The sequence below is a fragment of the Bacteroidales bacterium genome (genome assembly GCA_041671145.1).
Classification (GTDB): domain Bacteria; phylum Bacteroidota; class Bacteroidia; order Bacteroidales; family JAHJDW01; genus JAQUPB01.
Genome location: JBAZBZ010000007.1, coordinates 69636 through 127306 on the forward strand (window position 1 = coordinate 69636; position 57671 = coordinate 127306).

45 protein-coding genes (2 of these 45 cut by a window edge) are annotated in these 57671 nt (G+C 31.0%); 18 read left to right on the forward strand and 27 right to left on the reverse strand.

From position 1 onward, the window contains the following. Nucleotides 1-418: the end of a hemolysin family protein gene (locus tag WC223_04160; protein MFA6923428.1), read on the forward strand. It extends 860 nt beyond the left edge of the window; the window shows 418 of its 1278 coding nt (coding positions 861-1278); the start codon falls outside the window, past its left edge; its stop codon occupies nucleotides 416-418. A gap of 50 nt (nucleotides 419-468) precedes the next feature. On the opposite strand, the gene WC223_04165 is transcribed toward WC223_04160, so the two are convergent. The 10 genes from WC223_04165 to WC223_04210 form a co-directional block, all read right to left on the reverse strand. Next, nucleotides 469-1134 carry a fused MFS/spermidine synthase gene (locus WC223_04165; GenBank protein ID MFA6923429.1) on the reverse strand — a complete coding sequence of 222 codons (666 nt, stop codon included), beginning with the start codon at nucleotides 1132-1134 and terminating at the stop codon, nucleotides 469-471. Between the two features lie 92 nt (nucleotides 1135-1226). After that, nucleotides 1227-2264, reverse strand: coding sequence for an ATP-binding protein (locus tag WC223_04170; protein MFA6923430.1), 1038 nt, complete (start codon nucleotides 2262-2264; stop codon nucleotides 1227-1229). A gap of 50 nt (nucleotides 2265-2314) precedes the next feature. After that, a complete protein-coding gene (locus WC223_04175; protein MFA6923431.1) occupies nucleotides 2315-2986 on the reverse strand; it encodes a response regulator transcription factor in 672 nt (223 codons plus the stop codon). A gap of 20 nt (nucleotides 2987-3006) precedes the next feature. Further along, on the reverse strand, nucleotides 3007-3681 hold the full coding sequence (gene phoU, locus WC223_04180; protein ID MFA6923432.1) for a phosphate signaling complex protein PhoU: 675 nt from the start codon (nucleotides 3679-3681) through the stop codon (nucleotides 3007-3009). A gap of 59 nt (nucleotides 3682-3740) precedes the next feature. After that, nucleotides 3741-4499 carry a phosphate ABC transporter ATP-binding protein PstB gene (gene pstB / locus WC223_04185; GenBank protein ID MFA6923433.1) on the reverse strand — a complete coding sequence of 253 codons (759 nt, stop codon included), beginning with the start codon at nucleotides 4497-4499 and terminating at the stop codon, nucleotides 3741-3743. Nucleotides 4500-4667: 168 nt separating this feature from the next. Continuing rightward, the gene (gene pstA / locus WC223_04190; protein ID MFA6923434.1) at nucleotides 4668-5564 is read right to left on the reverse strand and encodes a phosphate ABC transporter permease PstA; all 897 of its coding nucleotides are present in this window, start codon (nucleotides 5562-5564) and stop codon (nucleotides 4668-4670) included. Nucleotides 5565-5804: 240 nt separating this feature from the next. Then, nucleotides 5805-6998, reverse strand: coding sequence for a phosphate ABC transporter permease subunit PstC (pstC, locus tag WC223_04195; protein MFA6923435.1), 1194 nt, complete (start codon nucleotides 6996-6998; stop codon nucleotides 5805-5807). 148 nt (nucleotides 6999-7146) lie between these two features. Beyond that, nucleotides 7147-7980, reverse strand: coding sequence for a phosphate ABC transporter substrate-binding protein (locus tag WC223_04200; GenBank protein MFA6923436.1), 834 nt, complete (start codon nucleotides 7978-7980; stop codon nucleotides 7147-7149). Nucleotides 7981-8038: 58 nt separating this feature from the next. Beyond that, on the reverse strand, nucleotides 8039-9640 hold the full coding sequence (locus tag WC223_04205; GenBank protein ID MFA6923437.1) for a porin: 1602 nt from the start codon (nucleotides 9638-9640) through the stop codon (nucleotides 8039-8041). Between the two features lie 576 nt (nucleotides 9641-10216). Next, nucleotides 10217-11614 (reverse strand): inorganic phosphate transporter, encoded by a 1398-nt coding sequence (locus WC223_04210; GenBank protein MFA6923438.1) that lies wholly within the window; start codon nucleotides 11612-11614, stop codon nucleotides 10217-10219. A gap of 328 nt (nucleotides 11615-11942) precedes the next feature. Between WC223_04210 and WC223_04215 the strand changes: the two genes are divergently transcribed. Both WC223_04215 and WC223_04220 read left to right on the forward strand, forming a co-directional pair. After that, nucleotides 11943-13031: a glycosyltransferase family protein gene (locus tag WC223_04215; protein MFA6923439.1), complete on the forward strand. Its 1089-nt coding sequence runs from the start codon at nucleotides 11943-11945 to the stop codon at nucleotides 13029-13031. 51 nt (nucleotides 13032-13082) lie between these two features. After that, entirely contained in the window at nucleotides 13083-13967 is an 885-nt protein-coding gene (locus tag WC223_04220) for a diacylglycerol kinase family protein (protein ID MFA6923440.1), read from the forward strand. Between the two features lie 51 nt (nucleotides 13968-14018). Here the strand turns inward: WC223_04220 and WC223_04225 are convergent, their stop codons facing one another. From WC223_04225 to nikR, 4 genes are all read right to left on the reverse strand, one after another. Continuing rightward, complete coding sequence (locus WC223_04225) at nucleotides 14019-15416, reverse strand: inorganic phosphate transporter (GenBank protein ID MFA6923441.1); 1398 nt, start codon at nucleotides 15414-15416, stop codon at nucleotides 14019-14021. Nucleotides 15417-15657: 241 nt separating this feature from the next. Then, nucleotides 15658-16386 (reverse strand): sulfite exporter TauE/SafE family protein, encoded by a 729-nt coding sequence (locus tag WC223_04230; protein ID MFA6923442.1) that lies wholly within the window; start codon nucleotides 16384-16386, stop codon nucleotides 15658-15660. A 15-nt stretch (nucleotides 16387-16401) separates the two neighbouring features. After that, a complete protein-coding gene (locus tag WC223_04235; protein ID MFA6923443.1) occupies nucleotides 16402-17181 on the reverse strand; it encodes a transporter in 780 nt (259 codons plus the stop codon). 14 nt (nucleotides 17182-17195) lie between these two features. Further along, entirely contained in the window at nucleotides 17196-17597 is a 402-nt protein-coding gene (gene nikR, locus WC223_04240) for a nickel-responsive transcriptional regulator NikR (protein ID MFA6923444.1), read from the reverse strand. Between the two features lie 158 nt (nucleotides 17598-17755). On the opposite strand from nikR, the gene WC223_04245 reads away from it, so the two are divergent. Next, complete coding sequence (locus WC223_04245) at nucleotides 17756-18994, forward strand: argininosuccinate synthase (GenBank protein MFA6923445.1); 1239 nt, start codon at nucleotides 17756-17758, stop codon at nucleotides 18992-18994. Between the two features lie 48 nt (nucleotides 18995-19042). Here WC223_04245 and glgP read toward each other — a convergent pair whose 3' ends face one another. Continuing rightward, nucleotides 19043-23290: an alpha-glucan family phosphorylase gene (gene glgP / locus WC223_04250; protein MFA6923446.1), complete on the reverse strand. Its 4248-nt coding sequence runs from the start codon at nucleotides 23288-23290 to the stop codon at nucleotides 19043-19045. A 322-nt stretch (nucleotides 23291-23612) separates the two neighbouring features. Here glgP and WC223_04255 point away from each other — a divergent pair, with 322 nt between their 5' ends. Together WC223_04255 and WC223_04260 are read left to right on the forward strand one after the other, a co-directional pair. Then, entirely contained in the window at nucleotides 23613-25655 is a 2043-nt protein-coding gene (locus tag WC223_04255) for a tetratricopeptide repeat protein (GenBank protein ID MFA6923447.1), read from the forward strand. Between the two features lie 5 nt (nucleotides 25656-25660). After that, nucleotides 25661-27211 carry a phospholipid carrier-dependent glycosyltransferase gene (locus tag WC223_04260; GenBank protein MFA6923448.1) on the forward strand — a complete coding sequence of 517 codons (1551 nt, stop codon included), beginning with the start codon at nucleotides 25661-25663 and terminating at the stop codon, nucleotides 27209-27211. 12 nt (nucleotides 27212-27223) lie between these two features. Here WC223_04260 and WC223_04265 read toward each other — a convergent pair whose 3' ends face one another. The 5 genes from WC223_04265 to WC223_04285 form a co-directional block, all read right to left on the reverse strand. Then, nucleotides 27224-28429, reverse strand: coding sequence for a hypothetical protein (locus WC223_04265; protein MFA6923449.1), 1206 nt, complete (start codon nucleotides 28427-28429; stop codon nucleotides 27224-27226). Between the two features lie 24 nt (nucleotides 28430-28453). Beyond that, entirely contained in the window at nucleotides 28454-30886 is a 2433-nt protein-coding gene (locus tag WC223_04270) for a YfhO family protein (protein MFA6923450.1), read from the reverse strand. A 14-nt stretch (nucleotides 30887-30900) separates the two neighbouring features. Next, complete coding sequence (locus WC223_04275; GenBank protein MFA6923451.1) at nucleotides 30901-31686, reverse strand: glycosyltransferase family 2 protein; 786 nt, start codon at nucleotides 31684-31686, stop codon at nucleotides 30901-30903. A 25-nt stretch (nucleotides 31687-31711) separates the two neighbouring features. Then, a complete protein-coding gene (locus WC223_04280; protein MFA6923452.1) occupies nucleotides 31712-32593 on the reverse strand; it encodes a glycosyltransferase family 2 protein in 882 nt (293 codons plus the stop codon). Between the two features lie 89 nt (nucleotides 32594-32682). Further along, nucleotides 32683-34053, reverse strand: coding sequence for a radical SAM protein (locus WC223_04285; protein MFA6923453.1), 1371 nt, complete (start codon nucleotides 34051-34053; stop codon nucleotides 32683-32685). A gap of 380 nt (nucleotides 34054-34433) precedes the next feature. Here WC223_04285 and recQ point away from each other — a divergent pair, with 380 nt between their 5' ends. The 10 genes from recQ to WC223_04335 all read left to right on the forward strand — a co-directional run bounded on the left by recQ (nucleotide 34434) and on the right by WC223_04335 (nucleotide 47542). Further along, nucleotides 34434-36632: a DNA helicase RecQ gene (gene recQ, locus WC223_04290; GenBank protein ID MFA6923454.1), complete on the forward strand. Its 2199-nt coding sequence runs from the start codon at nucleotides 34434-34436 to the stop codon at nucleotides 36630-36632. 277 nt (nucleotides 36633-36909) lie between these two features. Then, nucleotides 36910-37503, forward strand: a complete 594-nt coding sequence (locus WC223_04295; protein ID MFA6923455.1) for an OmpH family outer membrane protein — start codon at nucleotides 36910-36912, stop codon at nucleotides 37501-37503. Nucleotides 37504-37724: 221 nt separating this feature from the next. After that, nucleotides 37725-38564, forward strand: coding sequence for a rod shape-determining protein MreC (mreC, locus tag WC223_04300; protein MFA6923456.1), 840 nt, complete (start codon nucleotides 37725-37727; stop codon nucleotides 38562-38564). Further along, nucleotides 38545-39063, forward strand: coding sequence for a rod shape-determining protein MreD (gene mreD, locus WC223_04305; GenBank protein ID MFA6923457.1), 519 nt, complete (start codon nucleotides 38545-38547; stop codon nucleotides 39061-39063). The genes mreC and mreD overlap by 20 nt, the downstream gene beginning before the upstream one ends. A 219-nt stretch (nucleotides 39064-39282) precedes the next feature. Next, the gene (gene dnaB, locus WC223_04310; protein ID MFA6923458.1) at nucleotides 39283-40794 is read left to right on the forward strand and encodes a replicative DNA helicase; all 1512 of its coding nucleotides are present in this window, start codon (nucleotides 39283-39285) and stop codon (nucleotides 40792-40794) included. A gap of 224 nt (nucleotides 40795-41018) precedes the next feature. Further along, nucleotides 41019-42281 (forward strand): asparagine synthetase B, encoded by a 1263-nt coding sequence (locus WC223_04315; GenBank protein ID MFA6923459.1) that lies wholly within the window; start codon nucleotides 41019-41021, stop codon nucleotides 42279-42281. Nucleotides 42282-42536: 255 nt separating this feature from the next. Further along, complete coding sequence (locus WC223_04320; protein ID MFA6923460.1) at nucleotides 42537-45656, forward strand: ATP-binding cassette domain-containing protein; 3120 nt, start codon at nucleotides 42537-42539, stop codon at nucleotides 45654-45656. Nucleotides 45657-45660: 4 nt separating this feature from the next. Next, nucleotides 45661-46557: a hypothetical protein gene (locus tag WC223_04325; protein MFA6923461.1), complete on the forward strand. Its 897-nt coding sequence runs from the start codon at nucleotides 45661-45663 to the stop codon at nucleotides 46555-46557. Between the two features lie 4 nt (nucleotides 46558-46561). Then, nucleotides 46562-46996 (forward strand): hypothetical protein, encoded by a 435-nt coding sequence (locus WC223_04330; GenBank protein ID MFA6923462.1) that lies wholly within the window; start codon nucleotides 46562-46564, stop codon nucleotides 46994-46996. 72 nt (nucleotides 46997-47068) lie between these two features. Then, nucleotides 47069-47542 (forward strand): DUF4293 domain-containing protein, encoded by a 474-nt coding sequence (locus WC223_04335; protein ID MFA6923463.1) that lies wholly within the window; start codon nucleotides 47069-47071, stop codon nucleotides 47540-47542. An 88-nt stretch (nucleotides 47543-47630) separates the two neighbouring features. Here WC223_04335 and WC223_04340 read toward each other — a convergent pair whose 3' ends face one another. From WC223_04340 to dapF, 4 genes are all read right to left on the reverse strand, one after another. Beyond that, nucleotides 47631-49943 (reverse strand): M1 family aminopeptidase, encoded by a 2313-nt coding sequence (locus WC223_04340; protein MFA6923464.1) that lies wholly within the window; start codon nucleotides 49941-49943, stop codon nucleotides 47631-47633. Nucleotides 49944-50183: 240 nt separating this feature from the next. After that, nucleotides 50184-51602: a DUF4369 domain-containing protein gene (locus tag WC223_04345; GenBank protein MFA6923465.1), complete on the reverse strand. Its 1419-nt coding sequence runs from the start codon at nucleotides 51600-51602 to the stop codon at nucleotides 50184-50186. A 71-nt stretch (nucleotides 51603-51673) separates the two neighbouring features. After that, nucleotides 51674-52939: a diaminopimelate decarboxylase gene (locus WC223_04350; protein MFA6923466.1), complete on the reverse strand. Its 1266-nt coding sequence runs from the start codon at nucleotides 52937-52939 to the stop codon at nucleotides 51674-51676. A 187-nt stretch (nucleotides 52940-53126) separates the two neighbouring features. Next, complete coding sequence (gene dapF / locus WC223_04355; protein MFA6923467.1) at nucleotides 53127-53981, reverse strand: diaminopimelate epimerase; 855 nt, start codon at nucleotides 53979-53981, stop codon at nucleotides 53127-53129. Between the two features lie 128 nt (nucleotides 53982-54109). Between dapF and WC223_04360 the strand changes: the two genes are divergently transcribed. After that, on the forward strand, nucleotides 54110-55342 hold the full coding sequence (locus WC223_04360; protein ID MFA6923468.1) for an LL-diaminopimelate aminotransferase: 1233 nt from the start codon (nucleotides 54110-54112) through the stop codon (nucleotides 55340-55342). 169 nt (nucleotides 55343-55511) lie between these two features. Beyond that, a complete protein-coding gene (locus WC223_04365) occupies nucleotides 55512-55937 on the forward strand; it encodes a response regulator (GenBank protein ID MFA6923469.1) in 426 nt (141 codons plus the stop codon). 242 nt (nucleotides 55938-56179) lie between these two features. Here the strand turns inward: WC223_04365 and thiE are convergent, their stop codons facing one another. From thiE to gltX, 3 genes are all read right to left on the reverse strand, one after another. Beyond that, on the reverse strand, nucleotides 56180-56812 hold the full coding sequence (gene thiE / locus WC223_04370) for a thiamine phosphate synthase (GenBank protein ID MFA6923470.1): 633 nt from the start codon (nucleotides 56810-56812) through the stop codon (nucleotides 56180-56182). 314 nt (nucleotides 56813-57126) lie between these two features. After that, nucleotides 57127-57567, reverse strand: coding sequence for a hypothetical protein (locus WC223_04375; GenBank protein ID MFA6923471.1), 441 nt, complete (start codon nucleotides 57565-57567; stop codon nucleotides 57127-57129). 49 nt (nucleotides 57568-57616) lie between these two features. Further along, nucleotides 57617-57671, reverse strand: partial view of a glutamate--tRNA ligase gene (gene gltX / locus WC223_04380; protein MFA6923472.1) — the end only. The gene runs 1472 nt beyond the window's last position; the window shows 55 of its 1527 coding nt (coding positions 1473-1527); its start codon lies beyond the right edge, outside the window; its stop codon occupies nucleotides 57617-57619.

Sequence of the window (57671 nt, forward strand, 5' to 3'; positions counted from 1 at the left end):
GATACCAAGCGACCACAAGGCATACCAGGTTTTGGAAAAATTCAAGGAATCAAAAATTCATTATGCTATTATAGTTGATGAATATGGAACAACGGAAGGTGTAGTTACAATTAACGACATACTTGATGCATTGGTTGGCGATATAACCGGCGCGGACGAACCTGAAGTTGTGAAACGTTCTGACGGCAGTTGGCTGATTGATGGAAGGATGGCTTTTTTTGAATTTATTCATGAATTTGAAATAGAAAATTATGATTATTCGAAAATTTACTTTCATTCAATGGGTGGTTTTGTAGTACACCAATTAAAAGCAATTCCGAAATCAGGTGATAAATTCGATTGGCATGGATATAGATTTGAAATTGTTGATATGGATGGGAACAGAGTGGATAAAATTCTGCTGATGAAAATCAGTTAAAAATAATTGTATTTTTCATTAACGAAACATCAATGATTAAAAGCGTTTAATTATGGCTGTTTTTCTGCTATAATTAAATCATTTGTCTCTTCTACTTTTTCAATCACCTTAACTTTCAGTCCTTCCTCTAAAAAATTATTTTTAATTTTACTAAACAATTCATGTGTCATTGTTTCTTTCATTGTGTTATAAATAATTTTACCGTTAGGATTCAGATGAGTTGTCAAGCTATTAATAAATTTTATTTCAGTAAATATTTCGGGAATGGTATTAATTATAAAAATATCAATAATGATTAAGTCAAAAGTATCATTATTGTTTTTTAAATAATCTGATGCGTCGGAATGAATAATATTAATATTCTTAAACCTATTTATTTCAAATTCATTTATTGCTATTGAAATTATTTCGGAATCAATGTCAACCAACTCAATAAAGGCACTAGAGTTAAAATCTTTTCTTATGGTTTGAACAATTGAACCTCCTCCTAATCCCAAAACTAATATCTTTTCAATGTTTTTACTGAATCCGATTTCAAGCAGTCCTTTGTGAAGAATTTTTTGCAGTGAACCATAAGAATAGTTGCTTTTATTAGTGTCTAAGGTTTTTTTTCCATTAATAAGATTTATCTCTAAGTTGCCATTTATTTTTGAAGTGTAACTTTTTAATCGAAATGGGATTATATAACTAAATGCTTTTTTTATATTCTTGTGCATAAAATGTGTTGTGTTGTTTTTATAATATTCAAAAGACGGAATATTTTTTTTATTAAATAAAGTAGAACAATATTTTTATATACTCAAAAGTATTATACTTTTTTTAAAGTAAAAGCAAAAGTAGAACCAACGCCAACAGTGCTTCTTACGTTTATAATTTGTTTATGAGCTTCAATAATGTGTTTTACAATTGCAAGTCCGAGTCCTGTTCCACCTTGTTCACGCGAGCGGCTTTTATCGGTTCTGTAAAATCGTTCAAAAATTCTTGATAAATTTTTTTCTTCAATACCAATTCCATTGTCGGAAACTTCAACTAATATATTTTCATCCATATCAAAAAAACTGATTTTTGTTTGTCCATCGGTATTGCCATAAATAATAGAATTGTTTATAAGATTGGTCAGAACCTGTTGAATTCTATCTCTATCAGCCAAAACCCTTATTGGTTTATCATGATTTTCGGCAATTTTTATTGTTATATTTTTGGCTTTTGCTTTTAATTCAAGTTCTTCAATCACTTCTCTGGCTAAATAAACCATATCGAATTCTTTTATTTCAAGTTTTATTTCACCCGATTCCAATCGCGAAATTATATCCAAATCATTAACTATATTGATTAACCTTTCAATGTTTTTTTCTGTTCTTTCAAGATATTTCATGTTTATTTCAGGGTCATTCAAGCCGCCATCTATCAATGTTGAAATATATCCCTGTATCGAAAATATTGGTGTTTTTAATTCATGTGAAATATTTCCTATAAACTCTTTTCTGAATTTTTCGAGTTTTTTTAATTGTTCAATTTCATCTCCGCTTTTTTCAATCCATTCTTCCACATCTTTATTCACAATCTCAAAAATATCTTTCTCGGATTTTTCTTTTTTTTCAGTTTTATTAAGTTTAAAATTATGAATGGTTTTGTAAATCAATTTTATTCTTTTGTTAACCAATTTCTCAAAAGTATAATCAAAAGCAATGAACGATACGCAAAATACTGTTATGGAAATTATAAAAATAAAAGCCCAGTAAATTTCATCGAACAAAGCATAGTTTGCGAAAAAGCTGATAATACCTACTATTATGGAAATTATCAGACACGTTATTACCGAAATATTTCTTGTAGAGTTATTCATTCATTTTTAAGAATATACTCTGACAGGTTGAAAAAATCTGTCAGGTCAAGTTAAACCTCAAACTTATATCCCACACCTTTAATAGTTTTAATAACATCATCACCGAGTTTTTCCCTTAATTTCCTGACATGAACATCAAGTGTTCTTTCGCCAACAATTGTGGAAGTGCCCCAAACTCTGTTCATTATTTCATCTCTTGTAAACAATCTGTTTGGTTTTGATGCAAGGAAAACAAGAAGTTCGAATTCTTTTTTTGGTAATGAGATATTTTTATTTTTTTTAATAACAATATAATTTTCTTTATCAATTTTAATTTCGCCAAAATCGATGATATTTGTTTTGACTTCATCTGATGAAACCCTTTTGATTAAAGCTTTTATTTTACTTATCAAGATTCTGAGTTTTATGGGTTTTGTAATATAGTCATCTGCACCTGCGTCATAACCGGCAATCTGGGAATAATCTTCTGAGCGTGCTGAAAGAAAAATTACCAGAATGTTTTTTAGAATATTTATTTGTTTAATTTCCCTGCATGTTTCAATACCATCCATTTCGGGCATCATAACATCAAGAATTATTAAGTTGGGAATTATTTCTTTTGCAATTTGTATGGCATCTTTGCCGTTTGTGCATGTGTGAACTTCGAAGCCTTCTTTAATGAGATTATATTTAAGAAACTCTAAAATATCGGGTTCATCATCCACTATTAAAATTTTTTCCATAAATAATTTATTATTTAATGTTAATCAATAATATTTTCATGTTTAATAATCTTGCCGTCAATCCAGAAAACAACAGATTCGGCAATATTTACAGCATGGTCGGCAAGGCGTTCAATTTGTTGTAAAACAATTATTAAATTTGTTGCAACAACAATAACTTCTGATTTTTTGGTCATTTCGTTAATTATTTTTGAATGCAACTTTTGATTCAAATCTTTTATAAAATCTTTATTTAGCAACAATTCTTTAGCTTTAACAACATCTTTTTCAATGTAACTTAAAATTGCTTTTGAGAAAATTTCTTTTGAATGATTTGCTATTTCGTTAATTTTAAATTTAGTGATTATTTCGGGTTGTTCCCTTATACTTTCAGCTCTTTTAGCAATGCTTAATGCAATATCTGCAATGCGCTCAAGTTCATTGTCGATTTTAAGTGATGACATTATTAAACGCAGGTCAGATGCTACGGGCTGAACAAGAGCGAATATTCTTTGACAAAGTTTATCAATTTTCACATCTATATCATCAATTTTATTTTCATTTTCTTCAATTTGTTTAACCAAATCCTTATTGCCGGTTAACAATGCCGTTATTGATTTTTCAACCTGAATTTCCACAAGGTCCGACATTTCTATAATTCTTTTTCTCAGTTTCTCTAATTCTTGTTCGAAATGAGTTTGCATAAATGGAGTCATATATTTAAAGTTTTAAAATTACTAAATTTTTATAATTATTACATTTATTAATTTTCAAATTAACCAAATCTTCCTGTTATATAATCTTCTGTTTGTCTTTTCTCGGGGTTTGTAAATATTTTTTTAGTTTTATCGTATTCTATAAGTTCTCCAAGATAAAAGAAAGCCGTCCGGTTGCTCGTTCTTGCTGCCTGCTGCATATTATGAGTAACAATTACTATTGTATATTTTTCTTTTAATTGAAAAATTAATTCTTCTATTTTGCTTGTTGATATGGGGTCTAATGCACTTGCAGGTTCATCCATTAAAATAATTTCGGGATTAACGGCAAGAGCTCTGGCAATGCAAAGTCGCTGTTGCTGTCCTCCCGATAAACCAAGTGCCGAATCATATAACCGGTCTTTTACTTCATCCCATATTGCTGCATTTTTTAATGATGTTTCAACAATTTCATCAAGTTGTTTCTTGTCTTTTATACCGTTTATTCTCGGTCCATAAGCAATGTTATCGTAAGTAGATTTTGCAAAAGGATTGGATTTCTGAAAAACCATTCCGATTTTTTTTCTCAAATTAACAACATCAACATTTTGAGCGTAAATATTTGTTCCGTCAATTAATATTTCTCCTGTTATTTTTACATTATCAATCAAATCATTCATTCTGTTCAATGTCCTTAAGAATGTGGATTTGCCGCATCCAGAAGGACCAATCAAAGCAGTAACCCTGTTTTGAGGGATTTCAATATTAATATTTTTCAACGCTTGCTTATCGCCGTAGTATAGTGAAAGATTATTTATTTTTATTTTTATTTCTGCCATGACTAAACAAATTGTGAAATTGTGAATTTGTGAAATTGTGAGTTAAGCATTTTTTATTTTTTAGTCTTTTGTTTTCAAATTGTCAAATTGTTAAATTGCTTAATCGTTGTTTTTATAATTTATTTTTGTTTGTGATTTTTAACAATTGAGCAATTTAACAATATAATTTTAAACTTTTTTTCTTCTTATTCTTGCTCTTATGATAACTGCCGTAAAGTTCAATGTAAAAGTCAATAATAATAAAACCATTGTTGTTGCATACTGAATAGGCATTGTTGCATCAACATTAGTTGATTGGGTTGACATGATGTAAATATGATAACCAAGATTCATAAACTGGTCGCTTAATGACGTTGGTAATGATGCAAGATAATAAGCCGCGCCTGTGAATAGAATGGGTGCAACTTCGCCTGCACCGCGACTTACAGCAAGTATCGTTCCTGTCATAATTCCGGAAATAGAACCGGGAATTACAACTTTTATTATAGTTTGCCATTTTGTTGCACCAAGTGCTAAGCTTGCTTCCCGCATTTCTTTTGGCACTGCTCTCATTGCTTCTTCAACCGATACAATAACTACAGGCAATGTTAGCAAAGCCATGGTTAAACTTGCCCAGAGAATATTGGGTTGTGCCCATTTCAAAGTTCCGCCAAGAAAAATATTATCAATGTTTCCGCCAACAAATTTTATAAAAAATCCTAATCCGAATAACCCGAATATTATTGAAGGTACAACAGCAAGAGTTCTCACAGCAAAGCGAATTGTTTTTGAAATAACTGAATTCTCTTTTGCATATTCCGTTAAGTATATTGCAGTGATGGTTCCGAAAGGCACCGCAGCAATTGACATAACTATTACCATTAATGCTGTTCCGTAAATTGCCGGAAATATTCCTCCTTTTGTCATTCCGTCCGTAGGAAACTTTGTTAAAAATTCCCATGTGAAATTACTTCTCCCGTTATAAATAATTATCGAAATCATAATTACTATAATTGCAAGAATTAAAATCACAGAAAACCCTGTTAAGCCAATAATTATTCTACCTTTTAATTTATTTCTATTCATTATTTAGTTGTCAATAGTCATTGGTCATTAGTCATTAGTAAAACTTCGACATTCGATATTCAGTGTTCGATATTCGATATTATTTATTTTATTTTTTTTCTTTTTCTCTGCGCCTTAGCGTCTTTGCAAAAAACTTTTTTATTTTCAAATTAATTTGTGAACTTGCGAAAACAACGAACCACAAACGACAAACTACTAACTATTTTCATTATTCACTATTAATTATTATTTATTATTTTTTTAACTCTTCCCTTGAATTCTTTTTACCAATTTTCCTTTCACGTAAAATTCAGCTATTGCATTTAGAGTAAAAGTAAATATGAATAATAAAGAGCCGATTAAAAACAAAACATTATAATGAGTGTCGCCAAAAACGACTTCAGCCATTTCCGCACCTATTGTTGCCGATAATGTTCTTACCGAGTCGAATGGGTTTAATGAAATCATTGCTGCATTTCCTGTTGCCATCAGAACTATCATTGTTTCACCAAAAACTCTGCCTGTTCCTAAAAGTATTGCGGCAAATATACCGGGTGTTGCAGCAGGAAGAGTGACAAAGAAAGCAGTTTGCCAGCTTGAAGCTCCTAAAGCTAAACTTGCTTCCGTGTATGTTTTGGGAATAGCAGTTAAAGCATCTTCAGTAATAGTGTAAATTATAGGAATAGCAGCTAAAGCCATTGCTATCCCGCCTACAAAAGCATTTAATCGTGTTTCATAACCAAATACATTTTGAAAAAAAGATGCTAATACCATTAATGCGAAAAAGCCTACTACTACTGAAGGAAATCCGGCAAGAAGTTCAACAGCAGGTTTAATTATTTCCTTCATTCTTTTTGAAGCAAAATTCGATGTGAATAACGCCGCAAGAATTGCAACCGGAGCTGCAAACAACATTGCAATTATTGTTATTTTAAATGTTCCCAGAAACAAAGGCAATAATCCGTATTTGGGGTCGTCAGAAACAGGTTGCCATATTCTGCCTGTTAAATTTCTGAATGATGCTCTGTCTTCAGGTGTTTCTTTTCTTTCTTCTTCTTTGATTTTATTATTATCTGTGACGGCTCCATATTGTTCCTGTCCGTTTGAATTTGTTGGAGTTTCTTTTTTTGTTTCAACTCCATAAGTTTCTTGTCCGTTAGAGTTAACATTTTCTGTTTTAGAATTTGTTGAAATGATTTTTTCTGTCTTTGCTTTTTTTGTTTTGTAAAATATGGGAAGTGATTCTCTGAATACGAATACGAAAATTAAAATTATTATTGTTATTGATAAAAAGGCAATCAGAGTAATCAGCTTTTCTGCCAAAAACTCCGAAAGCCTGAATTTCTTTTTTAATGATTCGGAAGTAAAACCCTTTTGCGGAGAATAGTCCAATGTATTCTCATCCTTCGGTTTTAATTCCTCGTCATCATTATTTATGTTTTCAAAATAATTCATTTTGCATTCAAGTACTTCGAGTACTTAAAGTTTTCGAAACATTTATATTTATATTATTTTTTTTAATTACTCTAAGTTTTTAAGAAAATCCATCATTTTTTTTTTTACTTTAAGTACTTTAGGCACTCGAAGTACTTGAAATACTTTTTTACTTAACCGGAAAGTAGCCAACTTCAACAACTAATTTCTGGCCTTCAGGACCTAAAATCCAGTCAATATATTTCTTTATTTCACCGGTTGGTCTGTTTTTTAAATACATGTATAAATACCTTGAAATAGGGTAAACATTGGATTTGATGTTTTCGGCAGTTGGCAAATATGCTGTACTTTTATCATCTTTTTTTACTTTGCAATCTTTAACACCTTCAGCATAAGCAGCGCCACCATAGCCAATTCCGTATTTGTCTTTTTTTACTGCATTCACAACAGCAGCAGTTCCGGGAAGCGTTTGGCAGCTTGCAGCATAATCAGCTTTTACAACATTGTCTTTAAAATAAACATAAGTACCAGAGCTGTTTTCACGACCATATAATTTTATTGCAGCATCGGGTCCGCCAATTTCTTTCCAGTTTTTTATTTTGCCGGTATAAATTCCACTTAATTGTTTTATTGATAATTCGGTTACCGGATTTGAATTATTTATGAAAATTGTTATTCCGTCTTTTGCACAAGCAATTTCCACTCCCATTGAATTATAGCGTTCTTTTAGTTTATCAATTTCCGATTGTTTCATCTGACGGCTTGCATTTGCAATGTCAGTTGAACCATTAATTAATGCAGCAATTCCTGTTCCTGAACCGCCACCTGTAACCTGAATTTCAACATTAGGATTTGATTTCATGTAAACTTCAGCCCATCTTTGAGCAAGAATTACCAATGTGTCCGAACCTTTTACTGTTATTTTTTGCTTAACCATAAAAGCTGTTGCAATTGTAAACACTACTCCCAGTGCAATTGCTGTTATTATATTTCTTTTTTTCATATTTTTTTTTATTTTTATTGATTAATTTTTTTTATTAGTGAATCTGTGGCATGTTTTTTTAAAATTTAGCTTGTACTCTTACAGAAAGCATATTGTCTTTTACATCTTTCCCTAAATTGCTGACAACAGTTGCTGTCGATGTTTTGAAAGCAGCATTATTGCTTTTTTCATTTTGTGGCATATCATATTGAAGAGTTATTCTTATGTTGTCATTAAAGTAATACTGCCATGCAAGAGCTATAGTACTTATAGCGATATCACTTGAAGTATTTACGCCATCACCTTTAACTTTAGTATTTGGGTCATAAACATCATATCTTAAAACAAACTGATTTTTCTTACCAATGTTTTTAATAAAATACACATAGAATCCTGAAAATTGCCTGATTTTGAAAGGAGAGATAGTTGTTTTAGCTGTTCCGTTTAAGTATGTAGTTGGGTTTGTAGAATTTTTTGTAGATGTAACAGTATTCACAGTTATTGCACCATCTGAACCAATCGTTGTTGAGCTTTTTCCGGTTAATGTATCTATTTTATATGTTGTAGATGCTGTAGTTGTTGAGCCGCTAACAATGTTTTGTCCTGCAATAAATTCACCTTTTATAGCTAAACCGCCAAGTATATCAAGATATATTCTCATTTCACCGCCAAACCATTGTTTTTTTAAGCAAGCACCGGGTGTTTTCGTACTATCAATTGAATATTTATCTGTTGCAACAGAAGCAGGGGAATCAAATCTTTTAACTGAAGTATAATTTGAATTTTGAATATATAGTTTATAGTTTGAACCAATTAAACCTGTATTAATATCAGAATTTACATTTCCAAAATAGCCGTGAGTACCAATATCAATACCCAACCAACTTATTGATTTAAGTTTAATTGTATAATAAGCGCGAGCCATAACATCTTTTTGCGGGTCATTATCCACTGCATCAATAGTTGCTTTGTTAGTTGAAGTTCTTGTAAAAGCGTTTGCAAAGTTGCCATTTAGTAAAGCAAGTTGAACATGAAGAGGAATTTTTGGCGAGTTGTATTCTATTTTTGTGCCAATTTCTCTTTCGCCCGGATATAGTTTTTGAATTACCATTGAGCGTTCTAATACTTCTCTTGAGCTGGAAGAATATTCAACTTCATAATTTGGTCTGTTAAACTGACCAGCCCATAAGGCAAGACCTTTACAGAATTTAAAGTTAGCAAGTGCATAAGCATCTTTTAATGCTAACCCACCTGTACTTAAATCGGGTTGAAGAACAAATGCTATTCCATCAGCTGGCTCATAAGTAAATTTTATTCTGGCTCTACGAAGGAAGAATGTATTATTGTTGCTCAATCCGTATTGAGGAAACGCACCGGTTAATGTTGTTGCTCCACCATTCTGTGCTTGAAATTGTCCGAATGTCAAAAGTGCACCTTGATATCCTTTTCCGCTGGTTGTGTAATCATAGCCCTCTCTGTGTTGCCATTGTGCCTGAATGTAGCCAGATATTTTGATTTTGGCAAGTTTGAATAAATCGGCTTCATCTGTTGAAAGCCGCTCATCGAGAGCATTTAGTTTTGCATTGTGTTCGTCAATTTTTTCTTTTAATGTATCTAAATTGACTTGCGAAAATCCGCTCAGTGATATCGCCATTAATGTTGAAATTAAAATTCTTTTCATGTTTTAATTTTTTTGTTAATAATTCATTGTTGTTTAACAATACAAAAGTCAAGGGTTAATATTTCGTAAACATTAAGAAAAGGTTAATTGTTGAATAATTTTACGTTAATTGAATGTTAAGAGAATTTTGAAATGCATTTATTAGCAAGAGTTTTGAAGCAAGAATAAAAAAATAAAGAGTTGTTAATATTGAATAGCCAATACTTTTCAATTACTATAAAAAATATATTTTAACCAAATATAAATTATCTACTAAAAAAGAAAATTACAGTTAGAAAAACAAAATATAATATCCAATATATTTTTGTTTTCATTAATTCAATTAATAAATAAGGTTTCATGATTTTTAATTTTAAAATTTCATATTGCAAAAGTCAGATATTAATGTTTTATAAACATTAAGGGGAAGTTAATTGTTGTATAATATTAAGTTAAGTTAATATTAAATGGTACTTCTAAAAAGTATTCACTAATTTGCATTATTCGCAATTATAAACTGATATTTTTATACTTGTCTGAAATGGATAAGCAGCTTAATTTTTTGTACAATAATCATTGAAGCTTAAGCAGCAGATATTATTTGATAAAGTATTTAAATAATAAAAACAGTCCTCCTGAAAGTGTAACAGTAACCGGAATGGTAATAAGCCAAGTGAGTAAAATATTTTTTACGGTTTTTGATTGAAGATTTTTCAGACCGCCTTCATAAACCATGCTTCCTGCAACACCGGATGATAGAACATGCGTGGTACTTACAGGTAGTCCCAAAAGAGTAGATAATTGAATTGTGCTTGCAGCAACAATTTCAGCACTTGCACCCTGAGCATAATTCAAATGCGTTTTACCGATTTTTTCACCGATGGTAACAACAATTCTTTTCCATCCGAACATTGTACCTAAACCCAGCGAAATGGAAACCATCAATATAGCCCACAATGGAGCAAATTCGGTATATGCTTTTAATTCTTTAATATTTGATTTTAATTTGTGAATTTCTTTTTCATCAAGATTGCTCTTGCAGGTTGTTATTGTCGGGGTTAAACTTGCCAAACTTAAAATATTTTTTCTTAATTCAAAACTGTATTTTTTCGTGTCAACATCGGGAGTTTGAATGATATTTAAAATCTTTTTAATTGCTCCAATGTTCACTTGTGCTTTGTAAACAGCAATTGTGTCTTTCGGTAGCATTTTTTTCTTGTTGGCTTTATTCAGATACCATTCTATATCATTTACACTGCCAATCATATTAGCCGGATTTTTTGTGGAATTTAAAGCAAATTGAGTGGGCAAAATGCTTATTAAAATTATCATAATAAGACCAATTCCTTTTTGTCCGTCGTTGGAGCCATGAGAATAACTAACGCTTGTACATGTAAGAACTAATATTCCTCTTATCCAGAAAGGTGGCTTTTTGTGTTCATCGGCTGAATGGAAAAATTTCTTTTTTCTTATTATTTTATGAAAAATATACATAAGAAAAATTGTTATCATAAATCCAATCATTGGAGATACAAGTAATGACAAACCGGCATCAATTATTTTATTCCAGTTTAGCTCAACTGGGGTTGGCGAGGTGATAATGAATGCAATTCCAACTCCGAAAATTGAACCAAGCAATGTGTGAGAGCTTGAACAGGGTATGCCCAAATACCACGTTCCGAAATTCCATATTACAGCAGTTAAAATGAGTGATGAAACCATTGCTATGTTATTATAAACATTCTGGTCAACCAATGCTTGTAATGGCAAGAGATTAATAATACCCATAGCAACAGCAAGTCCTCCAAAATAAACACCGAGAAAATTCCATACACCCGACCAGATTACTGCTGTTCGTGGTTTTAATGATTTTGTGTAAATAACGGTTGCAACTGCATTTGCGGTATCATGAAAACCGTTAATGAATTCGAATATACATGCTGCTAATAAACATGCGATTAACAGAAGTGCTAAACCTAAATCTAATCCAAACATATTTTTTTTTAATTTGTTACAAATATTTAAATTTAAGGTTAACTGGATTTTAAGTTAAGTTTAATGGGAAGTTAATTCTATGTTAAATTAATGTTAATAATTTAGCCATGATTTAAATACTTACTTTATCTGACAGTTTTTTTCAGTCTGACAGAGTATAATAATAATTTTTTTAAAAATTGTTAAATTGATAAATTGATAGATTGTTAAGAATAGTATTGCTATACGAAAAGGTTAAAACAACAATTAAACAATGTAACCATTTAAAGTATTATTGTAAATAAAAAAAGTTTAAATTAGCATTTAATAAGTAAGAAATTCAAAAAAAATGAAGTTCGTATTTTTTGTTCAGGGTGAGGGAAGAGGGCACATGACACAAGCGTTGTCACTCAAAACAATAATTGAAAAACGCGGACATACTCTCGAAAAAGTTTTTGTCGGTATAAGTAGCTCAAGAAAAATTCCCGATTATTTTGTTAATAAAATAGAAGCGGAAATCATTCAAATAAAGAGTCCGAATTTTATAAGCGATAAAAAACGCAAATCAATTAAAATTTTTCCTTCGATTATATTCAACTTATTTAAAATGCCCGATTTCATTGGCAGTATGAATTTAATAAATAAGGAAATTAAAAAAATAAAGCCTGATGTGATTATTAATTTTTATGAACCGCTTTTCGGTTTGTGTAATTGGTTTTATGGCAATAAAATTCCTGTTGTTTGCATCGCTCATCAATATATATATCATCATAAAGATTTTGTTTTTCCGGAAAGATTTGAAACCGAAAAGAAAATGTTGAAAGTATTTGCATCTCTGACTGCATTGAGAGCGAAAAAGAAACTTGCACTTTCTTTCTATCCTTTAAAAAATAAGAATGATAAATTAATTGTAATTCCACCGTTTTTGAGAGAAGAGGTTTTGAATTTAAAAATTTCAAAAGAAGATTTTTTGCTTGTTTACCTTTTAAATGAGGGTTATGTTGAGGATATAATAAAATGGCATGATAAAAATAAAAATATAAAATTGCATTGCTTTTCCGATTGGAAAGAAATTAAAAATGATGAGTTTGTTTATGATGAAACGCTGTGTTTTCACAAATTAAATGATGTTAAACTTCTTGATTTGCTCAGTCGTTGCAAAGGACTTGTAACCACTGCCGGCTTCGACATTATTTGCGAAACAATGTATTTGGGAAAACCGGCTTTTATGGTTCCGGTAGAAAACCAATTTGAGCAATTCTGCAATTCCATTGATGCGCACAGAGCAAATGCAGGCATTTGCGATAACAAATTTGATATATCAAAATTTATTAAATTTATCAATTCATATAAAAATAATAATTCCGAATACCGCCAATGGGTGGAGGGTTCAATTGATATTGTTATGAGAGAAATTGAATCGGTATTTACAGATTAAAGTTTTTAGCAATAAAAACTTATCTTTGCAAAAAAAAAATCAGAAAATAAAATGGAGCAGTTCAAAAAAGCGTTATTTGTATTAAATCCGGTATCTGTTGGAAAAAGAAATAAAAATATTTCAGAAAAAATAAAATCAATTATCGGAGAAAAAATAAATCATAAAATAATTATTTGGGAAAACGCAAAGCATGATATCGGAAGCATTGTGAAAGCCGAAATGAATAAAGAAAATTATGACTTGATTGTTGCTGTTGGTGGCGATGGAACTGCAAATGAAATAGCATCGGTACTCACAAACACAAATGTTACATTTGCATTAATACCATCGGGTTCGGGAAATGGTCTTGCCCGCCATCTTAAAATTCCAATGAAGCCGGATGATGCTTTACATCTCCTGTTAAATGGAAAGGTGAAAAATATTGATACATGTTATATAAATGAGCATCCGTTTTTTTGTACGAGCGGTATAGGTTTTGATGCACATATTGGAAAATTATTTGTCAATAGTGTTGAACGCGGTTTCAATAGTTATCTTAAAATCGTCATTAATGAAGTTTTTAATTATAAACCTAAATTGTATGAATTGGAAATTGATGGTAATAAAATTTCCGTAAAAGCTTTTCTAATTACTTTTGCAAATGCAAATCAATATGGCAATAATGCTGTAATTGCTCCTGAAGCCGATATTCAGGATGGAATTATTGAGGTTACAGTTATAAAACCGTTTAATGTTTTTCAGGCAATTATAATGGCAGTGCGATTGTTTGCCCGCAATATTAATAAGTCCTGCTGTGTTGAAACGTATAAAGCAAAAAATATTAAATTATTTTCTGTAGAAAACAATGTAATTCATTTTGATGGCGAACAGGGCGAAATATCAGGAAATTTAGAATTAAAAAATCACAAACAAAGTTTAAGGGTTTTGGTAAAATGAAAATTGCCATAGATTTACAGACAATGCTTTTTTATACTAAGTACTTCCTTCCTATCTTGCAAAACTTCTAAACAATAAAAACAATCCGCCGGAAAGAAGGATTGTTACGGGAATTGTAATTATCCATGTAAGAATAATGTTTGTAATTGTTTTTCTCTGTAAATTTTTAATGCCTCCTTCATAAACCATGCTTCCTGCAACGCCGGAAGACAAAACGTGAGTAGTGCTTACAGGTAATCCTAAAAATGAAGAGAATCCTATTGTGCATGCGGCTACTATTCCTGAGCTGGCACCCTGTGCATAATTCATGTTAGTTCTTCCTATTTTTTCTCCTATAGTTACTACTATTCTTTTCCATCCGAACATTGTTCCAAGTCCGAGAGAAAGCGAAACTAAAAGAATTACCCACCATGGAGCAAACTCGGTGTATGACTTAAGCTCTTTTATATTTAATTTAAGTTTGTATAATTCATCTTTATTAAGATTAGTTTTGCAAGTTGTTAATCCGGGAGTTAAACTTTCCAGATTTAAAATGTTTTTTCGTAATTCGAAATTGTATTTTTTTGAATCAACATCAGGATTTTGCAGATTATTCAAAATATTTTTTATTGTGGCAATGTTCATTTGCGCTTTAAAAACAGCAATAGTATCTTTTGGCAGCATTTTGTTTTTATCGGTTTTGTTAAGGAACCACTCAATAGCATTTGCGCTACCAATCATGTTTGATGGATTTTTGGAAGGGTTTATTGCAAATCGTGCCGGTAAAAAGCATATTAAAATTATCATAAACAAACCTATTCCTTTTTGTCCATCGTTTGAGCCATGTGAATAGCTGACGCTCGTACAGGTGAGAACCAGAAGTCCTCTTATCCAGAACGGAGGTTTTTTATGCTCCTCGGGTGTGTGAAAGAATTTCTTTTTTTTAATTATTTTTTTTAAAAAAAACATTAATATAATTGTTACTCCAAATCCAATTATCGGTGAAACGAGCAAAGAAAGTCCGGCATCAATTACTTTATTCCAGTTCGGTTCTACAGAATTTGAAGTAGTAATCATAAAGGCAATTCCTACCCCAAAAATTGAACCAATTAATGTGTGTGAACTTGAACAAGGTATTCCGAGATACCACGTGCTAAAATTCCATATTACAGCTGTTAATATGAGTGATAATATCATTGAAACGCTGTGATAAATATTCTGGTCAACCAATGCCTGTAGTGGTAAAAGGTTAATAATTCCCATTGCAACAGCAATACCTCCGAGATAAACACCAAGAAAATTCCATATACCCGACCATATCACTGCGGCATGTGGTTTTAATGACTTTGTATAAATAACTGTTGCAACAGCATTTGCCGTATCATGAAATCCATTGATGAATTCAAACGTGCAGGCAGCAAGTAAGCAAACGAACAGCAGAATAAATAAACCTAAATCCAATCCTAACATAATATCAATTTTTTGTTAAAATTATATTAAAACCAATTCAACACAAAAAATTTGTCAAAAAAAATACTTGATTGTTAATAAAAAAAACAGAAGAGTAATAATATAAGTTATTCGTTAAAAATGTTTGTGGTTTGTCATTAATTCGGTTTTTCTCGTAGCTCTTGACTCATAGCTCGTAGCTATTGTTAAAGGTTTATTAATAGGTGGGGATAAAGAGTATCATTATTAAAAAGCAAAGTACTCAAAATCCCAGAAATTCAATTCCTAATCCGCAAATAAGAATTGTTCCGCCTGCAATTGCGTGCATATAACGTTCCATTTTATGCATCGGAATAAAATTAAATCCGAACAATGAGATTAACACAATTGTGAGCATTGTTGCAATTGTGAAAAATGAAAATACGAGAGTTACAATGAGCATACCTGAAATACTTTCTTGTGCCGCAGGATACATAAGTATGGGAATCAGCGGTTCGCAGGGACCGAAAACAAAAACCGTAAATAATACCCATGGAGTTAAATTTATTTTTTTTTCTTCTTTGTGTGTGTGTTCATGTTTTTCGCCATCATGTGAATGTTTGTGCAAATGTTTATGTAAATAAATTTCATTATTTTCGTGAATATGAAAATGTTTGTGTGGTTTGTTTTTATATGCTTTCCATAATCCCCAGATAAAATAAATTAATCCAAACAAAATAAAAAGCCATGCAGCAACATTGCCACGATAACCTTCAATAAATTCTAATTTTGCAACGGCAATGCCTGTTGCAATACCAACAAGCCCTATTACAACGGAACTCCCCACATGCCCAATGCCGCATAAAATTGTTATCCATATTGTTTTTGAAACTGACCAATTGCGGGCTTTTGACATAACTATAAAAGGAACATAATGGTCAGGTCCTGTCAGCGTGTGGAAAAATCCGATTGATGCTGCTGTGATTGTAAGTAATATTAATGCTTCGTTCATTTGTGTGTGTTAGTTTCAAAATCGTATTGTAAATCCTGCTATGCCCGTATAATCACATTCGGATTCGCTTAATCCTTGTTTGTATCCTGAACTTAATTCAATATCTTTTATTATCATATAATATAAGCCAATTAATCCAAAGATAACGGGAGTGTTGTTCTCTTTATCGGGATTTTTTTCAATACCGAAATTCAAAACGGGATGAAAACCTTTAAATAATTCGTAATCGAAAGATGTGCAAACATCCCATATGTGCATTTTTGAATTACATTTATTGAAATTGGTTAAATACCCGAAATTCAGATTAAATATAGTTTTGTCATTTTTTAATGTATAAACAAAATACAATGATGCATTCCATTCACCGCATCCGAAATCATTTTTGTAATTACCGCTTGGGAAAATTATTCCGGGTTTGATTACAAATAGGTGTTTGTTGTTTTTTAAGAACTGATATTTGAATTCAAAACCAATGTCTGAAATACCATACTCTTTGTGATTTATTGTATCTGATTTTATTTTGTGCCATGCTAATGGAACACCTAAAACAATATCAAGTTTATCATTAAAGCCGTATGTGAATATCAAATCAGAATATGAATTTTTATTAATATGTCTGAGCGTATTGTCAATTTCATTTCCATAACAAGCTTCAACTTGCTTTATCTTTTTGCCAACAAGTTCGGCGTTATCAGTAATTAAAGGAAGCTGAGCATAAGTTGAAAGAATGGAAAAATAAAAAAGGAAATGAATGAAGCAAATTATTGTTACTTTTATGTAATTTCGTGTTACCATAAATTCAAAAAAAATTATTCCAAATCCGTCATCACAAGCTTACCATGCTTAATTCCCTTTGTTCCTATTATTCTTTCTGACAAATTAATCAAATCTTTTGATTTTCCTTTAACAGCAATAGTTTCGAGGCATAAGTCATGAGCAATATGGACATGTTGGGTTGAGAGAATCAAATCATGAAAATCGTGCTGGATGTGCATTAAAATATTATTTAGTTCTCTTTTGTGGTGGTCGTAAACAATAACAATTGCACCGGCAACTGCCTTGTTATTATCCCACTTTTCTTTTACATTATTGTTCTTAATAAGATTACGGATTGCCTGCGAACGATTGGGAAACTTGTTTTGCTTAACAAGTGCATCGAGCGATTGCAAAATGCTTTTTTCGAGTGAAACTCCAAATCGTTTTATTTGCATTGTAGCACTTTTTTATTAAATAGTGGCACAAAATTAAAAATATAATTTTATTAAAAAAATAAAATTAATGTATAATTATACAAATAAAAATTATAATTATAAATTTATTTTTATTATTTTTGTAAAAAAAATGAATTAACAAATAAAAATTTAAACACATGAAAAAAGATAAAATAGTATTGGCATACAGCGGTGGATTGGACACTTCTGTAATTTTAAAATGGTTGTTGGAAAAAAATTATGATGTAATAGCATATATTGCTGATGTTGGACAAGATGAAGATTTTGAAGCAGCAAAGGAAAAAGCTTTAAAGATAGGTGCTTCAAAAGTTTATATCGAAGATTTGAAAGAAGAGTTTGTTGAAGATTTTATTTTTCCTGCAATAAAAGCAAATGCAGTGTATGAAAACAGATACTTGCTTGGCACAGCTCTTGCCCGTCCTTTGATTGCCAAAAAGCATATCGAAATTGCTGAAAAAGAAAATGCAGATTATGTTGCACATGGTGCTACAGGTAAGGGAAATGACCAGGTTCGTTTTGAGCTTACTTTTTACGCATTGAATCCGAAAATAAAAATTATTTCTCCATGGAAAACGCAAGAGTTCTTGAATGAATTTAAGGGTAGGACAGACATGTTGAATTATGCTGAAAAGCACAAAATACCGGTAAAAGCATCATTGAAGAAACCATACAGCGAAGACGATAATCTGATGCACATCAGCCACGAAGCAGGAATCCTTGAAGACCCAAAATATACTCCCGAAAAAGATATTTATGTTAAAATGAAGCTCCCTCAATACGCACCTGATAAAGAAACTAAAATTGAAATTCATTTTAAAAATGGGTTACCTGTTAAGGTTGTTAATCGTGATGATAAAACTCAATACACAAAACCATTAGAGTTGTTTCAATATTTGAATAAAGTGGGAGGGGAAAATGGAATCGGACTCGAGGATTTGGTTGAAAATCGTTATGTAGGTATTAAATCGCGCGGTGTGTATGAAACTCCCGGTGGAACAATCCTTTTGAAAGCACACATGGACATTGAAGGAATAGCAATGGACAGAGAAGTTATGAAATTGCGCAACATGCTTTCGCCTGTTTTTGCTGAAATAGTGTATAACGGATACTGGTACAGTCCCGAAATGGATTTCCTGATGGCTGCAATTAATAAAAGTCAGGAATTGATTGATGGCATTGTATATTTAACTTTATATAAAGGAAACATATTGGTTGATGGCAGGGAATCTCCGAGTTCATTATATAATAAAGAGATGTCGAGCATGGATATTGAAGGTGGCTTTGACCAGAAGGATAGTGCTGGATTTATCAGGATTAATGCTGTTCGACTAATGGCTCATAACGAAATTATGAAAAAGAAGAACAGCAATAAATAATAACAATTTAATAAAATATTTGGTACTGAATAGTTACAAATATTTTTGTCAGAACCACCTAATCAAATTCAAATCTTGCCTGTGTATTAAATTAGGATTTTTAGGGAAGATTCTGAAGCCATAATTATATGTACCTGCCTTATCGGAGGGAACGTCGCAGATGAACTTTACTTGCCTGTCGTTAATTTTTTCAAACGTAAGTTCAAGTTTATAAATAATTTCAGGTTGCTCGCTTGCTATATCGGTAAAAATTATTTCAATACCTATGTCATCAACTGAAAGTTCGTTCAAATCGAGTACAACTTCTGCATGAAAGTCATGTCCGAGTTTTAGTGCATTGTTCGCAACATCCGGACTTGTTGCTACGGAAACTATTTCGATGCTTTCCCATCCTCTCGAAACAACTTTTTTCCAATGCGCAAGTTTTTTTGCAAGCATAAAGTCATTTTCTTTGAGGTTTAAAGAATTTTTATATAATTTATTATAAAATTTGTTATAATAATCTTCAATCATTCTCTTTGTATTGTATTTCGGGGCTATTTCGGCTATTGCTTTTTTAATATATGAAATCCATTCTTTGGGAATACCATTTGCGTCTCTTTTGTAGAACATCGGTATTATTTCATTTTCAAGAATATTATAAATTGTAACGGCATCAAGTTCATCCTGAAATTCTTCGTTATTGTATGCTGCTTTTTCTTCAAGTGCCCATCCTGCTTTTTCAACATACCCTTCAGCCCACCATCCGTCCATTACACTAAAATTAAGTACACCGTTCATAGTTGCTTTTTCTCCGCTTGTTCCTGAAGCTTCAAGCGGTCGCCTCGGATTATTAAGCCATACATCAACACCCTGAACAAGTTTTTTTGCAAGTTCCATGTCATAATTTTCAACAAATAATATTTTACCCATAAACTCAGGTCTTCTTGAAATGTCAAAAATTGCTTTGATGGATTCCTGACCTGCTTTATCCTGTGGATGAGCTTTACCTGCAAAAATAAATTGCACGGGTTTCTTTTTATCATTAACAATTTCATTCAATCTGTTAATGTCTTTGAATAACAAATAAGCTCTTTTGTATGTTGCAAAACGCCTTGCAAAGCCGATAGTGAGTATATCGTCTTTTGTTGTTTTAACAATTTCTATAATTTTATGGGTGTTTTCCTGACGCTTTGTCCAGCTGTTTATGATTCTGTTATTAACATATACCATTAACTCTTTTCGTAGCTTCTGTCGTATATCCCATATTGTTTTATCGGGAACTTCGTGAATTTTTTTCCAGAATTTTTTTTCTGATTGATTTTCTAAAAATCCTTTTTCAAAAGTTGTTTCATAAAGTTCACGCCATCTTCCTGCTGTCCATGTGGGGTAATGCACTCCATTGGTTACGTAACTTACGTGTGACTCTTCGGGGAAATAACCTTCCCAAAGGTCTGAAAACATTTTTTGCGAAACCCTTCCGTGAATTTTGCTTACTCCGTTGATTTCACTTGATAATCGTGCGGCAAGATAGCTCATTGAGAATTTTTCAGTACTGTCGTCAGCATGCAATTTTCCTAAGCTCATAAATTCGTTCCATGTTAAATTAAGCCGGTCGGGGTAATGCGAGAGATATGTTCTTAGCATATCTTCAGAAAAGGCATCATGTCCTGCCGGAACAGGGGTATGAGTTGTAAAAAGATTTGAAGATTTTACAATTTCCATTGCTTCGAGGAAAGAACGGTTTTCGTTTTGCATCACTTTTCTAAGTCGTTCAACACAGAGAAATGCTGCATGTCCTTCGTTACAATGATAAATATCAGGATTCAAATCAAGTGCATCCAATAATCTTATTCCGCCAACACCGAGTAAAAGTTCTTGTTTCAAGCGATTTTCCCAATCTCCTCCGTATAATTGATAAGTTATTGAACGGTCGCTCTCTGAGTTTTTATCGTAATCAGTATCTAAAAGATACAAAGGAACTCTGCCTACATCAACTTTCCAGATTCTTGCGTAAATGGTACGTCCCGGAAATGCAAGTGTTATTTCTTTCCATTCACCATTTTCATCTTTAACGGGTTTAAGAGGTGTTTGCGAATAATGCTGAGGTTCAATAACACTTAATTGTGCTCCGTTTAAAGATAATTGCTGAATAAAATATCCGTTTCTGTATAATAAGCTTATCCCAATTATATCATGATTGCAATCACTTGCTTCCTTTAAATAATCTCCTGCCAGAATTCCCAGTCCTCCCGAAAAAGTTTTCAGGGAATCGTGAAAGCCGAATTCCATAGAGACATATGCTATTTTCGGTTTGTCTTTTTCAGAAGATTTGGAAATATAATCAGTAAATTCTTTGTGAACTTTTTTTAGTTTGTCAGTAAAAATTTTATCTTTTTCAAATTTCAGAAATTGTGAATAATGCATCGAATTAATCATTGCAACAGGATTGTGATTTGTTTTATTCCATAATTCACAATCCATATATTCAAATAATTCTTCACTTTCAGGATTCCATGTCCACCAAAGATTGCTTGCAATTTCCTTAATTCCTTCCAGCGATTTGGGTACATTTGATTCAATGTTGATGCGACGCCAAATAGGCTTGTGTTGTGATTCTACTTTGTGCAGGGTTATTTCAGGATAAAGTTTAGCTTTAAATGTAGATGCTCTTTTTTGAACTTTGCTCAATGCGATATTATATGCTTGCTCGTAATATTTTATTAGATTTTTCCACAAAGCAATTCTTGACATAACAAATGCCTGCTCTCGTGATTTGGCTCTTCCTTCTTCGGATCTATTGATATAATCCTGTAATTCATTAACTATTTCTGAAACCACATAATCATTATTATTCTCTGTTCTTTCAATTACAGCAGCACCTTCGGTCATTTTGTCGTAAATGGTTTTAATCCACATGCCAAAACCTGAAAGAGTTGTGGTAACAGTGGGTACATGAAAAGCCAAGCTTTCGAGCGGGGTATATCCCCACGGTTCGTAATATGAGGGAAATACTGTTACGTCAATTCCTATTAAAACATCGTAATAGTGCATGTTGAAAAGTCCATCGTAACCGTTCAGATAGCATGGTACAAAAATCACTTTTACTTTATCTTCAGGAAGATTTCGTAAATTGTTTTGAGATAATCTTTTTAATATAGGGTCAGATTCTTTATTTTGAATCCTGTGAGTAAGATGTTTGTCAATTGTAGGTTCATTAAAATCGGGATTTTCCATACGGTCTAACACTACTTTTCTTGGTCCGTAATGGCCTGCAGGAACTAAAATATATGCAATTATATCATTTTTTAAATCTTTATTCTGGTTTAGTTTGCTGAGGGCATCAATGAACAGGTCAATTCCTTTATTGTGAAATTCATATCTTCCGCTGATTGCAACAAACACACTGTCTCGTGACAACTTTTGATTTAAAAGTGCTTCACCAACTTTAAATAATTTTTCTTTGGCTTGCATTCTTTTTTCATCAAATAAATTTTTAGGGGGAACAAATGAATCCTCAAAGCCATTAGGAGTGATAACATCCACGTCTTTTTTTAGCAGTTGGGCGCATTCTTTTGCAGTAATCTCGCTGACAGTTGTGAAGCAATCTGCAGTATTTGCAGAAGTTTTTTCAAGCGAATGTTTTGCTGTAACATGAAACTGGCTTGCTTTTTCATCTCCGTTATATTCAGATAAATTTTCATAAAGAGGAAGTCCGTTTCCTGAAATGCATCGTCCTGCAACTGTTGCATGAGTTGTAAATATGGTTCCGATTTGCGGCACATTATCGTGCAGGTAAAGCAAACCGGTACCTGTCATCCATTCATGAAACTGGGCAACTACTTTATCGGATAAACTGTTGTTAAATAAATAAAAATTTTCAATTAATGTTCCTGCTGCATAACCAAATAATGCAGGTTCAACATAATCCCATTGCCCTGAAATAGAATCAAGGTTATATTTTTCCCAGAAACCGGCAAATATTACATCCTTTTGCGGAAATAGTGTGGTGAAATCAATTAATATCGCAACAGGTCTTCCTTCAATATTCCATCTGCCTACTTTTATCCTGAATCCTTTGCTTTCTGCCTGTTCCCGCCATGACTTAAATAAAAATTTATCTTCAGTAAAATCAGGATTGTCCGATGTGCTTTCTTTCCAGACATCAGGTCCGATAAATATTAAATTGTTTTTATGTTGTTTTGTTAAGGTTAAAGCTTTCGTAGAAATGACTGTATATATTCCACCAACTTTGTTACAAACTTCCCAACTTACTTCAAAAATGTAATCGGGATTAATAATTTTGCTTTCAGGCATATCTTCTATTTTTTTAATTTATTTTGTAAAAATAGTGAAAAATAAAAATATAAAAAACAAAATTGATTTTAAAATAACTTTTGTTCAATAAAAAAATATTATTTTTTTTCTTTGTGTTTCTTTGTGCTGTACTTTGATTGCCTTTGTGGTTGAATATTTTCACTTAACCGCAAAGTCACACTGGGGTTTTTGCAAAGTAACTCAAAGGACTTATAAAAAAACTTTTATTAAAACAAAAAAATGAACTTTAGTTTAGGTTTCAAACGACTGTTTTTAATTTAATTTATTTAATTGAAAAATTTAACTTTGCAAAAAAAAGAGCATGGAAAAAAACAAAAAAAATATTATAATATTGGCAATTATATTTGTAATTGCGATTGTAGTAACCTATTCAAATCATTTCAACAATGGGTTTCATTTTGATGATTCACATACGATACAAAATAATATATATATAACTAATATCAATAATATTCCCCTGTTTTTTAAAGATGTTCGGACTTTTAGTTCAATACCTTCACATTGGGGTTACCGTCCATTAATTACTACAACGTTAGCGATAGATTACTGGCTTGGCGGTGGATTGAACCCTTTTTATTTTCATTTTTCTACATTTATGTGGTATGTTTTAATGTGTGTTATTTTATTTTTTGTTTATAAAAATATATTAAATAAGTCAATTAATCACAAATGGACTGGTTATATGGCAATTGTTTCTGTTGGTTGGTATGCTTTGCATACTGCAAATGCTGAAACAATAAATTATATTATATCAAGAACAGATGTTTTGTCAACGCTGTGTATTGTAGCATCATTGTCGATATTTATTTCATATCCAAATCTCAGAAAAAAGTTTATTTATATTATACCGGCTGTTATTGGAGTTTTCTGCAAGGAAACTGTTTTGGTGCTTCCTTTAATTTTGTTTTTCTATATTATTTTATTTGAAAAAGAACTATCGCTATACGATTTATTTAAGAATAAAAATTTTAAAATAATATTTAAAACTATTTTAATAATTGTTCCGTTATTAATTTTTGTTCTGATTTTTCAAATTTATACATTAGCGAAAACACCTCCAATACAAGGATTATCAAATCCTGTTTTTTATTACATTTTAACTCAAACATATATTTGGGTTCATTATTTTATTACTTTCTTTCTGCCTTTTAATCTTAGTGCAGATACCGACTGGGGAGTAATAACAAATATTTTTGATGACAGAATAATTGTAGGATTGATTTTTATTGGATTATTAATTTTTACAATATTTAAAACATCTCAAAAGAAAGAAACAAAACCAATAGCATTTGGTTTGCTATGGTTTGCACTTGCATTATTACCCACATCAGTTGCTCCGTTGTCGGAGGTAATGAATGACCACAGGATGTTTTTCCCATTTATAGGACTCGCTTTCAGTGTTGTGTCGTGCATGAGTTTATTATTATTAAAATATGAAAATTTAATTGCCTCTAATAAAAAATATCAGGAATTGATTTATATTATTGTTTTTGTTGTATTATCATCTTATGCTTATGGAACGTATCAGAGAAATAAGGTCTGGAAAGATGAAGAATCTCTTTGGCATGATGTTACTATAAAAAGCCCTATGAATGGAAGAGGTTTAATGAACTATGGCTTAACACAAATGGGAGCTGGCAAATATGATGTGGCATTGTCATATTTCGAAAAAGCTTTAATATATAATCCTTATTATTCTTTGCTGTATATAAATCTTGGAGTTCTTAAAAATGCCATGAATAAACCCGCCGAAGCAGAAGAATATTTTAAAAAAGCAATTACTTATGGCATTGGCGGGCATGAGCCGTATTATTATTATGCTAACTTTTTATTCCAGCATAACAGGATAGGGGATGCAAGACAAATGGCAGAAAAATCTTTAAGCATAAGTCCTGATTTTATTCAAACAAGATATTTGCTTATGAATATGTACAATGAACTTGGTTTGTGGGATAATCTGGGAACATTGGTTGAACAAACTTTACAAATAGTACCTAACGATGCTGTAACATTGAGCTACTTGGAAGCAAGCAGAAAAAAAATGACAAAGATTGATGAAAGTATGGAAAATGCAAAGAAAAACCCAACACCCGAAAATTATTTAAGCTTGAGTTTGACATATTATCAAAAAGGATTGTATGAAAAATGCATTGAAGCATGCAATGAGGCATTGAAATTAAAACCCGATTACTCCGATGCCTATAATAATATATGTTCGGCTTATAATGTACTCGGTAAATATGATGAAGCAATTAAAGCATGTGAAAAAGCAATAAAAATAAAGCCCGACTACCAGCTTGCAAAGAATAATCTGGCATGGGCAAAAAGCCAAATTAAAAAATAAAAATATTGACTGATGTAAATTTTTATAAAAAATATAATTTCGTTATTCCATTTCTGTTATTTCTTTTTTTGTTTATTAATGGAGCAATAGGAATTGATTTCGGCTATCACTGGGATGAAGAAATTTTTGTTGAGCAGGCAAGTGACTCATTTAATTCAGGCGTTTTTTTGCCACACTTATATATTTATCCTTCATTTTGTTATTATTTAGTTGTTTTTGCAGGCGGGATTTACAAAATATTTAACAGCGAAACCCCAATTAATGCACTTTTATTAAGTTCTGATTTTTATGTTTTCATAAGATATATTTTTCTCTTCATCTCTTCTTTGACGGTAATATGGGTTTATTTGCTGACCTTAAAAATTACAAAGAAAACTTTTATTTCTCTTTTTGCGGGATTATTGTTTTGCTCTTCATTTGAATTCTGCTATCATTCGCGATGGGCAGTTTCGGATTGCATTGCCGTGCAGTTTGCATTTCTTTCAACTCTGATTTTATTTCTCGATACCAACTTTAAAAGAAAAATAATTTGGAGTTCGCTTGTGGCAGGTATTGCGATTGGTACAAAATACACAGCCGGAATTGTTTGTATTAATATTTTGTTTTACATATTTTATGATTTTTTTAATAAAAAAGAAGCGGAAAATTCAATTAAAGAATTATTAAGGTTTGTTGCTTTTTGTTTTATCGGTTTTATAATAACTACACCGGGAGCAATATGTGAACCATTTTTATTTGCAGGTAGCTTAATACATCAAAAAAATATTTATTCTACCGGTCACTATGGATATACAATTCAAAGCGGATTTCCTCATTTTATGAAAATAATAGAATATGTAGTATTTGTGCTATTTTCTGACATGTCTTTTGTTTCAGTTTCGTTTTTTATTTTAATGGTTTTAGGAATAATATACATTATATCTAAAAAAGAACTACATGTTGCTGTTATGTTTGCAACAATGTTGATATACATAATTTTTATATCAACATTCAAAGTAATGATTGTAAGGAACCTTTTATATGTTTTTCCTGTTTTTATTGTTGTAGCGGCACTCGGATTTGATTACCTCTTAGGTTTAATACGGAAACAATATGTTTTTATATTAAAATTTGTATTTGTTATTTTTATTGGGTTTTCAATAATTAGCGTTGTAAGTTCATCAATTAGCATATATAATAAAAATAAAATTGATTATGCTCGTGAAGTTAAAAATTACATTTTAAAAAATCCGGATAAGAATTTTATTTTTTCACCACAAATTTCTTCTTTAATTAATATTAAAAATTCAAATGAAATAATTTTAAATAATTCATATTTGATTTTTTTAAAAGATGAAATTTCTTGCGATAAATATATTGCAAACAAAAGAAAGCAGTTCGAAAAAGTAATAGGAGTTAAAGATATTAACCTTGATTATTACCCGACTTGGCTGGGTTCAAATAGAATTATAATAATGAAAAACGATAAAAGCAATTATGTTGAAAAATTAAAAACAGTCATTTTTCAAAAACAAAAGGCAGAAGGAAATATTCAAGATAAATTATCAAAAAAATGAGATTGAATGAAATCAATTTTTAAATTTAATGGCTTCCAAGCATTCATTATAACAATTCTTTATTAATTGCTTTATTTCATTTTTGTAAAGTGCGTGAATTAAACTAAATAAAAGCAATAACACAAAAATGTAATATCCATATCCATACCTATCAATAATCATATCCGTTATTTTTTGATTAAAACTTTTTGAAGCGAAAGTATAGTGTAATTCGCACCAATCAAATGTCAGAAATAGCAGTCCCCAAATATTGAATAAAATGCTATAAATATTTGGATAAAAGGCAGTAAATAATAGTGGAATTACTAAATACTGATTTGTTATTGCCGAAGAAAAAACAAAAATACACAAAAGATAAAATAGAAAACTTTCGAAAATATTTCTTTTCCTGAAGCAAATTCCGCATATTATCACTGCCACAAAGAAAAACAAACGTGGTGCAAATTCAGTCATGTTGATTAAAGAAATAATCTTATTTATTAAAGTTGAATTTATAAATGCATTATAAAAAGGAGCATTATTAAAAGAAGGATAATTAAAAACATTTTGTTTTATACTTTCATATCCTCCGTTGGGCAAAAACGGAACAAACGATAAAAGAAACATTGAAAAAGGTACAATTATAAATATTAGTTTTTGATTAATTTTGTTTGTTTTAAAAAACATCCATATAGGGAAAAAAATAAAAATATGTTTTGTTACCAATGACAATCCTATAATAGCGGAGAAAACAAAAGTTTCCTTGATTGACATATTTTCAATTTTTTTATTTCTTCCCACATAAAAAACCGCAAGCAAAGCAAATAAAATAGCCAAATTATCAATTTGGCAATGATACCCGCTAATAATAATTGATATCGGAGAAAACAGAAAAAATAAAGAAGCAAAATAATTTTTTCTTGTAAATACTAGAAAAGCAATTAAAACATCAATCAAAGAAAGAAAAAGAGACATTTCATATCTGAAATTAAAACATAAAGATTTTATTCCTCCTAAAATGAAATATCCTATCGGAGCGTAGTTGCTAATTTTGGGAATTTCGGTGTAAAAATTTTCTCCTTTTAAAGCAGCAGTTGCAGACATGTCAAGTGTTTCAAAATCCAAACTGTGTCCCCTGAGTGAACATAACATACGAATAGCTATTGCCAATAAAGCAAAAAAGCAAAATAAAATGTTTTTGTTCTTTGAATCAATATATGAATTTATTTTTTCTATCAAAACTAATGGTTCTTTATTACTGAATTAACTGTGTTTTTGCCTTCTTGCGTGTTTTATGAAAACCAAAGAAATAAAAAGAGCAATTGCAATTAAAGAGATTATTCTGCTTAAATGAAAATATAAAGGAGTAAATGAAAGTTCAACAATATGATTTCCTTTATCAACTATTAATCCTGTAAATCCAATATTTGTTGTCACTGGTTTTACGGTATTTCCATCAATACTTACAGACCATCCCTTATCGAAAGGAATTGAGAAAAATAACATTTGCTTTTTGCTAAGTGAGATTTTTCCTTTTATGTTATTCTGGCTATATTCACTAATTGCTAACGTATCTTTTTTGAGATTAGCAATATCGTTGCCATAATCCTGCCATGAATAAAATTTAGCGGTATCTTTTAAATTAAATTTTTGGAAAGCATTCATGTTTATAGTGTCTTTTTCTTTTATTACAAATGCTTTATACAATACAATACCTTTTTGCTGTACCGATAATTTTTTGAAATTTTTATCGGTAATATAACTATTATAACAAAATCCCAATGGAAGAAAATATTTGTTTTTATATATTGAAACATATCCGAAACTCGCAATTGAATCATATCCATAATTAAGCACAAAAGGTTTAAGTGTTTTGGATAAAGAGTATTTTATGCTTGCAAAGCCATGAAGTATATGATTGTTTGTTAAACCCCTGTGGCAGCGTGTAAGCCGTTCATCACGCCCATCAACAATATTCATCTCAACAAGAAATTTAATGTAATTCGTCTGATTAAATGAATGGTAAGATGGAGTACTTTTAAAATTTTGAATTTTAGCTTCGTTAGCACTATAGCTATAATCAATCACGGGTCCCGAAAAATAATCTTTATTTATTCTGTAAAAACTTTTATCAACAGTATTAAGATAAGTAACGGCATCATTTGTATAATCATTGTATCCTGTTTTCTCTTTATTTTCAGCTCCGGTTATAACAGGTCGGTCTTTAACAATAATACTTGAAAAGAATGATAGTTCTGTTAAAATAAATAATAATAATAATAATTGAATTATGTTTTTCGCTTTTTTAAATTGCAAAAGGAAAATTGAAATAGTATAAATCATTAAAAATACAACAACCGTATTTCTTAAATTTTCATTGAGATTTTTATTGTTTTGCAGGTATTCGTAGGGATAGCACAATATAATTAAAATAACTACAAGTGTTATTACTAATATTTTAAAATCTATTTTGGGATTTTTTATGATATAGTTTAATGACTTAATACTGAAAAATAATAACACTGCAACAACTAATAATGAGTATGCTCTATAATAATCACCGGTATATAGCCAGTATGTATATCTGAAAAATGGGAAAATTACAGGTATTATAATACCGGCAAGTAAAATTGAATATATTATTTTTTTTCTTTTATCTATGAAAATGAAAAGCTGTGGAATAAGAAGCAAGTTTATTAGTCCGCAATAAAATAATGGTGCTTCAAGGTAATTGTACCATCCTTTGAAATTACTGCCTGTACCCAGCAAGTCGCTGGAAAATAACCGCATTATGGCTGTTATATTATGTTTGTTGTCTTCAAAGCCAAAAATAGATTTTGAAATAAGCAGTTTAAAATATGAATTGTCTCCACTCACTCTGGAGCTGTCCATCATTTGTATTAGTTCGTTAATGAAAAAAAACGAACTCATTAATATTCCTAATAATCCTAATCCCGTTATTTTTAATAACAAAACAAAAATATTTTCATGCCGGCGTTCACTATCTTCAAGGTATCGGAAAACAATGTAAATAATTAAAAATAAACCATACAGATATAAATCAAAAGGTTGTAAAATTGCAATTAATGAAATGGCAATGGGAAATAAAAACCATTTGTTCTCCTGATATAATTTTTCAAAAGAGAATAATAAGAATGCCAGATATACGGCTTCTGTAGAAAATATATCCCAACAACCACCAAGTATTATGAAGCTTGAAAAGGAATATGAAATTCCGCCAATTATAGCAGGATATTCAGAGAGTGATAATTTTTTTAAAAACAAATAAAAGAAAATTCCTGCAAGAAAAATTTTTAAAATTTCTTTATATATTATTCCGTAACCGATATTGTTTCTTCCAAGAATAAATAAGAGTGCATTAAATGGGTCGGTAAAACTGAAAGGAAATATGTTTTGTCCCATGCCTTGATTAAATGACCACTTGGGAATACCTGTGTTTCTTATATAATCGGAAATATGAATACATTGGGGATAACTATAATTTATTGAATCACTTCCTATATCTTTAAATAAATATAATTTCTTAAAAAGAATAAAATCTTTAAAAACAATAAATACAGCAATTGCTATTAAAGAAATCAATATATATATTCCGTGCTTTTTGAAAATATTATCAATTGTATTTACAAAATCGCTTTCGTTTTTATTCTGAGTAATTTTATTTTTTGTATCCATTTTGACAATACTTTTTAAATGATGTTATCTTTATGGCTTTGAGAATAAACTCTTGAAATAAGTTTTCCGATATATTTTCCCCACATAATTTCAAACATTCGCAATTCTTCTTCAAGTCGTTTGTTCGATTTTATTTGTTTTAATGTTTCCATTTCTGCATGAATGCGATGCTTCATGAGCTTTTTATTTATGTAAATAAATGCGCCTTCATGTTTCGCCAGTTCTAACCACGCATACCAATCGGGATTTACATCAAACCCGGTGGAAAAAGAAAAACTTTTTAATTCTTCCATATTTAAAGTAACGGAAGGACAACAAATAGGGTCGCCAAAAAGCAAAACGAATTTCTTTAAAAATGTACTGCTAATTGTTGATTTAATAAGAAAAGGAAAAAGAAGCATTTTTTTTATTATATGATTTAAAGAAAAATCTCTGTCTTTGTTTTCAATCAAATCAATGTAATCTGTAAAAAAAATAAGAATTCTTTTTGCTGTATTATTTTTTTTAAAAATACTTTCAACAAAATCACTTTCATAAATATCATCCTGATGGGCTATTGTAATAAGCTTTGTTTTGGCTTTGGATAAAGCAAAATTCCAATCGTTGGCAATTCCGGTTTTTGATTCATTTATATAATAATCAATATTGTATTTTTTTGCAATGTTTTCGATGTGTTCCGAAGGAGTGGATGTTGTGATTATAATATTGCTTTTTGAAGTTTGATTTTTTAAATTTATAATACACTCTTCTAAGTATGGTGAATCTTTGTATGCCGGAATTACAAAAGTGTGGTTTTCCAATCGCTTTTATTTTTGTAGTTAAAAATTATTTTAATCTTTCTTTACGGAGCATTGAAAGCTGGTCGGCAATTAAGCCAAGGAAAAAGAAAAGTATTCCTGAAATTATTGTAATTATTGCTCCGTTACTAACACCACGTCCCATGATTAAAAAAGGTAATCCCCAGAGAATGCCGAAAACAATATTAATAAATGCTATCGGAAGAAATACTCTCATCGGATTGAAAAGCACAAGCACACTCAAAATAGCGAGAATTGTATTGAATGCAGTATTTGTTGAAATTGTACTTTTACCTTTTTCTCTTGCACGTATTTGTACGGGTTCTTCTAAAACAAGATGTTTCTGATTTAAAAACATCAAAGCAATAATATCACTGAAAGCCATTGTATCGGGGCTAAGCGGAATATATTTTTTCGCCAGCTCGGTATTGTATAATTTCATTCCCGAATTAATGTCGCGTATCGGAACTGTCATAACTAATTTTGCAAACTTTCTTATTATTGATTTCCCGACATGTCTGTAATAATTATTTATTTTTTCTTCTATTCTTGAACCGACAATCATGTCAGCATCACTTTCTTTCAGCTTTGAAAATAAGTTGGGAATATCCGAAGGATTATGCTGTCCATCGGCATCTATTGTAACTACATAATCAGTAGTTGCATTTAATATGCCGCTTTTTATAGCACCGCCATATCCTTTATTAACTTTATGATTTATTATTTTTATGAAATCTTCCTTATCAGAAAAACCTTTCAGGATTTCTTTAGTATTGTCTTTTGAGCCGTCATTTACTATTATTAATTTATATGAGTTCTTTTTGCAATTATCTATTACCTCGGGAATAAATGATTTTAATGATTCTTCTTCATTATAAGCAGGCATTATAATTGTAAGAGTGTTTTCCATTTGTTGTTTTTATTTATGCAAAGTTAACTTTTTTATAAAAAACATAATTGTCCTACTATAATAAATATTTCATAAACTTTAAGTACTTATTATACTTTTAACATTGTTTTTAATCCTCGAAAATAATATAAGAAATCGTTAAGTGTTTTTATGTTTTTTATTTTATTGAAAATATATAACGGGCGAAAATAAAATGAAAAATAGGCTTTTTTCATATATGAGTATAGTTTTTCAACAGGAATATCAGAAATACTTATTATTGGTTTGCTGCCCAGTGCATAAATACTTTTCGACCAATCGGCGGAAACTTTATTCTGCGATTTTGCAATTTCAAAAAGTTCGGTTCCCGGATATGCTGTGGCAATTGAAAACTGAGCGAAATCTACTCCTAATTTTTTGGATAATTTAATCGTTTGTTTTATGTCTTCTTCTGTTTCGCCCGGAATTCCAAACATAAAATATCCCAAAACTTTAATGCCGGCTTTTTTTGTGATTGAAACAGCATTCTCAATTTGTTCTATGGTAATTCCTTTTTGCAGTATTTTTAGTAATCTGTTGCTGCCCGATTCAATGCCATAGCCAATAAGATAACATCCTGCTTCTTTCATTTTCTTTAATAAATTTTCGTTTATCAAATTAACTCTTGTTTCGCAATGCCATTTTATTTTTATGCCCTTTTGAATAATTAAATTACAAATTTCCAAAACGCGTTCCTGATTGAAAGTAAAAGAATCATCGTAAAATATAATTTCCCTTATTTTATAATTGTCAACTAAAAATTGAATTTCGTTTACAACATTTTCGGGATTTAAACTTCTTATTTTTTTTCCTGTAATTGGCTTTGAGCAATAAATACATTTATATGGGCATCCGCGACTTGTAATCATTGTGGTGGCAGGCGACAGAATTGTTTTCATATAAGAACTATACTTATTAATGTCAATCAATTCTCTTGATGGCATCGGTAAAATATTTATGTCTTCAATAGAATTTTGAGGTGGATTATTTATTATTTTGCCATCTTTCTTAAAAGCTAATCCATCAATTTCGTTAACAGGTAATTTTTTTTCAAGGTTTCTAATTAAATCTCTCATCCTGAATTCGCCTTCACCCTGAATTACGTAATTAATAGCAGGGCATTCATTCATTAATTGTTCGGGCATTAGTGTTGCATGAGGTCCTCCTGCAATAATAAATATTTCGGGAAAGTTTTTTCTTATTGCAGCAGCCATATCCATTGCGCTATATACCTTTGGTGTTACAATAGAAATGCCAATTGCTTTAATTTCTTTTTCATTAATAAAATCAAACAACTTTTGATAATTCAGGTTTTCCAGATTGTAATCAATAATAGAAATGTTATGATTCTCTTTTTTTAATATTGCAGCAATATATAGAATGCCTAATGGCGGATTGACAAAGGTAACAGTACCCGGAGGATTTATAAGCAGAATATTCATTTTTTTAAAAAAGATTTTGATTTTATTTTTTTTATTGTTGATTTGAGGTAATAATATCAGGATGCTTATTTAATATGTATAATTCATAAACTTTGTGAAACTTTGAAATAACCTTTGTGCAATTTGATGGTTGAAATTTTTTACCACAAAGTAACACAAAGTAGAGCGAAGCTAAATAACGATTTGTAATATTTTGTGAATTATTCAAGTTAAAAATTATCAATCTTACATCTTACTATATAAATAAATCTAAAAAAATCATAAATAATATTTTTTAATAATATTTTTTAATTTATTTTTGATATTAACAAAAAATTTTAATTTTACAGTAAATATTAATAAAAGCAAAAGTAAATTTTTTTCATAAATAAATTAATTAAATGACAGTAAAACTTGAGCACCCTTTAAAGTATTATTTAAAGAAGCATTTTGGATTTGATAGTTTTAAAGGACAACAGGAAGCAGTAATTAAAAACCTGCTTGAAGGGAAAGATGCATTTATTATAATGCCTACGGGTGGAGGAAAATCAATGTGTTATCAATTGCCTGCACTGGTTGTTAAAGGAACGGCAATAGTTGTTTCCCCTCTGATATCTTTGATGAAAAATCAGGTTGACGCAATGAGGGGATTCGGCTCTGAAACCGGAATTGCTCATTTCCTCAATTCTTCGTTAACAAAAACCGAAATTGCCGAAGTGAAAAATGATTTGACTTCAGGTAAAACAAAACTTCTTTATGTTGCTCCCGAATCGCTGACTAAAGAGGCAAATGTAAAATTCTTAAAAACAATTAACATTTCTTTTTATGCAATAGATGAAGCTCATTGTATTTCTGAATGGGGACATGACTTCAGACCTGAATACAGAAGATTGCGTCCGATAATAGATAAAATAGGAAAGAAAGTTCCTGTAATGGCTCTTACTGCAACTGCTACACCAAAAGTTCAGCAGGACATACAAAAAAATATGAGAATGTTGAATGCAAGAGTTTTTAAGGCATCATTCAACAGACCTAATTTATATTACGAAGTTCGTCCCAAGCATAATGTAAATAAAGAAATAATAAGATACATTAAAAACAATATGGGCAAATCGGGCATAATTTATTGCCTCAGCAGAAAAAAAGTTGAAGAATTTGCCGAAACACTTCAGGTTAACGGAATCAGAGCACTTCCATATCATGCCGGACTGGAACCGGAAATCAGGAGAACTACACAGGATAAATTTTTAATGGAAGATATTGATGTGATTGTAGCAACAATTGCATTTGGAATGGGCATTGACAAACCTGACGTGAGATATGTCATACATTATGATATACCTAAAAGTCTGGAAGGATACTATCAGGAAACCGGTCGTTCGGGAAGAGATGATGGAGAGGGCGTATGTATAGCATTTTACAGCTATGATGATATTCAGAAACTCGAAAAATTTTCTAAGGGAAAACCTGTTGCCGAACAGGAAATCGCAAAACAATTACTTCTCGAAACGGTTGCTTATGCCGAATCATCAGTATGCCGAAGAAAACAACTTCTTCATTATTTCGGTGAGATATATACAGAAGAAAATTGCCAGAGTTGTGACAATTGCTTGCATCCGAAAGCAAAATTTGAAGGAAAAGAATATGTTGCTATTTTTATTGAAGCAGTTATTGCCGTTAAGCAACAGTTCAAAGCCAAACATATTATTAATATTATTATCGGAAAGAATTCATCAACTATAAAATCGTATAAACACAATAAACTTGAAGTATTCGGTAAAGGTGATGATAAGGACGAAAAATTCTGGAATGCTGTAGTTCGTCAGGCATTGATTGCTCGCTTATTATCAAAAGATATTGAAAACTACGGTTTGCTGAAAGTTACAAAAGAGGGAACGGAATTTTTGAAAAATCCGTATTCAATCATGCTTACTCATGACCACGATTATGAAAAAAGTGAAGAAGATGACTTTTTTGATGAATCCGGTGGACAGAAAACAAGCACTACCGACCGTACACTTTTTGCAATGCTGAAAGATTTGAGGAAAAAAATCTCAAAGAAAGAAAATCTTCCGCCATTTGTGATTTTTCAGGACCCCTCGCTCGAAGACATGGCAATTCAATATCCTATTACACTCGATGAATTAAAACAGATAACAGGCGTTGGTGTCGGCAAAGCAGCAAAATATGGCAAACCTTTTATTGAACTTATTGCCAAGTACGTTGAAGAAAACGAAATAGAACGACCTATGGATATGGTTGTTAAATCGGTTATTAATAAATCGGGACTTAAAGTTTTTATTATTCAAAGCATCGACAGGAAAGTTGCTTTCGAAGATATTGCAAGTGCAAAAGGAATTACGCTGGAAGAACTTTATAATGAACTTGAGAGCATTGTGGCTTCGGGAACAAAATTAGACCTCGATTATTTTATAAACAGGTATATTGATGTAGAACATCAGGAAAATATATTTAAATATTTTAAAACAGCCGAATCCGATTCAATAGAATTAGCTATAAAGGAATTGGGCGAAGATGAATACACTGAAGAAGAAATAAGAATTATGAGAATAAAATTTATTTCGGAATACGGAAATTAAAATAGTTTAAAGTTTAAAGTTAAAAAAACACAGTAGTTCCACTGAATAAATTTAATACAAGTTAGCTTATTTGAAATAAACCCGTAGGGTTTAAATGTTAATAGCCCCGTGCTTTAGCACGGGGTAAATAAATATCACGTGGTTAGCGTCGCAAGCAGAAAAATAAATTAATTGTTGAAATGTATTGTGCGACGCAAGGTAGGGAATATATAAACAAAAGATAAGTAATATTAAAAGTAGTTTTCAGTTTGAAGTTTACAGTTTAAAATTAAAAAAAATGAACAAGCTATTAATTGCAATAAACATTGTGCTGGCGGTTTTTGTGGTTATTATTTTTGCTTTGTTGCTAAAAGCAAAAAAACAACCTGCTGAAGAAACTTCTAAAATTTCCATATCATCAGATAATACTGTTGTTTATGTGAACAACGATTCGATAAACGAAAAATATTCGTTTATGCTTGATACAAAAAAGAATCTTGAGGAAATGGAAAAACAAATGCGTTCACAATATGAAGCAAAAGCAAGGCAATTTCAGAATGAATATGAATCTTATCTTAAAAAAGGAGCATCATTGTCTTTGGCAGAGCAAAAGAAAACCGAAGCTATGCTTCAGGAAAAACAAAAAAATATAATGCAACTCGACCAAGAGCTGAGCTCAAAATTCACTGACGAAACTCAAAAAATGAATACTGTAATTCACGATACGGTTACTGCCTTTTTAAAAAGATTTAACAGAAATAAAAATTATACATACATTTTCGGGTATACTCCCGGTTTGGTCATTCTGTATGCTAATGAAAAATTAGATATTACAAAAAAAGTTCTTACCGGTTTGAATGAAGAATATAAAAAATGGAAAATTAAAAATTAGGAATTAATTTCTCGATTTCACTTTTTTTTAATGTTGCTTTGCTGCCTTTAAATAGTGTTTGTCCATAAAGTCGAGAGTTTCGTTCGGAATGTCCGAGTTCGAGGCTTTTGAAGTTTTAAAAATCAGGAGTTTACTGTAGTAAATGACTGGTTTTTAAAACGAGAGTAACGAAGAAATCGGACATTATGGACAAACTCTAAATAATATCGTTTTCAAAATTCATGCGTAATTTATTAATATATATATTAAAGTACAATTTTATAATACTTTTTATAGGGTTGGAAATTTTATGCTTCTCGCTGATTGTTCGTAATAATTATTATCAAAGAGCCATGTTTTTTAATTCTTCAAATGTAATGGTTGGTTATGTTTATTCGAAATATGCAAATGCTGTAGAGTATTTTAATTTAAGAAAATTAAACGAACAGCTTGCAGAAGAGAACGCAAAACTTCGTTCAGCTTCAGGGAATTCATATTCTTTTATAAATAAAAAAATATTTTCGGTAAAAGATTCTGTTTTAAGGCAGGAATACAGCTACATATCGGCAAAAGTTATAAATAATTCCGTTTCGAAACACAGCAATTTTATTACTATAAACAAAGGCAGAAAAGAAGGTGTTCGTCCCGACATGGCTGTAATCTGTGCTCAGGGAATTGTTGGAATAGTTAATGAGGCATCTGATAATTTTGCTTCTGTTATTTCATTTCTGCACAAGGATGTAAAAATAAGTGCAAAAATTAAAAAAAGAGGAGCATTCGGTTCGTTGTTTTGGGATGGTAACAATATAGAAATTGCAACATTAAAAGATATTTCAAATCATGTTAAAATAAGTATTGGTGATACAATTGTTACAAGCGGTTATTCAGTGATGTTTCCGGAGGGAATTATTATAGGAACCGTTGTTTCATTCCGAAGTCCTCCAACTGAAACTTTTTATAGGATTTATGTTAAGCTTTCAACAGATTTCACTAGGATTAAATATGTATATGTCGTTAATAGTTTGATGAGAAATGAAGTTAAAGAATTAGAAAAAACAAATAATGACAGATACAATAACTAAAAATATTGTTCGCTTCATAGTATTAATACTTTTTCAGGTATTAATACTTAATAATATTCTTCTCGGCGGATATATAAATCCTTATTTATATATTGTTTTTATTTTAATGCTACCATTCAGAACGCCCAACTGGCTGTTGCTTATATTTTCGTTTGCAATGGGTATAAGTATTGACATGTTTTCGGATACAATAGGGATGCATGCGGCAGCTTGCTTGTTTGCAGCGTTTATTCGTCCATTTACAATAAATTATGTTTATACAAAAGATGATTATGAATATATCACGCAGCCCTCAGTTAAAGATATGGGTTTATATTCTTTTCTTACTTATGCCGCAATTATTACTTTTGTTCATCATTTTGCACTTTTTTATATTGAAGCTTTTAGATTTGCCGATTTCTTTTCAACATTGTTAAGAGTTATTCTCAGCTCTTTATTTACAATTGTTTTAATTATTATAACCCAGTATGTTTTTGTGAAAGAGAAAAAAAAGAAATAATTCCTCTGATTGTTGAAAATATTATTGATTAAATCACAGGTTTTTATTATTTTTGAAACCCTTTTATAAAAATAATAATAAAAAACTCTAAAATTCTTTTGTATTCAATCAACTAAGAGTATATATCAACACGTTTTAATATTAAAATAAATGTACTGAAAATATTATAAGGAAAATCGAAATATTAATTTTATTAAAACCAGAAAGTGATTATTTAAAATGACAAAGCAGGAACAAGAAAATAATAGTGGAAGTAAAAAGAGGATGCAGAAAAAAAGCACCGCTACGCAACAAATATTGGAACATGGAAAACTTCAACCTCAGGCTGTGGATTTGGAAGAAGCTGTACTTGGAGCTATGATGCTTGAGAAAGACGCATTAACATCCGTAATCGATAAATTACGGCCTGAATGTTTTTATAATGATAATCACAAAAAAATATATCAATCAATACTTCGTCTGTTTTCAAGGTCGGAGCCTGTGGATATTTTAACGGTTACAAACGAGCTTAAACAAATAGGAGAGCTGGAAGCAGTTGGCGGTCCGTATTATGTTACTCAGCTTACAAACAGAGTGGCTTCTTCTGCAAATATCGAATATCATGCAGGTGTTATTATTGAAAAATACATTCAGCGCGAACTTATCAGCATATCCGGTAATATTATCAACAAAGCTTATGAAGATACGACCGATGTTTTTGATTTGCTTAATGAAGCTGAAAAAAATCTTTTTGCAGTTAGCGAAATCAATTTAAGGCGCACACATGAAGATATTTCTTTACTTATAAATAAAGCCATTGAAGAAATGCAGAATGCCGGTACCAAGGGAAATAACCTTAGCGGCATTCCTTCGGGTTTTGTTGATTTGGACAGGGTAACTGCCGGATGGCAAAGATCCGACCTTATAATTGTTGCATCGCGACCTGGAATGGGTAAAACGGCATTTTCATTAACCATGGCAAGGAATATGGCTATTGAACATAATATCCCTGTTGCTGTTTTTTCACTTGAAATGTCGGCAACGCAGTTAGTAATGCGTTTGATATCAAGTGAAGCAGAAATATCTTCCGATAAGCTTAGAAGGGGAGATTTGCAGCAATACGAATGGGAGCAATTGCATTCAAAAATAAAACAACTTGCTGATGCCCCTATTTTTATTGATGATACACCCGCATTGTCAATATTTGAACTTCGTGCAAAATGCCGGAGATTAAAAGCCCAAAAAGACATCCAGCTTGTTGTTCTTGATTACTTGCAACTTATGTCTGCGTCTGGAGATTCAAGGAATTTTAACAGAGAACAGGAAATAAGCGGTATTTCAAGAGCTATTAAAAGCTTGGCAAAAGAACTCGACATTCCGATAATTGCCCTTTCTCAATTGAGTCGTGCTGTAGAAACCCGAAGTTCAAGTAAAAGACCAATTCTTTCCGACCTCAGAGAATCAGGTGCTATAGAACAGGATGCTGACATTGTTATGTTTATTTATCGCCCTGAATATTATAAAATAGCTGGAAATGAAGCCGGAGAATTACCACAGGGATATTCGGAACTGATAATTGCAAAACACAGAAATGGAGCATTGAAAGATATTACAGTACGCTTTATTGATAAATTTGCTAAATTTACTGATTTGGAATCGCAGGACTATGATTTGTCAGGAATTATAGCAACTGATGAAGAACCAAGAGTTACAAAAACTTTTCCTTCAAAAATGAATGAACAAGAAAATTAAACGGATAATCAACCTTTTTAGTTTGTAAAATAATTAAAAGTGTTTGTCGTTTGTGGTTTGCGGTTGTTTTATTGTTAAATTGTCGAATTGCTGAAATAACTTCGACATTCGACATTTGTTATTCGATGTTCATTATTTTTTATGCTATATTATGGACAAATTCTAATTACTTTTGGCAAATGACAATTGACTTATTTCTCTTAAATCGAAAATAGTTTTGTTTAATGGGTATTTTTAAAAAAATATTATTTGGTATTATTCTTTTTTCTGTATTATCATCTAAAGCGTCATATATTCTCATACCTATGGATAATGTTCAGAAAGACCATTTGAAAGCTTATGGCATTGCATACTGGATTTTGAAAAACAATGTTGAAATAAAGTGGTTGCTGAATTACAGAGGAGGAAGTTTTTTATTTAAGGACATAAAAGAATTTGAATCGGAATGTGTTATCAGAGGAGTTTCTTTTGATATTATAGCCGATGTTCAAGCGGAAGCTATAATTCAGGAAATATCAAATCCCGAAATTAATCAGGATGTTGTAAAGCTCGAAAAAGCACCCAAAATAGCAGTTTATTCACCAAAGAATAAACTTCCGTGGGATGATGCCGTTACGCTTGTCCTTACTTATGCCGAAATTCCTTATGATATTGTTTTTGACGAAGAAGTCATGCAAGGTAAATTACCATTATATGATTGGCTTCACCTTCATCATGAGGATTTTACAGGACAATACGGAAAATTCTGGGCTGCATACCAGAATGCGCCGTGGTACATTGAAGATGTGAGAACAAACGAGGAAACTGCAAGAAAATTGGGGTTTAATAAAGTTTCACTATGTAAACTTGCAGTTGCGAAAAAAATCAGAGATTTTGTTGCAGGCGGAGGATATATGTTTGCCATGTGCTCTGCAACCGATACGTATGACATTGCTCTTGCTGCCGATGGTATTGATATTTGTCAGTCAATGTTCGATGGCGACCCATCCGATAAAGAGATGCAGAAGAAACTTAATTATGATAACTGTTTTACATTTACTGATTTTACTATAAGCGATAATCCATTTGCTTATGAACACTCAAATATAGATGTAAGCAACACAAGAAAAGTGCAGCAAAGCGATGACTTGTTTACTTTATTTGATTTCTCTGCTAAATGGGATCCTGTTCCCACAATGCTTTGCCAGAGTCACGAAAAAGTGATAAAAGGATTTATGGGGCAGACAACCGCTTTTAATAAAAATTATGTTAAAACCAGTGTGTTAATTATGGGCGAGAATAAATCGGCTAATGAAGCAAGATACATTCATGGCGAGTTTGGTAAAGGAACATTTACATTTTATGGAGGGCACGACCCTGAGGATTATAAGCATTTTGTCGGCGACCCTAAAACAGATTTAAGCTTGCACCCCAATTCACCGGGATATAGATTGATATTAAATAATGTTCTTTTCCCGGCAGCAAGAAAGAAAAAACAAAAAACTTAATGGGTATCTCAAAAAAAAATCCGTATCTCATCGTTGGACTTCGAAATCCAAATTCTCATTAACGGAAAGTTAACTCCGGTTTGAATTTCTTGTCCGCCTCGATATCCGAATTTTTAGAAATACCCAAAAATAAAATATATTTGATTTTTAATTTGCAAAAATATAATATCTTTAAACAATAAACTGAAAATTGAATGAAAAGAAGTTCCGACAACAACTCGTCGAAACTAAAAACTGAGAACTGAAAACTAAACAATGAGTGAAGAAATTTTAAAAGCGTTGATGCAGTTATTTGCTATTATTTCCAGGCAAACCGGCGGACTTGGCATTAAGGAGCTTGAATATGTTCATTCGTTTTTGAAAGAACAACTTAATGAAAGCACTTTTGAGGAATATTTTGTTTTGTTTGATAGATATATAAGTGAAATTGAAGTTGAAGAACCGGAACCCCCTGAATGTACAATAAAAAGCATTCAGAAAATAAAAAGTATTTCCGATAAAATAAACGAAACCCTTTCATACAAACAAAAAGTTATAGTTTTAATTCGTATAATTGAATTCGTATGCTCAGGTAAAAGAAAGATTAAGCAATGTTTGCCCATTGTAGAAACAATAGTTGATGTATTTAAAATCAGCCGGGCAGAATTTAATATAATTAAATCTTTTATAAACTTTAAAAAAGGTGATGATTTTTCTTTAATCGACCACAAAGAATTTTTAATAATTGGCAACAAAGTTTTAGAAAACAAAAAGAGCAAAAGTATTGTAATAAATGAGTTGTTAACCGAAATTGTTATTTTGAAAATCAGCAGTGCTGATTTATTTGTATTTAAATTTATAAGTGGCAGGGAAGTATTTCTAAATGGATTACAAATTAAAAAAAACAAAATATATTTACTGGCAAAAGGAAGTATAATAAAAACCCCTAAAACCAATCCGATATTTTTTCCGGTTATTTCCGCCAGATTTTATGAAGATACAATCGAATCTCCAATTTCTTTCGAAGTAAACGATTTGGAATTTGTTTTTAAAGACGGTTATAAAGGATTGCATAATGTTAATTTCAGTGAAACATCAGGAAACCTTTGCGGAATAATGGGTTCAAATGGAGCAGGAAAAACAACATTGTTGAATGTATTGTGTGGTATGGAAACTCCTTCGAATGGAGAAATATTGATTAACGGAATAAATGTTCATAAAGAAAAAGACAAATTAAAAGGAGTAATCGGGTTTGTTCCACACGATGATATGCTGATTGAAAATTTAACTGTCTTCGAGAATTTATATTATAATGCCAGTTTGATTTTTAAAGACCTTTCAGGAAAGGAAATAAAAGAAAAAGTTTTAAGTATTATCCATAATCTTGAATTAACTCATATAAAAGATTTTAAAGTTGGGAGTCCTTTAAATAAAAGAATAAGTGGGGGAGAAAGAAAAAAACTTAATATAAGTTTGGAATTATTGAGAGAACCCTCAGTTTTATTTATTGATGAACCTACCTCAGGACTATCATCACGCGATACCGAAAATGTGATGGAAATACTGAGAGAGCAAACAATAAAAGGAAAACTTGTATTTGTTATTATTCATCAACCGGCATCCGATATTTTTAAAATGTTCGACAGCATACTTATAATGGATACCGGCGGATACCCGATTTACTTTGGAAATCCTATTAATGCTGTAATGTATTTCAAGAAAAAAGCAAATCAGCTTAATAGTGATATTGGCGAATGTTTTGCCTGCGGTAATATAAATGTTGAAAATATTTTCAGTATAATTGATGCCCGTACTGTTGATGAATTCGGTAGATTTTCAAGACATAGAAAAATAAAACCGAAAGAATGGAATAACCTATATAATAAAGAAGTTGAAGTTAATAAAAATCATAAACAGAAAGAACAAACAAAAATAAATAACTCTCTTCCGGAAATATTAAAAATTCCTAACCGCTGGAAACAATTTTTGGTTTTCTTCAAAAGAGATATATATTCTAAATTATCAAACAGACAGTATGTTTTAATAAATCTGCTCGAATCACCTATTATAGCATTTATTATTGCTTCAATAGTTTACTATGTGGGTAATTCAGATAATAGTAAATATATTTTCAGGGAGAACGATAATCTTGTTGCTTACATTTTTACTTCAGTAATATTTATTATTTTTCTTGGTTTGAGTGTTAGTGCCGAAGAAATTTTCAGAGACAGGAAAATTTTAAAAAGAGAAGAATTTCTGAATCTAAGCAGGACAAGCTATTTAATTTCAAAAGTAATGATTTTATCAATAATTTCAGCAATACAAAGTTTTTTGTTTGTAATTGTTGGTAATTATATAATAGGCATAAGAGATATGTATTTTTCTTACTGGCTGGTGCTTTTCGTTGTTTCATTAAGTGCCAATATGATGGGACTTAATCTTTCCGCATCGTTTAATTCAGTTGTAAACATATATATAGTTATTCCTTTTCTTGTTATTCCGCAATTGATATTAGCAGGTGCGGTTTTTAATTTCGATAAAATAAACAGCATTATCGGTGGTGGCAAAGAAAATGTTCCAATTATTGCCGAATTTATGCCGTCGAAATGGGCATTTGAAGCATTGATTGTTGAACAATTTACAAAAAATAAATATGAAAAACCATTGTATTTATTCAATAAAGCCGAAAGCGAACTCAATTACAAAAATGTTTATTATTTGCCCGAATTAAAAGCTATTATTGATAAATATGAAGTTGAAACCAAAGTAAACAAATCAACTCAACCAATAGCTAAAAAAGATTTAAAGTTGCTTAAAGATGAATTGACATCGGAAACGAAAAAAGTTCCACAAATAAAATTCGGTTATTTGAATAAATTAAACTTGCAAAATTTCAACAATGAAATAGCTGATAGTACATATTCATATATTGATAAATTACAAAATTATTACAAAACGAAATTCAATCATGTTAATTCAAATAAAGACAAATTTGTTGATTCATTACAAAAAAAATATTCTAAACGACTCGAATATATAAATTCTTATGATGAAAACTACAATAGAAGTTTAAGCTATTTTGCTCAAAATACTTTTGCCGAAAAACCTATAGTTCATATTAACAACCGACTTGTTCAGAAAATTGACCCCATATACAAAGACCCTCAGAAATTAAGTTATTTTAATTACTGCACACATTTTCTTGCCCCCCGGAAATATTTTATGGGACGCTTTTGGAATACATATTTTGCTAATATTATTACCATTCTGGGTTTCACTTTAATTTTATATGTAACTTTATATCTTGAAACTATAAATTTAATATTAAATTTTTTTGATAAAATAAAATTGTATATATTGCGACTTGAAATAATAAGAAAATATCTAAAAAAATAAATTTATGAACATAATAAAAACATTTACATTGGTATTATTAGTAGTAACTATTTTTTCATGTAACTCGGAAAAGCCAAAAGAAGTTAGTGAAATATTGGCAGATTCGCTGATAAATCCAAAGCCTCCTGTTTCTGAAAATCAGATTAAAGAAATGATAACTGCAATTCCAAACCCAATGGAAATGGCTTTAATACTTAAAAGTTCGGGATTCACATATTCCGATAGTTTTATTAATTCTTATCTGAATATAAAAAATTATACTACAAATTATCAAAAAGCACTTAATATCGGTGTTTACGGAACCGACTTGGTTTTTATGAACATAAACGATAAAACATCATCTGCTGTTTCTTATATTGACAATATTAAAGAACTTGCCAATGCAATAAAAGTAGGACAGTTTTTCGACCATAAAACTCTGACTCGTTTAAATGAAAATAGTAAAAATATTGACTCGGTTTTGTATATTACAAGTTCAGGGTTCGACAAAATGACACAATATCTTCAGGAACAAAACAGGAATAATTTAAGTATACTCATTGGTGTTGGAACGTGGGTTGAAAGCATGTACTTTGCTTTGAAATTTCAAACTGCAAAAGACCAGAAAATGATAATTGAAAGAATAGGTGAACAAAAAGTTGTCGTTGATAAAATAGTATATTTGCTATCAATTTTTAAAAATAATGAAGATTTTAAAAGTACTTATGACGATTTTGAAAAACTGAAAAAGGAATATGATAATGTAAAAATTACATATACAAATTCCGCTCCTACAAAAAAAGTGGTTGGAGGTAATCTTTCAATTCAGGACAACAGCACAAGTACAGTTAGCATCAGCAAGGAATGCACTAACAATATTACCAAAGTAATAGATGAAATTCGTAATAAAATTATCAGTTAAAAGCATGAAAAAAATATTTTTTTTAATATCGTTTGCAGTTGGCTTGTTCGCATCAGGACAGGTTCTTGCACAATGTGGTGACGAACTTCTTGATATATGTTATTCCAAAATAGGCGATTATAAATATATCAAAAGTTATCCGATAAGAATAAAGAAATCAAGAAAAGGCGAACCTCCTATTGTTGCCAAGTATGCTGTGGTGTTAAACGGAGGTGTTAAATATAAAATTGTTGGATGTAATGCGAGTGACATGGAAGGAAAAGTTGTTATTTCACTTTATAACGGAGATTCAATGATAGGTGCAACTTATGATTATAACACAGGTAAAGAATATCCGGGAATAGAGTTTGAATGTAAAAAATCAGGCGTTTATTATTTATCGTTTTATTTCAGAGACGGGAAAGAAGGTTGTGCTATTTGCATACTCGCACAAAAGTAATTATAAAATAATTTTAATGAAATATTTAAAGAAGTGGTTTTATTTTGCCACTTTTTTTTAATTATAAAAGATATGATACAAAGAATACAAAGCATCTATTTGTCGGCAGTAGTTGCAATAATCGTACTTATGTTTTTTCTTCCTATAATAAACATTGAACTAAATGGTAAACATTATATTTTGGAACTAATCGGTGTTGTGCAAAACACAAATGGCAACAGCTTTGACTTTTTATATGTAATTCCTCTTTTCTGTATTTCAGCTTTTGTGGGTTTATTGTCATTTATTACAATTTTTCTTTTCAAAAAAAGACCGGTGCAAATTACAATATGTAAAATAAATTTCATTTTTAATCTAATACTGATATTGCTTGTTTTTTATTTTTATCCCGACATAATAATTAAAAATAAACTTGGAAGCAACGTAATTTGCAATTTCTCCATAGGAGCTGTATTGCCTTTGCTCAACATGATTTTATTATTACTTGCCAACAAGGCAATCCGCAAAGACGAAAAAATAGTTAAAGAATCAAACAGGATAAGATAAAGTATAATTTCCATTTCTGCTTTTATGAACAGTGCTGTAGTTCTCTAAAATAGAAACATTTTTCGGCAAGCGGGTATCTTTTAATGAATCACTGAATTATGATTTTTTTCTGCAGAGTTGTTTTTGCAGTATTAATTTCAAGAATGTAAATTCCTTTTGCAAAAGAAGAAACATCAATGCTTTGAGCAATATTTGCAGTTGAATTTAAAATTTCTTTATAAATAGTTTTTCCAATAATATTTTTTAATATAATATTAATTTTACTTGCTGAATTTAGAATTAAATCCACATTTAAAACTTCATTTGCAGGGTTTGGATAAACCGAAAGGAATTTCAAATCATTTAATTTTTCTTCTATTCCTGTATTGGTAGTATAAACTAATTTCCATCCTTGCTTTGTAACCGAACCATTTGTATAGAATTTTAATTTTATTCTTTTAGTGTTGCAAACCAAATCCTGCGGAATTGTTGAACCGGAATATGTTATTATTTTCTGATTTGGCAATACTCCCGCATTCCATACTTCAAGTTTATCATTTGTAAGTTCCGTATCAAATTCAAGAAAATGCAAGATTATTGATTGCGGAATATTTGATGGCTTAATATCCCACACACAAGATGAATTATCTCCATAATTATATATGCCGCTTCCATCTTCAACAGTATCTGTTGCGGCAGTCAGAGATTGGATGCCGCTGCAATGTGCTGGTTCAACTTTAAGTACAATATTTCTGAAAGGGTCGAACAATACATTATCGGTTTTTTTTGCAAAATTAAATGAAAAAGTTTGATTGTTTGTGTCGTTCATAACTTTTACAATTGTATCGGACAAATCAGTAAATGTTATTTGCAGTTCAGCAGGCATTTTGAAAAATGGAGGATTTGTTTGTGTCTGGTTAATTATAAATTTCACATTCCAGTTTGCTGTCCCGACACTGTCAATAGAATAAGCATTTGCATATGCAGGATGATTGGGCTTATAAATCCACTGGTTAAAAAACCAATGTAAATTTTGTCCGCTGACGCTTTCGGCTTTGGTAATAAAATCAGTCATAATAGCATTATCGTATTTGAAATTCGTATCGGCAGAATATTCTTTGAGAAATTTAAAAAATAATGAATCACCGATAACATATCTCAACATGTGCAAAACACAAGCACCTTTATCGTAAGTAATTGCAGTATTAAATAAAGTAGTAGTATTGGGGGTATTAACTGCCCATGATGAATCGTAAATAGGCCATCCAGGATTTGAACTTAAGTAATCATCCGCTGTTGAATTAATATTTGTTTTATATGAGTCGTAACCGCCTGTATGTTCTTTCCAGAGCGATTCGCAGTATGTCGCAAATCCTTCGTTTAATGAAATATCGGCCCATGTACCACAGGTAATCATGTCGCCAAACCACTGATGCGCAAATTCGTGTGCGAGCAATCCTTCATCCCAGCAATTGGGGCATAAGCTTGTCAATGTCTGATTTTCCATACCGCCCCAGATAAAATCGTCGTTTAAAGTTGCAAAGCCGTTTTTCTCAAATGGATGTTCACAGAATGTTTGTGAATAATAAGTTGTCATATCGCCAATAATATTTTCCATTGGTTTTGGATTCTCTCCGTTGTTGTAATAAAACCTCATCGGAACACTGTCGTTAGGATTTGATACTTTGTGCCAGTATACTATATCAAGATTATAATCTGCTTTTGATGTTATTATTGCCAGATAAGTTGCAAGCGGGTCACTGCTTTTCCAGTGATAATAAATTGTATCGGCAATTATTGTAGAATCGACAAGTTTTCCGTTTGAAGCGAGTTTAACATTTCCGGGAACTTTTGCAGTAAGCTCGAATGTTGCTTTATCTGAGGGCTTATCCCAGCATGGATACCATTTTCTTGCTCCTTCGGGTTCACAATCGGTAAAAACGAAACCTCCGTTTGCATAAAAAGCATTATCGGAAATATTTTTATGTTGATAATATATTTTTACCTGAACGGTATCTCCGGAATTGTACGTTTTGTCAAGAATTATTGAAAGTGTATCCAAAGTGTGACTGAACGATATTCCTGCTAAAGATACAGAGTCAATTTGTAATGAAGTGTTGATGGCATTTAATTTTATCAGGTTTAAAGAAGAACTCACTTTGAAAGTTATTGTATTACTTCCCGAAAATGTTTTAGGATAAGGATTGATATAGCAATTATACAAATCCAGATTAAGGTTATAATGCAATACATAGAATGAGTGTTTTGGCGAATTCGGAGACCTGTCAATATTAAAAAGACCTTTGCTATGAGTTTTTTTATAAGAACAATATTCTGCACCACTCATTTTTCTCATATCCTGGGAAAACAATACTCCCTGAAAAATATAAATTATAAAAATCGAAATAAAAAAATATTTCATAATAAAGATAGATTTAAAAAGGGTTAGTGCGTTGTCAAATTTAAGATATTAAAAATCAAAAGTCAAATAATACTTGCAAACGAATATTACTTTATGGAATTTCGGTTTTTTTAAAACTATTGAGATATATTTTTAATCAGATTTATATTTGTCGTAGATGCAGTCACAAAAATATTTTTCTTACCGCAAAGCAGCGAAGACGCTGAGATTAAAATATTTATTTTACAGTTCTTTGCGGGGTTACTTTTTTTTATTTTTAATTTCGTTCTTTAAAAATTGCTCAATTTGTTCAACTCCGATTCGTTTGGCAATTATTTGTTTTTTATTATTTAAAATATAAACCACAGGAGTGCTGAAAATGTCATAAAGTTCTTTGTAATAATACCTGCCGTTTAAGTCCATTCCGTTAAACAAATTCATCTTTTTTTCTCTGATAAATTTTTTCCATTCTTTCACATCACTTCCCGTACAAATGGTAAGCACCTCAGCGTTGATATTTTCTTTTTTTAATTTTTCGTTGAGTTCAACAAAGTGTGGGAGTTCTTTCTGACAATGTCCGCAGCTTGGTTCCCAGAATATCTGAATAAGAAAATCGGCTTTAATATCGTAGTTTGAAATATTTTGCCCCGAAGTGTCCTGTATAATCAAGAATGGTGCAGGGTTGCCTAGTAGAAGGGGTTTGAGAATTCTTGCTCTGTCAATAACTTTGGCAAGAGATGCCGAATCAACCCAAAACGCCTGTCCTGTTTGATAATATTTTTCAATCATGTGAACAAAAACAGCGTCCATGCCCATCACAGGGGAACGTTCGGAATTGTAAGTTAGATAATATACCGTGTATTTAAATAATTCTTTGCTTCCTTTTGTTTTTTCAATAACAATATCACTCTCCTTAATAATTGAATCAGGGATTTGTAAAACAACATTTTTAAAAAAATAATCAAGTTTTGAATGATATATAGGAGTTCTTACAATTCTTTCATCATTAAAATCAATATTGTCAAAATAATGTGTTTTATAATAAAAATACTGAAAATTAGAATCAATACTGCCATTGGGAAGTTTTGGAGGAGCAGGAATTTTAATTTCATTTTGCGATTTAAGGACTTTCACAAAAAGGTCATTAGGATATTTTCCCATCAGATTATTAATGTGACTTTCCACTTCATTATCTATTCCTTTAATTTTATCTTTAATAGCTATAGAATCTTCTTTGGTTTTTACTTTCTTCTGAATTAATTTCAATGAGTCCAATGATTTTCTTTTACTATTAACAAATTTTATATAATCATAAAAACGCGTGTTTTCGGGAGAACCTTTAATTTTAATGTTTTTAACCGAATGCGATGTATCGGCTGAAAATGAAAAATTAGGTTTATCGGTTATAATTATTTCAAAATAACTTTTATTCGGAAGAATAATTATATAAATCCCTTCAGGAAGTTTTTTGTTTTTTTTAAAAAAAAGATTGCCTTTAGAATCAACCCTCGCACTATCCTGTATATACTGCTTATCTCCGTAATAGTTTGCCAGATAGCAAACGGTATCTTTCAAACCTTTTATTTGTATTTTAATGTTATATGAATCCTTCTGGGCAAAAAGGCAGTTTGAAATTGAAATTGCCAGAATTAAAAATAAAAAATTCTTTATTTTTTTCATGGTGTAAAATATTTAATTAGATATTAGAGTTTATATAAGTTAATGTTTTATTAAAATATTCAAACAAATTTTTAAACATTAAATTTTTTCAAACCGTCAAAGTCGAGAGTTGAAAAATAGTCGTCAATTGTTTCTGCTTTTCTTATTTGAACGACATCACCGTTTTCTCTCAATAAAAGTTCGGCGGAGCGTAATTTCCCGTTGTAATTAAATCCCATGGCATGCCCGTGTGCTCCTGCATCGTGAATAACCACAATATCGTCTGGTTCAAGTTCAGGTAAAAGTCGGTTGATAGCAAATTTATCGTTGTTTTCGCAGAGGGAACCGGTAACATCATACATGATGTTATGTTGCAGATTTTCTTTTCCTAAAACCGAAATATGATGATAAGCACCATACAAAGCAGGTCTCATGAGGTTTGCCATGCATGCATCAAGTCCTGCGTATTTTTTATAAGTATCTTTAATATGCAGAACTTTTGAAACTAAATATCCATAAGGACCTGTAATAACTCTTCCACATTCGAGAAAAACTTTCATCGGCGCAAGTCCGTTTGCAGCAATTAATTCCTTATAATAATTTTGTACTCCTTTGCTAAAAACATTTATATCAACTTCCGATTCTTCGGGTTTATATGGAATTCCTACTCCTCCTCCAAGATTCGCAAATTCGAAACGAATGTTTAATTTCTTGGAAAGAGCAACAACAACTTCAAATAAAATTTTAGCAGTATCAATAAAATATTCAACATCAAGTTCGTTTGAAGCAATCATTGTGTGAATGCCGAAACGCTTCACTCCTTTATCGCGCATTATGCGATAGGCGCCGAATAAATGCTCGCGTGTGAGTCCGTATTTTGCTTCTTCGGGCTGTCCTATTATTGAATTTCCGTCTTTTAAAGAACCGGGATTATACCTGAAGCAAATTAAATCGGGAATTCCAGCATGCTTTTCAAGAAAAGGAATATGTGAAATATCATCAATATTAATAATTGCCCCAAGTTTTGTTGCTTTTACATATTCTTCAAAAGGAGTGTCGTTTGAAGTAAACATAATCGCTTCTCCTTTCATGCCGGTTCTTTCGGCAAGTTCAAGTTCCGCCAATGTACTGCAGTCAATTCCGAATCCTTCTGCTTTCAATATTGTCATCAGATATGGATTTGGCGTTGCTTTTATTGCAAAATATTCTTTAAATCCGACATTCCACGAAAAAGCATTGTTGAATTTTCTTGCATTCTGCTTCAAAGCTTTTTCATCATAAATATGAAAAGGAGTTGGATACTTCTCAATAATTTTCTGCAGTTGTTCCTTTGTAAACGGTATTTTTTTCTCAGTCATCGCTTTCTTTTAAAAGAATTGCAAATTTAATTATTTTATTTTTATACTTCAAAATTGTTCCATTGTTAAATTGTTAAATTGTTTTTTTATCTTTACACATATTGTTGATGCTAGATTTATAGCAAATCTGTCAATTAAATAATTTTATTTCAACAAAAGTTAAATTTTTAACTGTTTGTAGTATATTTCATGAAGAAATTAATTCGCCACTTAAAATACCCGAAGCAATTTCTCTCACTTCTCCTTCCATCATTATATTCCACGATTCATCAATTTCGATTTCCAGATTTCCGCCTTGCATTTCAACAGTGAGGTTGCGTTCGGTAAGATTTTTTTTCACCGCAACTGCAGCAACTGCACACGAAGAAGTTCCCGAAGACAAAGTGTAACCAGCTCCTCTTTCCCAAATAAGAATTTGTAATTTATTTTTTGATATTATTTTCGCAAACTGAACATTAATGCGATTTGGAAACATCGGATGATTTTCAATAAGCGTTCCGTATTTTCTTATTTCATTTTCATCCAGAATATCTTTTATTACCACACAATGAGGATTTCCGACAGACACGCAATGTACAACATAATTCATATCGTCAACTTTAAGATTTTCTTCGAAACATTCGTTTTTAGAAAAATTAACGGGGATTTCGGATGCTTCGAAAACAGCTTTTCCTAGTTCGATTTTTACCATTGAAGCTTTTTCTTTGTTTTCTTCGGTTATCCATGCTTTTGCTGTTCCGCCTTTTGTTTCAATTGAAAATTCCTTTGCAGAAGAAAAATTATAATCATATAGATATTTTGAAAAAATTCTCAGTCCGTTGCCACTTTTTTCGGCTTCGGAACCATCGGGGTTGAAGATACGCAATCCGAAATCCGCATTGTCGGACGTAACTTTCAGAAGAATCCCATCTGACCCTATTCCGTATTGCATGCTGCATATTTTTATTATTTTTTCGGAATTTAATTTAAAATCAATATCTTCTGAATTTAATACAATATATGCATTTCCGATACCTTGTGATTTTACAAAAAAGTTTTTCATTTGTATTTTTCAATATTAAAAATTACTTGCAAAAATAACAAATCATTATATTTTTGATATAAAATATTGTGCTAAATATTGTAATTTTGCAAATAAATATATTTACATTTTTAAAAAGCAATATTCACATGGCATTAATTAACGAACATTATTTAAAATTAAAAGCAGGATATTTATTTCCTGAAATTTCACGTAGAGTTACTGTGTATGCAAAATCACATCCTGAAAAGAAAATCATAAGAATGGGCATAGGCGATGTTACTCAACCTTTGGTTCCTTCGGTTGTAAAAGCATTCCACGAAGGCGTAGAAGAAATGGGAAACATGAAAACATTTAAAGGATACGGACCGGAACAGGGGTATGATTTCCTTCGCGAAGCAATCGCAAAAAACGATTATCAGCTTAATAAAATAAATATTTTTTCGGAAGATATTTTTATTTCCGATGGTTCAAAATGCGATACAGGCAACATTCAGGAAATTTTCGGACACGAAAATAAAATTGCAATTTGCGACCCTGTGTATCCTGTTTATGCTGATACTACAGTTATGGCAGGGAAAACAGGCATTTGTAGTGAGGACGGATATTTTGAGAATATTATTTATATGCCATGTACTGAGGAAAATGATTTTATTCCACAACTCCCAAAAAGTAAACCCGATTTGATTTTTTTATGTTTTCCCAATAATCCGACAGGAGCAGTTGCAACCAAAGAAGTATTAAAAAAATGGGTTGATTATGCGTTGGAAAATAAAAGTATAATTTTTTTCGATGCGGCTTATGAAGCATTCATAACAGAAAAAGACATCCCTCATTCCATTTATGAAATTGAGGGAGCAAAAAAAATTGCTGTTGAGTTCCGCAGCTTTTCCAAAACGGCAGGATTCACAGGCACGCGTTGTGCATTTACTGTTATTCCCGAAGAATTGAAAGCATTCGACAGCAAAGGCATAACTCACTCTGTCAAATCATTATGGATGAGACGTCATGCGACAAAATTCAACGGCGTATCTTATCCTGTTCAAAAAGCTGCGGCAGCTGTTTACTCGGAACAAGGTAAAAAAGAAGTGAAAGCCACAATCAAATATTATCTTGAAAATGCGAGTATAATTTACAAAAGCTTTTCGGAAATAGGTTTTAAAGTTTACGGAGGTATCAACTCTCCTTATATATGGCTGAGAACCAGAGATGGCATGAAATCATGGGATTTCTTTGACAAACTTTTGAACGAAGCAAATATTGTGGGAACACCTGGCGCAGGTTTCGGACCTTCGGGTGAAGGATATTTTCGCTTTTCTGCTTTTGCAGACAGAGCAGGTGTTTTGGAAGCAATGGAAAGAATAAAAAAACTATTTTCCTAATATAAAAATTCGCGGGTAAACAATTTCTTGACAGTTTGTCATTTTTTCTTTTATAAAAATTACACGATAAACATTCATTCTTATTACAGGAAACTCTTATATAAGCTGTATATTTGTTAAATTCTTGAAAGTAATTTCAATGAATTAATAAATATTAAAACTAAAAATTATGGAAAAAATAAAGATTTTCTTAGTTGAAGATAACAGGACGGAAAATATTTTATTAAAGTTATCGCTAAGCAGCTTTACAAACATCAGTACCCAGTCATTCACAAACGGGAAAGCTCTTATAAACAATCTTACTTCCAGTCCTGACATTGTTATTGTAGACCTTATGTTACCTGATATTTCGGGATTGGATTTAATAAAAATGATAAAGGAATACGATGAAAATATAAAAATAATTGTTGTTTCGGCACAAAAAGATGTTGACTATATAGCGAAAGTTCAGGCAGAAGGAATTTATAATTATATTGTCAAATGCGACAAATGTATTGAAAATCTTCATAATACAATTTCAGAGTTGATTACAATTTTGAAATGCAGAAAAACATTAAAAGATATTCCTTTAACTGAGGGTAATTTATATTATTAGCGGAGCTTTCCTAATTTGTATTATTCATGTAATTTCTTAAAGTAATAAACATTAACTTTAAATCGACTAAAGTTTAATTTTTGAATTGCTGAATTGTTTACTTTATCCCAACAGCGAAACTCATCGGGGTTGCTAAATTAAGTGCTCAAATGTTCGGTTGTTTTTATACATCACACCTGACTGTAACCAAATAGGCACCCTCATCTCATACTCCTTTTCCTGATAAACCTTAGAATTTAAAGTTATGATAACTCTTTCAGGAATTTATTAATCATGCCTGATTTGTCTTTTGCTTTGGTAATTGCAGAAGACACGGCAATTCCATAAACTCCGGCATCCAATAAACTTTTAACATCTTCGGGTAAAATTCCTCCAACCGCAATTATCGGAACATGTCTGCATTTTAAAGAATAGTATTCATTTACAATTTTTTTAATTCCATATATGCCTAAAACAGAACCTAAATTTTCTTTTGTATCCGTAATCTTAAATGGACCAAGTCCGATATAATTAACATCATTTTTTGTTAATTTTAAAATATCTTCAAGTGAATTAGCGGTTCCTCCGATAATATATTTGCTCTTCAGTTTTTTTCTTGCTTCTTTTATAGACATATCATCCTTGCCGAGATGAACTCCGACGGCTTTAATTTCTTTTACGATTTCAACATTATCGTTTATTACTAAAACGGAATTATATTTATCGCAAATTAATTTTGTTTTTCTTGCAATTTCAATCCATTCTTTTTGCTTTTTGTTTTTCACTCGAAGCTGAATCCACTTTACCCCACCTTTACAAGCTAATTCAGCTAACGCGGGATGAGAACAAGTTGCTATGTCCTGTGTGATATAATGCAGTTTTCCTATGTTTTCCATTGTATGATTTTATGTTCTGCTTTTACAAAGATAAAAAAAAAACGACACAAAATATCATGTCGTCTTTTTAGAACTAAAGAGAAAGCAAATTTTACTTGCATTTTTTAGCTTTTTTACAAGCTCTTTTTTCTTTCAAACTCTTTGTGGCTTTCTTTTTATCTTCTTTTCGAACGTCTCTGGTTTTTGCCATAGTTTTAGAAATTTTAATGGTTAAAAATAATATTATTTTTTTTAATAGTGTTATTTTAACGTGTATTACTTAATACAAGTTTCAAAATCATTGATTTTTTTAATCTGTGGCAAAGCAAATCTTATCAAAAAAACTTTTCCGTTTCAATTTTAAAATTTCTGTCAATATTATAGCAGATATTTTTTTTAACTTCGCAGAAAGACCAGTTTACATCGTACCCTTTGACCTGAAATTGCGGGGTTATATCACAAAAAATATTTAATGCTTTTCCGCTTTTAAATTCAATTCTTAAATCATAAAAATTGCTGATGGAAAAATTTTTTACGATTTCATCGGTTAATTTTTTTGTTTGAATTGTGAGATTTCCTTTTTTCGCATTTGAAGGGTCGTTCCATCCGGCAAGAATTTTTTCTTTTTGTTCGAGCCGCCAAATGCAATAAATAAACAAAAAATATTCTTCATCGCCGAAGCTCATAATTATTGTTGACCCGTTATCGCCTCCCGAAGTAACTTTGAAAACTTTTTTGTTTTTCAAACAATTTAATGTTGCAAATAATTTTTTCATTTTATCGTATTTTATTTTAAAACTTCATTTTTGCTCTATGCTCCATGCCTTAAGCCCCATGCTCTTTTATTCCTTTTTCAATCCTGCTGATAGTTTCATCTTTT

What these genes read in the sequence shown, in the direction of transcription:
- WC223_04340 (MFA6923464.1), bottom strand. Translation starts at nt 49,943, where the DNA reads ATGAAATATTTTTTTATTTCGATTTTTATAATTTATATTTTTCAGGGA.
- dapF (MFA6923467.1), bottom strand. Translation starts at nt 53,981, where the DNA reads ATGAAAAACTTTTTTGTAAAATCACAAGGTATCGGAAATGCATATATT.
- WC223_04350 (MFA6923466.1), bottom strand. Translation starts at nt 52,939, where the DNA reads ATGACTGAGAAAAAAATACCGTTTACAAAGGAACAACTGCAGAAAATT.
- WC223_04220 (MFA6923440.1), top strand. Translation starts at nt 13,083, where the DNA reads ATGGAGCAGTTCAAAAAAGCGTTATTTGTATTAAATCCGGTATCTGTT.
- recQ (MFA6923454.1), top strand. Translation starts at nt 34,434, where the DNA reads ATGACAGTAAAACTTGAGCACCCTTTAAAGTATTATTTAAAGAAGCAT.
- thiE (MFA6923470.1), bottom strand. Translation starts at nt 56,812, where the DNA reads ATGGAAAACATAGGAAAACTGCATTATATCACACAGGACATAGCAACT.
- WC223_04335 (MFA6923463.1), top strand. Translation starts at nt 47,069, where the DNA reads ATGATACAAAGAATACAAAGCATCTATTTGTCGGCAGTAGTTGCAATA.
- WC223_04285 (MFA6923453.1), bottom strand. Translation starts at nt 34,053, where the DNA reads ATGAATATTCTGCTTATAAATCCTCCGGGTACTGTTACCTTTGTCAAT.
- WC223_04215 (MFA6923439.1), top strand. Translation starts at nt 11,943, where the DNA reads ATGAAGTTCGTATTTTTTGTTCAGGGTGAGGGAAGAGGGCACATGACA.
- WC223_04270 (MFA6923450.1), bottom strand. Translation starts at nt 30,886, where the DNA reads ATGGATACAAAAAATAAAATTACTCAGAATAAAAACGAAAGCGATTTT.
- pstC (MFA6923435.1), bottom strand. Translation starts at nt 6,998, where the DNA reads ATGAATTATTTTGAAAACATAAATAATGATGACGAGGAATTAAAACCG.
- nikR (MFA6923444.1), bottom strand. Translation starts at nt 17,597, where the DNA reads ATGCAAATAAAACGATTTGGAGTTTCACTCGAAAAAAGCATTTTGCAA.
- WC223_04280 (MFA6923452.1), bottom strand. Translation starts at nt 32,593, where the DNA reads ATGGAAAACACTCTTACAATTATAATGCCTGCTTATAATGAAGAAGAA.
- WC223_04320 (MFA6923460.1), top strand. Translation starts at nt 42,537, where the DNA reads ATGAGTGAAGAAATTTTAAAAGCGTTGATGCAGTTATTTGCTATTATT.
- WC223_04235 (MFA6923443.1), bottom strand. Translation starts at nt 17,181, where the DNA reads ATGGTAACACGAAATTACATAAAAGTAACAATAATTTGCTTCATTCAT.
- WC223_04170 (MFA6923430.1), bottom strand. Translation starts at nt 2,264, where the DNA reads ATGAATAACTCTACAAGAAATATTTCGGTAATAACGTGTCTGATAATT.
- WC223_04365 (MFA6923469.1), top strand. Translation starts at nt 55,512, where the DNA reads ATGGAAAAAATAAAGATTTTCTTAGTTGAAGATAACAGGACGGAAAAT.
- WC223_04245 (MFA6923445.1), top strand. Translation starts at nt 17,756, where the DNA reads ATGAAAAAAGATAAAATAGTATTGGCATACAGCGGTGGATTGGACACT.
- WC223_04315 (MFA6923459.1), top strand. Translation starts at nt 41,019, where the DNA reads ATGGGTATTTTTAAAAAAATATTATTTGGTATTATTCTTTTTTCTGTA.
- mreC (MFA6923456.1), top strand. Translation starts at nt 37,725, where the DNA reads ATGCGTAATTTATTAATATATATATTAAAGTACAATTTTATAATACTT.
- WC223_04210 (MFA6923438.1), bottom strand. Translation starts at nt 11,614, where the DNA reads ATGTTTGGATTAGATTTAGGTTTAGCACTTCTGTTAATCGCATGTTTA.
- WC223_04165 (MFA6923429.1), bottom strand. Translation starts at nt 1,134, where the DNA reads ATGCACAAGAATATAAAAAAAGCATTTAGTTATATAATCCCATTTCGA.
- WC223_04205 (MFA6923437.1), bottom strand. Translation starts at nt 9,640, where the DNA reads ATGAAAAGAATTTTAATTTCAACATTAATGGCGATATCACTGAGCGGA.
- WC223_04225 (MFA6923441.1), bottom strand. Translation starts at nt 15,416, where the DNA reads ATGTTAGGATTGGATTTAGGTTTATTTATTCTGCTGTTCGTTTGCTTA.
- phoU (MFA6923432.1), bottom strand. Translation starts at nt 3,681, where the DNA reads ATGACTCCATTTATGCAAACTCATTTCGAACAAGAATTAGAGAAACTG.
- WC223_04230 (MFA6923442.1), bottom strand. Translation starts at nt 16,386, where the DNA reads ATGAACGAAGCATTAATATTACTTACAATCACAGCAGCATCAATCGGA.
- WC223_04330 (MFA6923462.1), top strand. Translation starts at nt 46,562, where the DNA reads ATGAAAAAAATATTTTTTTTAATATCGTTTGCAGTTGGCTTGTTCGCA.
- WC223_04325 (MFA6923461.1), top strand. Translation starts at nt 45,661, where the DNA reads ATGAACATAATAAAAACATTTACATTGGTATTATTAGTAGTAACTATT.
- dnaB (MFA6923458.1), top strand. Translation starts at nt 39,283, where the DNA reads ATGACAAAGCAGGAACAAGAAAATAATAGTGGAAGTAAAAAGAGGATG.
- mreD (MFA6923457.1), top strand. Translation starts at nt 38,545, where the DNA reads ATGACAGATACAATAACTAAAAATATTGTTCGCTTCATAGTATTAATA.
- WC223_04175 (MFA6923431.1), bottom strand. Translation starts at nt 2,986, where the DNA reads ATGGAAAAAATTTTAATAGTGGATGATGAACCCGATATTTTAGAGTTT.
- WC223_04375 (MFA6923471.1), bottom strand. Translation starts at nt 57,567, where the DNA reads ATGAAAAAATTATTTGCAACATTAAATTGTTTGAAAAACAAAAAAGTT.
- pstB (MFA6923433.1), bottom strand. Translation starts at nt 4,499, where the DNA reads ATGGCAGAAATAAAAATAAAAATAAATAATCTTTCACTATACTACGGC.
- glgP (MFA6923446.1), bottom strand. Translation starts at nt 23,290, where the DNA reads ATGCCTGAAAGCAAAATTATTAATCCCGATTACATTTTTGAAGTAAGT.
- WC223_04295 (MFA6923455.1), top strand. Translation starts at nt 36,910, where the DNA reads ATGAACAAGCTATTAATTGCAATAAACATTGTGCTGGCGGTTTTTGTG.
- pstA (MFA6923434.1), bottom strand. Translation starts at nt 5,564, where the DNA reads ATGAATAGAAATAAATTAAAAGGTAGAATAATTATTGGCTTAACAGGG.
- WC223_04200 (MFA6923436.1), bottom strand. Translation starts at nt 7,980, where the DNA reads ATGAAAAAAAGAAATATAATAACAGCAATTGCACTGGGAGTAGTGTTT.
- WC223_04345 (MFA6923465.1), bottom strand. Translation starts at nt 51,602, where the DNA reads ATGAAAAAAATAAAGAATTTTTTATTTTTAATTCTGGCAATTTCAATT.
- WC223_04360 (MFA6923468.1), top strand. Translation starts at nt 54,110, where the DNA reads ATGGCATTAATTAACGAACATTATTTAAAATTAAAAGCAGGATATTTA.
- WC223_04255 (MFA6923447.1), top strand. Translation starts at nt 23,613, where the DNA reads ATGGAAAAAAACAAAAAAAATATTATAATATTGGCAATTATATTTGTA.